At 52.3% G+C, this 57,671-nt stretch carries 50 protein-coding genes and 2 pseudogenes; 32 read left to right on the forward strand and 20 right to left on the reverse strand.

Going from position 1 to position 57,671, the window contains the following annotated elements:
* Window positions 1–188 precede the first annotated feature (188 nt).
* Both ACFR99_RS12755 and ACFR99_RS12760 read right to left on the reverse strand, forming a co-directional pair.
* Entirely contained in the window at window positions 189–818 is a 630-nt protein-coding gene (locus ACFR99_RS12755; protein WP_390287941.1) for a hypothetical protein, read from the reverse strand.
* A complete protein-coding gene (locus ACFR99_RS12760) occupies window positions 815–1,120 on the reverse strand; it encodes a hypothetical protein (protein WP_390287943.1) in 306 nt (101 codons plus the stop codon). The genes ACFR99_RS12755 and ACFR99_RS12760 overlap by 4 nt, the downstream gene beginning before the upstream one ends.
* 217 nt (window positions 1,121–1,337) lie before the next feature.
* Here ACFR99_RS12760 and ACFR99_RS12765 point away from each other — a divergent pair, with 217 nt between their 5' ends.
* The gene (locus ACFR99_RS12765) at window positions 1,338–1,550 is read left to right on the forward strand and encodes a hypothetical protein (protein WP_390287945.1); all 213 of its coding nucleotides are present in this window, start codon (window positions 1,338–1,340) and stop codon (window positions 1,548–1,550) included.
* A 368-nt stretch (window positions 1,551–1,918) separates the two neighbouring features.
* Here ACFR99_RS12765 and ACFR99_RS12770 read toward each other — a convergent pair whose 3' ends face one another.
* Entirely contained in the window at window positions 1,919–2,746 is an 828-nt protein-coding gene (locus ACFR99_RS12770; RefSeq protein WP_390287947.1) for a hypothetical protein, read from the reverse strand.
* A gap of 113 nt (window positions 2,747–2,859) precedes the next feature.
* Here ACFR99_RS12770 and ACFR99_RS12775 point away from each other — a divergent pair, with 113 nt between their 5' ends.
* Both ACFR99_RS12775 and ACFR99_RS12780 read left to right on the forward strand, forming a co-directional pair.
* Entirely contained in the window at window positions 2,860–3,951 is a 1,092-nt protein-coding gene (locus tag ACFR99_RS12775; protein WP_390287949.1) for a DUF4238 domain-containing protein, read from the forward strand.
* 516 nt (window positions 3,952–4,467) lie between these two features.
* Window positions 4,468–4,686, forward strand: a pseudogene (locus ACFR99_RS12780) (hypothetical protein); the annotation flags it as partial.
* A 40-nt stretch (window positions 4,687–4,726) separates the two neighbouring features.
* Here ACFR99_RS12780 and ACFR99_RS12785 read toward each other — a convergent pair.
* Window positions 4,727–5,065 (reverse strand): hypothetical protein, encoded by a 339-nt coding sequence (locus tag ACFR99_RS12785; protein WP_390287951.1) that lies wholly within the window; start codon window positions 5,063–5,065, stop codon window positions 4,727–4,729.
* Between ACFR99_RS12785 and ACFR99_RS12790 the strand changes: the two genes are divergently transcribed.
* Window positions 5,065–5,886 (forward strand): IS5 family transposase, encoded by an 822-nt coding sequence (locus tag ACFR99_RS12790; protein ID WP_390287953.1) that lies wholly within the window; start codon window positions 5,065–5,067, stop codon window positions 5,884–5,886. The two genes, ACFR99_RS12785 and ACFR99_RS12790, sit on opposite strands and share 1 nt — an antisense overlap.
* Before the next feature lie 29 nt (window positions 5,887–5,915).
* Here the strand turns inward: ACFR99_RS12790 and ACFR99_RS12795 are convergent, their stop codons facing one another.
* Entirely contained in the window at window positions 5,916–6,308 is a 393-nt protein-coding gene (locus ACFR99_RS12795; protein WP_390287955.1) for a hypothetical protein, read from the reverse strand.
* Window positions 6,309–6,369: 61 nt separating this feature from the next.
* Window positions 6,370–6,516 carry a hypothetical protein gene (locus ACFR99_RS12800; protein WP_390287956.1) on the reverse strand — a complete coding sequence of 49 codons (147 nt, stop codon included), beginning with the start codon at window positions 6,514–6,516 and terminating at the stop codon, window positions 6,370–6,372.
* Between the two features lie 406 nt (window positions 6,517–6,922).
* Between ACFR99_RS12800 and ACFR99_RS12805 the strand changes: the two genes are divergently transcribed.
* Genes ACFR99_RS12805 through ACFR99_RS12815 form a run of 3 tightly spaced genes read left to right on the forward strand, consistent with a single transcriptional unit; the run spans window position 6,923 to window position 13,676 of the window.
* Window positions 6,923–10,168, forward strand: coding sequence for an ATP-binding protein (locus tag ACFR99_RS12805; protein ID WP_417398437.1), 3,246 nt, complete (start codon window positions 6,923–6,925; stop codon window positions 10,166–10,168).
* Entirely contained in the window at window positions 10,165–10,791 is a 627-nt protein-coding gene (locus ACFR99_RS12810; protein ID WP_390287957.1) for a DUF7680 family protein, read from the forward strand. The genes ACFR99_RS12805 and ACFR99_RS12810 overlap by 4 nt, the downstream gene beginning before the upstream one ends.
* A 2-nt stretch (window positions 10,792–10,793) precedes the next feature.
* Window positions 10,794–13,676, forward strand: coding sequence for a DUF1156 domain-containing protein (locus ACFR99_RS12815; protein WP_390287958.1), 2,883 nt, complete (start codon window positions 10,794–10,796; stop codon window positions 13,674–13,676).
* A 54-nt stretch (window positions 13,677–13,730) separates the two neighbouring features.
* On the opposite strand, the gene ACFR99_RS12820 is transcribed toward ACFR99_RS12815, so the two are convergent.
* Window positions 13,731–16,538 carry a TrlF family AAA-like ATPase gene (locus ACFR99_RS12820; RefSeq protein WP_390287959.1) on the reverse strand — a complete coding sequence of 936 codons (2,808 nt, stop codon included), beginning with the start codon at window positions 16,536–16,538 and terminating at the stop codon, window positions 13,731–13,733.
* Window positions 16,539–16,896: 358 nt separating this feature from the next.
* Between ACFR99_RS12820 and ACFR99_RS12825 the strand changes: the two genes are divergently transcribed.
* The 10 genes and pseudogenes from ACFR99_RS12825 to ACFR99_RS12870 all read left to right on the forward strand — a co-directional run.
* Window positions 16,897–20,619 (forward strand): DEAD/DEAH box helicase, encoded by a 3,723-nt coding sequence (locus ACFR99_RS12825; RefSeq protein WP_390288035.1) that lies wholly within the window; start codon window positions 16,897–16,899, stop codon window positions 20,617–20,619.
* A 291-nt stretch (window positions 20,620–20,910) separates the two neighbouring features.
* Complete coding sequence (gene xseA, locus ACFR99_RS12830; RefSeq protein ID WP_390288037.1) at window positions 20,911–21,846, forward strand: exodeoxyribonuclease VII large subunit; 936 nt, start codon at window positions 20,911–20,913, stop codon at window positions 21,844–21,846.
* The gene (locus tag ACFR99_RS12835) at window positions 21,827–22,282 is read left to right on the forward strand and encodes a hypothetical protein (RefSeq protein WP_390287960.1); all 456 of its coding nucleotides are present in this window, start codon (window positions 21,827–21,829) and stop codon (window positions 22,280–22,282) included. The genes xseA and ACFR99_RS12835 overlap by 20 nt, the downstream gene beginning before the upstream one ends.
* On the forward strand, window positions 22,279–22,479 hold the full coding sequence (xseB, locus tag ACFR99_RS12840) for an exodeoxyribonuclease VII small subunit (RefSeq protein ID WP_390287961.1): 201 nt from the start codon (window positions 22,279–22,281) through the stop codon (window positions 22,477–22,479). Before ACFR99_RS12835 ends, xseB begins: the two co-directional genes overlap by 4 nt.
* A gap of 788 nt (window positions 22,480–23,267) precedes the next feature.
* Window positions 23,268–23,702: a TRAM domain-containing protein gene (locus ACFR99_RS12845; RefSeq protein WP_390287962.1), complete on the forward strand. Its 435-nt coding sequence runs from the start codon at window positions 23,268–23,270 to the stop codon at window positions 23,700–23,702.
* A 110-nt stretch (window positions 23,703–23,812) separates the two neighbouring features.
* A complete protein-coding gene (locus ACFR99_RS12850) occupies window positions 23,813–24,373 on the forward strand; it encodes a hypothetical protein (protein ID WP_390287964.1) in 561 nt (186 codons plus the stop codon).
* Between the two features lie 160 nt (window positions 24,374–24,533).
* Complete coding sequence (locus tag ACFR99_RS12855) at window positions 24,534–24,698, forward strand: hypothetical protein (protein ID WP_173834931.1); 165 nt, start codon at window positions 24,534–24,536, stop codon at window positions 24,696–24,698.
* Entirely contained in the window at window positions 24,698–24,895 is a 198-nt protein-coding gene (locus tag ACFR99_RS12860; RefSeq protein WP_246972148.1) for a hypothetical protein, read from the forward strand. The genes ACFR99_RS12855 and ACFR99_RS12860 overlap by 1 nt, the downstream gene beginning before the upstream one ends.
* Window positions 24,896–25,592: 697 nt before the next feature.
* Window positions 25,593–26,918: a Cdc6/Cdc18 family protein gene (locus ACFR99_RS12865; RefSeq protein ID WP_246972150.1), complete on the forward strand. Its 1,326-nt coding sequence runs from the start codon at window positions 25,593–25,595 to the stop codon at window positions 26,916–26,918.
* A 380-nt stretch (window positions 26,919–27,298) separates the two neighbouring features.
* Window positions 27,299–27,496 (forward strand): annotated as a pseudogene (locus ACFR99_RS12870) (hypothetical protein); the annotation flags it as partial.
* A 353-nt stretch (window positions 27,497–27,849) separates the two neighbouring features.
* Here the strand turns inward: ACFR99_RS12870 and ACFR99_RS12875 are convergent.
* The 4 genes from ACFR99_RS12875 to ACFR99_RS12890 form a co-directional block, all read right to left on the reverse strand.
* A complete protein-coding gene (locus ACFR99_RS12875; protein ID WP_390287967.1) occupies window positions 27,850–29,181 on the reverse strand; it encodes a DUF790 family protein in 1,332 nt (443 codons plus the stop codon).
* Window positions 29,168–30,586, reverse strand: a complete 1,419-nt coding sequence (locus tag ACFR99_RS12880) for a DEAD/DEAH box helicase family protein (protein ID WP_390287969.1) — start codon at window positions 30,584–30,586, stop codon at window positions 29,168–29,170. The genes ACFR99_RS12875 and ACFR99_RS12880 overlap by 14 nt, the downstream gene beginning before the upstream one ends.
* 325 nt (window positions 30,587–30,911) lie before the next feature.
* Complete coding sequence (locus ACFR99_RS12885) at window positions 30,912–31,484, reverse strand: Cdc6/Cdc18 family protein (RefSeq protein WP_390288039.1); 573 nt, start codon at window positions 31,482–31,484, stop codon at window positions 30,912–30,914.
* Window positions 31,485–31,557: 73 nt separating this feature from the next.
* On the reverse strand, window positions 31,558–32,829 hold the full coding sequence (locus ACFR99_RS12890) for an RNA-guided endonuclease InsQ/TnpB family protein (protein WP_390287971.1): 1,272 nt from the start codon (window positions 32,827–32,829) through the stop codon (window positions 31,558–31,560).
* Between the two features lie 429 nt (window positions 32,830–33,258).
* Here ACFR99_RS12890 and ACFR99_RS12895 point away from each other — a divergent pair, with 429 nt between their 5' ends.
* On the forward strand, window positions 33,259–34,137 hold the full coding sequence (locus ACFR99_RS12895) for a ParA family protein (protein WP_390287973.1): 879 nt from the start codon (window positions 33,259–33,261) through the stop codon (window positions 34,135–34,137).
* The gene (locus tag ACFR99_RS12900; RefSeq protein ID WP_390287975.1) at window positions 34,137–34,580 is read left to right on the forward strand and encodes a DUF7970 domain-containing protein; all 444 of its coding nucleotides are present in this window, start codon (window positions 34,137–34,139) and stop codon (window positions 34,578–34,580) included. The genes ACFR99_RS12895 and ACFR99_RS12900 overlap by 1 nt, the downstream gene beginning before the upstream one ends.
* Before the next feature lie 259 nt (window positions 34,581–34,839).
* Here ACFR99_RS12900 and ACFR99_RS12905 read toward each other — a convergent pair whose 3' ends face one another.
* The 4 genes from ACFR99_RS12905 to ACFR99_RS12920 form a co-directional block, all read right to left on the reverse strand.
* Window positions 34,840–36,162: an outer membrane protein assembly factor BamB family protein gene (locus tag ACFR99_RS12905; RefSeq protein WP_390287977.1), complete on the reverse strand. Its 1,323-nt coding sequence runs from the start codon at window positions 36,160–36,162 to the stop codon at window positions 34,840–34,842.
* A gap of 188 nt (window positions 36,163–36,350) precedes the next feature.
* A complete protein-coding gene (locus tag ACFR99_RS12910; RefSeq protein ID WP_390287979.1) occupies window positions 36,351–36,542 on the reverse strand; it encodes a hypothetical protein in 192 nt (63 codons plus the stop codon).
* Window positions 36,543–36,689: 147 nt separating this feature from the next.
* Window positions 36,690–37,868 (reverse strand): PQQ-binding-like beta-propeller repeat protein, encoded by a 1,179-nt coding sequence (locus ACFR99_RS12915; RefSeq protein ID WP_390287981.1) that lies wholly within the window; start codon window positions 37,866–37,868, stop codon window positions 36,690–36,692.
* 102 nt (window positions 37,869–37,970) lie between these two features.
* Window positions 37,971–38,219, reverse strand: coding sequence for a hypothetical protein (locus tag ACFR99_RS12920; RefSeq protein WP_390287983.1), 249 nt, complete (start codon window positions 38,217–38,219; stop codon window positions 37,971–37,973).
* 521 nt (window positions 38,220–38,740) lie between these two features.
* Between ACFR99_RS12920 and ACFR99_RS12925 the strand changes: the two genes are divergently transcribed.
* Window positions 38,741–39,181, forward strand: coding sequence for a hypothetical protein (locus tag ACFR99_RS12925; RefSeq protein WP_390287985.1), 441 nt, complete (start codon window positions 38,741–38,743; stop codon window positions 39,179–39,181).
* Window positions 39,182–39,509: 328 nt separating this feature from the next.
* The gene (locus tag ACFR99_RS12930) at window positions 39,510–39,899 is read left to right on the forward strand and encodes a hypothetical protein (protein WP_390287987.1); all 390 of its coding nucleotides are present in this window, start codon (window positions 39,510–39,512) and stop codon (window positions 39,897–39,899) included.
* A 36-nt stretch (window positions 39,900–39,935) separates the two neighbouring features.
* Here the strand turns inward: ACFR99_RS12930 and ACFR99_RS12935 are convergent, their stop codons facing one another.
* Entirely contained in the window at window positions 39,936–40,538 is a 603-nt protein-coding gene (locus tag ACFR99_RS12935; RefSeq protein WP_390287989.1) for an LURP-one-related/scramblase family protein, read from the reverse strand.
* A gap of 346 nt (window positions 40,539–40,884) precedes the next feature.
* Window positions 40,885–41,571, reverse strand: coding sequence for a hypothetical protein (locus ACFR99_RS12940; protein WP_390287991.1), 687 nt, complete (start codon window positions 41,569–41,571; stop codon window positions 40,885–40,887).
* A gap of 340 nt (window positions 41,572–41,911) precedes the next feature.
* On the opposite strand from ACFR99_RS12940, the gene ACFR99_RS12945 reads away from it, so the two are divergent.
* Complete coding sequence (locus tag ACFR99_RS12945; protein WP_390287993.1) at window positions 41,912–42,286, forward strand: UPF0175 family protein; 375 nt, start codon at window positions 41,912–41,914, stop codon at window positions 42,284–42,286.
* On the forward strand, window positions 42,276–42,788 hold the full coding sequence (locus tag ACFR99_RS12950) for a PIN domain-containing protein (RefSeq protein WP_390287995.1): 513 nt from the start codon (window positions 42,276–42,278) through the stop codon (window positions 42,786–42,788). The genes ACFR99_RS12945 and ACFR99_RS12950 overlap by 11 nt, the downstream gene beginning before the upstream one ends.
* Before the next feature lie 94 nt (window positions 42,789–42,882).
* Here ACFR99_RS12950 and ACFR99_RS12955 read toward each other — a convergent pair whose 3' ends face one another.
* A complete protein-coding gene (locus tag ACFR99_RS12955) occupies window positions 42,883–43,242 on the reverse strand; it encodes a hypothetical protein (RefSeq protein WP_390287997.1) in 360 nt (119 codons plus the stop codon).
* A 211-nt stretch (window positions 43,243–43,453) separates the two neighbouring features.
* On the opposite strand from ACFR99_RS12955, the gene ACFR99_RS12960 reads away from it, so the two are divergent.
* The 8 genes from ACFR99_RS12960 (at window position 43,454) to ACFR99_RS12995 (ending at window position 53,181) form a co-directional block, all read left to right on the forward strand.
* On the forward strand, window positions 43,454–44,338 hold the full coding sequence (locus tag ACFR99_RS12960; protein ID WP_390287999.1) for a DUF7964 domain-containing protein: 885 nt from the start codon (window positions 43,454–43,456) through the stop codon (window positions 44,336–44,338).
* A 287-nt stretch (window positions 44,339–44,625) separates the two neighbouring features.
* Window positions 44,626–45,768 (forward strand): tyrosine-type recombinase/integrase, encoded by a 1,143-nt coding sequence (locus ACFR99_RS12965; RefSeq protein WP_390288001.1) that lies wholly within the window; start codon window positions 44,626–44,628, stop codon window positions 45,766–45,768.
* 539 nt (window positions 45,769–46,307) lie between these two features.
* The gene (locus ACFR99_RS12970) at window positions 46,308–47,135 is read left to right on the forward strand and encodes a phytanoyl-CoA dioxygenase family protein (protein ID WP_390288003.1); all 828 of its coding nucleotides are present in this window, start codon (window positions 46,308–46,310) and stop codon (window positions 47,133–47,135) included.
* Entirely contained in the window at window positions 47,132–47,743 is a 612-nt protein-coding gene (locus ACFR99_RS12975; RefSeq protein ID WP_390288005.1) for a GNAT family N-acetyltransferase, read from the forward strand. The genes ACFR99_RS12970 and ACFR99_RS12975 overlap by 4 nt, the downstream gene beginning before the upstream one ends.
* Complete coding sequence (locus ACFR99_RS12980) at window positions 47,736–49,091, forward strand: lysine N(6)-hydroxylase/L-ornithine N(5)-oxygenase family protein (RefSeq protein ID WP_390288007.1); 1,356 nt, start codon at window positions 47,736–47,738, stop codon at window positions 49,089–49,091. Before ACFR99_RS12975 ends, ACFR99_RS12980 begins: the two co-directional genes overlap by 8 nt.
* Entirely contained in the window at window positions 49,092–50,027 is a 936-nt protein-coding gene (locus ACFR99_RS12985; RefSeq protein ID WP_390288009.1) for a DMT family transporter, read from the forward strand. It abuts the gene before it with no gap.
* Window positions 50,028–50,129: 102 nt separating this feature from the next.
* Window positions 50,130–51,779, forward strand: a complete 1,650-nt coding sequence (locus ACFR99_RS12990) for a protoglobin domain-containing protein (protein WP_390288011.1) — start codon at window positions 50,130–50,132, stop codon at window positions 51,777–51,779.
* Window positions 51,780–52,203: 424 nt separating this feature from the next.
* Window positions 52,204–53,181: a transcription initiation factor IIB gene (locus ACFR99_RS12995; RefSeq protein WP_390288013.1), complete on the forward strand. Its 978-nt coding sequence runs from the start codon at window positions 52,204–52,206 to the stop codon at window positions 53,179–53,181.
* Window positions 53,182–53,241: 60 nt separating this feature from the next.
* Here the strand turns inward: ACFR99_RS12995 and ACFR99_RS13000 are convergent, their stop codons facing one another.
* Window positions 53,242–53,796, reverse strand: coding sequence for a DUF2238 domain-containing protein (locus ACFR99_RS13000; RefSeq protein ID WP_390288015.1), 555 nt, complete (start codon window positions 53,794–53,796; stop codon window positions 53,242–53,244).
* Window positions 53,797–54,306: 510 nt separating this feature from the next.
* Between ACFR99_RS13000 and ACFR99_RS13005 the strand changes: the two genes are divergently transcribed.
* Window positions 54,307–55,206: a methyl-accepting chemotaxis protein gene (locus ACFR99_RS13005; RefSeq protein ID WP_390288018.1), complete on the forward strand. Its 900-nt coding sequence runs from the start codon at window positions 54,307–54,309 to the stop codon at window positions 55,204–55,206.
* A gap of 558 nt (window positions 55,207–55,764) precedes the next feature.
* Here the strand turns inward: ACFR99_RS13005 and ACFR99_RS13010 are convergent.
* Window positions 55,765–56,034, reverse strand: a complete 270-nt coding sequence (locus tag ACFR99_RS13010; RefSeq protein WP_390288019.1) for a HalOD1 output domain-containing protein — start codon at window positions 56,032–56,034, stop codon at window positions 55,765–55,767.
* Window positions 56,035–57,671: the final 1,637 nt, after the last annotated feature.

Raw genomic sequence — 57,671 nt, forward strand, 5'->3', positions numbered from 1 at the left:
AGAGCAGTAGACTACCGACTCGAGAGCCGTCGAGGGAGTGCAGTGGCCGTCTCCCCGAAAGACGTCTTCGTGTTCGAAAGACCGGTGTCGGTCTACCGTGGATTGGTGGCTCCGGCTCGAGTGGCGAAGTGCAGAAGTCTACTGCGCTGGATAAGTCAACGCGATCCCGAGATGGTGTGCTGGATCAGCTAGCCACCCTCGGGTTGGAGTCGGCAGTCATGGCTTGCCAACTCGGCAAGCGAGTCGAACGGACACTCGCAGATATCGCAGTAATGTCTCTGCTCGGTGAGGAACGTCTCACGGTTCATGTGGCCGCCATCGGGCACGGCAGACTGTCTTTGATCGCTTTCACTGGGGGCGTGCTCGCTATGCTGTTCCTGTACGTGAAGATCGACTTCGGTAATCGGTTCGCGACCAGTTTCTCTCCACGTGCTATTTCGGCGTTCGTGTTCGATCCGCCAGGCTTCGCCACCGGTATCGGGGACAATCATCACCCGGCGGCGACTGCCGTTGATCGTCGTGTACTCGAACACGAATTCGACGGTCGGTTCAGTGGACTGGTCACGGCCGCCGTCGGTTGCGATACGTGGGTTGTCGTCGGCATCGACGAGTAGAATTCCGTCCTCGGTCTCGAGAGTGTGGGTTCGGGTATCGTCGGCGGCGATAATGATCTCTGAGCCGTCGGTCGCTTCAATGTCACCCGGTTCGTAGCCGGCGACGGCGCGGGCCTCCGCTCGCAGGCGCATCTCGCGAGCGCCTTTGCGCTCGAGTTGTTCGGCACGCTTTAGGATAGCTTCGTGATCGTTGACGATCGTCATTGGTCGCCCACCTCGACAGCGCCGACGATTGCGTCAGCCATCGTCTTGAATAGGTACTGCACTTTGAAGCCGCCGCGACGGTCGGCGATGTAGTCGATCCAGTCGTCGATCGTCTTCTCGACATCCTCGAGGTCGTAGCGGACGGTGCGCTCGCCGTTCTCGATAACGTGAACGGACTCGTCGGTCGTCCGATAGACGTGGTATGCGCCCTCGTTGTCGATGCCGACGGAGATGTAGTTGGCACGTGGGTCGGTGGTCTGTGCTTCCGAAACCGTTTCGTGGGTTCGCGGTTGAACACTCATTGCTTCTCTCCAGAAGCACAGGTCCGGTGCTCCAACACCGGGCCGAGAGTTTCTCCCGGCCACCCCGTGCTTCACAGTAGTTAGTACATTTGCTAACCAAATAAAGGTTAGCATTTGAACTAACATTAGAGCATTCGATAACTATTAGGATATGAGCTAAGTAATGTATGGCCAGAGGTGAGCAAATATTACAACCAGTACAGCCGAACGGGATCGTATGTCGAAGACCCGGGCGCTCCTCACGGAGACTGAACGAGAGCAGATTGCCGGCGAGCACGGAGACCAGCGACGCTATCAGGCGACGTCTCGTGTCCGCCGGCGCATCGATGAGGAATTGTCGAAGGATATCGAAGTCCTCGAGGAACATCACTCGGAGCTGCTTGAGGAGCTTCGCGATGTCACCTGCGAGGAGCGAGATCACAATGAGTAACCAGCAGTCATTGTCGGATCACAAGGTTCGCGAACAGCCGCTTGCCTAGGTTCGCGACGCACTCGCCGCACTCTTCTAGTCGCCGATCGGACATTGATATATTCAGTACCAAGATTGGTCACCCTCAGCAGCAGCTCTGAGACGATTCGTACACACGAACCCAGCTTTTTCAAGTGAGATCAACGTCGATACGTAGGCAGATAGCCTAAAGAGGCACAGACAGGTCGTTTACTTTGGAGTCCCTAAATTGACGACATGCACACGGCGAGTCACGGTTCGTGTGCATATTCGGGAATCGGATTCTGACGACGTGCAACCCCAGGGGGGAGAGAAGAGAAGCGAAGGTCGGGAGATGGAAATCGATACTGTCATTTGTTATTGGTTGAGTCTTGATCTACGTTATCCTGTTCTTGTGAAGTCTCATTCTCACCGTCGTTTTGATATTCAGTATTACCAAGAAAAGATTCAGGATCTACCTCGTAGATTGGTGAATATCCCGGGTATCTTTCGGTGTCCATGTAAGCGTCTGGTGCGTTCCGGAGTTGTGAGACCATAGGTAGGAGGAATAAAAGGAGTACAAAAACCGATTGAAGAGGTCCAATTGGTGAACCAATGATGAGGGCGGCAGCAATAGTAGTGATACCGAATATTGATAATAGAAGTGTGAATTTCCCGAATGCCAAAAAGAATTCTTTGACACCTATAATACTGTCATTATGTTTGATCCGGTTTCGATAAGTCTCGAGACGGTCTTGGAGGTATTCTTTTTCCGAATGGTCTGTTGAAAGGACCCAGCTGATATCCTTAGGGTTAGATAGGTTGTGAACGCCACGTGCTTCGTAGCCTGCTCCAAATAGGTTCACACCTGCACTTATGATTAAGAACGTACCTGTGACATAGGAAGCAGTTCGAAAAGAGATACAGGGACCTAGGACAGGGGTTACACAATCATTAGACATAATCGCACTATTTACATGATAGAGGGTTTGCGGGTCCAATGCACCTAATAATGCTATTGGAGCAGCCACAAATAATAGAATGAGGCGGAACATCTGCATGCCCTCTTTTGAGAACTCTTTCAAGCATTCTTGTTGTTGATTTAGTCGCTCCTGTGCATTCTCGTATTCTGTTTCTAAAATTCGCAAATTAGATCCACTATCATCCTCCTTCGAACTTAGATTAGATGTCTTGCCCATATACACGCTGAACAATCAGAGCATATGAAATTGTACGTTATATAGTAGAGATGAGAGATAGCACGAATTAGAGAAAGAAAGTAATATTGGAAAACAGAAATGTGTCTTCCTACATGAGTGAATATGTCAAACAGCACTATGTGCCACAATTCTACTTTAGGAATTTTGCTAACGATGAGAGGGTTTGCACCTACAATCTCGGAAACGAAGAATCATATCAACCAACCCCAATCAAAAATATCTGCTATGAGAATAATTTCTATGGGTCAAAAAAATTAGAGAAAGATCTCTCAAAGTTAGAAAGCGAATTAGCATCTATAATCCACGATATTGTGGACTCTAAGTCACTGAAACCAATTGAAGGAGATCAAGAGGCGCGATATTTACTCGACTTTTTCATATCCCATACACATGGACGGACAAAAGCTGCTAAAATTGAATCAGAAGACTTCTCTCAAGAATTCTTAGAGATGGCGGCCGAGTTTGGAGTTAGGTCTGGAAAATTAGAGGACAAGCATCTTGAAATGGTGAAAGATGGAGAAATAAAGCTTGAAGGACCACATCATGCGAACAGACAATTCGTATCCTCATATGGCCCATTACATTTTCTAAATATGAATCGCATTCTAATTTACAATGCTACCAATAAAGATTTCATAACATCTGATCACCCGATTGTATTGGATAATCCCAGATTCAAGAATGAAATAAGCGTTGGGACTACAGGATATGCATCCAGAGGATTACAAATATTTTGCCCTCTTTCCCCCAATGCCTGCTTATTCTTATTTGATCCTATTGTCTACGGAATCGAATCAAATTCAAAATATACGACAATAGTAAAGGATACCAACACAGTAGAAGACATAAACAAACTGCAATTAATTAATTGTCTTGAAAATACCTATTTTAGAGAAGAGGCTGACGGGGAATGGATAGATAAGCTATATCAAGATGTGAAAAACGAACGGTCTGATGAGACAGTAAACAGGAAACAGCAAAAAATGTACGATGAAGAACGTGGAGAGGAGAGAGAGTTTGTAATAACTCACCAAACAGAATTTAAATTCACTCCAAATCTTCCTTTCGTTACGCAGAAGCCTTTGGTACCGTTCTCTCCAGTTAGAGACGAACAATTGGTTAAGAATATAAGGAAAATTAAACAGGAAGATCTAGAAGAAGCAAAACAGGAAGAAAGAGACTAAACTGCTAATTATTCGAGTTGGCGAATCGCCTCAGAAACTTGGAGTCCGTGTTGGTCTGCGATCGCGGTTGCGAGGTTCAATGCCCATTCTTCCTTCTCTGATCCCCTATGCTCTCGAGCAAGTAACGAGAGTGCATAGACAATCAGTAGGTCATCTTGAGGGTGACGCATGGCACTGATTTTGGTCCTGTATTCATTGATAAACTCTCGGAAGGACGATACCCCTGTTTCGTGTGCTTCAACTGGAGATTTTCGCGCGGAGGTGGGTATGGGGCGCTGTAATTTTTTGGCGCTGTCGCCTTGGCGACACTCCCAGGCTGGACGGTAGTCTATCCCATCGAAGGGATTACTGAGGTTCTCTCGCATGGCGTCACGGCGGCGGTCTTCGCTGGGTAGTTTTTCTCGACGGCAGCCGCGCTCGCGCTTCCCTGATACCCAATCACTTCGTCGATTCGTTCTGTAAGCTGTTTGGTCGCTCCAGGTACGCGTTGTGCCAGAACCGTCGTCCCGCTAGATTCTCGAGCGCGACGACCTCTTCAAGTTCATCCGGGACGCTTAGGACATCGACCTCGATTTCTCCGAACTCCCGTTTACTGTCACTGAGTTCTACAGTCACCTGGACCTCCCAGACTATTTAGCCGAGCGCGCCGCGAACGATTCGGAAGCCAATGCTGCCTCTACCGTAGGGATCGACATTTGGACGCTGCACTCTGGCGCGACGTACGCCCTGACCCACTCAGCTGCCGCTTTCGATCCGAACTCGATCTGCTCCGTCATCAGTAGGATAGAGTAATGTAGCGGGCGAGCCGGCAATTCTTGAGTGTCCGCAAGTGGCCGTCGTAGCCGCCGGTCGGCTCATGCTTGTCGAGTGGTGAACGCTTGAGGACATCCTCGAGGTCGGGCGTGGCGTGCCACGATTTCTGGCCGGCTGGCGTGTCGACCCAGACGACCGGCCAGCCATCGTGACGGTGCCAGCCCACGGTATCCGGTCCCCAGGCGAGTCGCATCGCCCTCGCGAAGGCGATCGCGAGGAGATTTCGATCGTGGTAGACATCGTCGAGCGGCTCTGTTGAAATCCTTAGGGAGTTACAGGTACGTCCGGTAGTGTGAGCCAATGCAGACTCTCCCGAAGTCACGATTACTCCAGTTCGTTGAGCAGGCATTTCACTTAGCGCGACGAGCTGTCGCTCGCTACTCATCGAGGTTCTCGAAACGCCGATACACACTTCACCAGCACATCGTCTTGCTCTGTCTCAAGGTACGGAAGAATACGACGTACCGCGAGCTGCTTGACGAGCTTATCGAGATGCCCCGGATTCGGAATGCCATCGATCTTGAGGAACTACCATCACCTTCGACGTTATGTAAGGCGTTCAATCGGCTCGATATGGCGGTTTGGCGTGTCCTGCTCAACCTCTCGATCACGCTTCTCCCGACCAACGGTGTCGTCGGGATCGACGCCTCCGGGTTCGACCGCAGTCACGCCTCAAAACACTACACAAAGCGAACGAAATTGACGATTCAGCAGTTGAAAGTCACACTGCTCGTGGACACGAGAGCAAATGCTATCCTCGATCTCCACGTGACGACGACCAGAAAACATGACTCGCAGATCGCGCCGTCACTCATCAAGCGAAACGCCGGTGAGGTAGCGATTCTCCTCGGTGACAAGGGATATGACGACCAGAAGATTCGGTCGTTAGCCCGTGATGAGGATCTTCGTCCGCTTATCAAACATCGGGAGTTCTCGTCACTTCACAAGGCGTGGAATGCTCGGCTGGATGCTGATCTCTACGGTCAGCGCAGTCAGAACGAGGCAGTGAACTCTCGTCTAAAACGGAAATATGGCGCATTCGTCCGCTCACGACATTGGTGGAAGCAGTTCCGTGAACTCGTGGTCGGCTGTCTCACTCACAACCTCGACAAAGCACTCTGAACGTTGGATTTCAACAAAGCCGTATGAATCTATTCTGCAGTGAACGTGTCACACCCGTCGTCGCTCCCACTTTGCCAAATGATCAAATTGTCACCGGTGTACTCGCCGATCACATCATAACAATTGTCATCGTCAAAGGTCGCAGACTCCGTAATTTCAGTCCCTTCAACTGTAATTTCGATAGTTATATTACCTCGTTCGTCCGGAATCTCGTCAGTCAGCTCAATAGACGAATCGTTCTCTTCGGCGGTAATCAGATGAGTTTCGTCATACACTATCTCGCCATTGACCCGAATAGTTAGCGAAAACTCGTGAGCACTTGAATCATCGTTCTCAAGCCGGATACGAGCAATCTGTGCGCTTGCGGTGTTGAGCGCCGAACAGCCCGAGAGAGCCACGATTGCTCCAGTCGTGAGGAACATTCGTCGAGAGGGCACAATCAGGATGTATCGCTGTTTTCTGATAGTCCTTCTGATGCGAGTGTTATTTGAATGTGGCTCTGCTGAACTCCTCAGAGATCACTGTATCGTCTATTTCACCGAGAATAGTGTATGAGTAATAGGATTTCAACAGAGCCAGAATATCATAATCGTGCTCGCCAGGATGTGCTACGAGAGGATCTCCTACCATCGATTCCACCATGAGGCTCTCATGAACAAGCGTTTCTGGAAACAAGTCTATCGTTATGACACTTCAAACCATAGGCTTCTCTGGTGGAACTCGCGCCACCACAATAGCTGCCAAAGTGGTAAGATTGTAAGTCATCTTACCATCGGGTTAGACTAAGTAAAGGTTATAACATTCCGATTAAGTGAAGTGAATATCTGATGTCTCGAAAACGAATCGGGCAGAATACGGGGAACTCTGGTCGGATAAATCTCTCCGGCCTCGAGTTGGAACAATTCGATGCTAATGTCGGGGATACGGTCAAAGTCGACATTGCCGAGTCCAAGAGCATTGCTCATGCAATGGTCGACAATAGCAACTATGAGGAATTCGTGATCGTATCAAAACCTGAATCCGAGGGAGGAAATCGATGAGTAGTCCCGAGTACACAGCACTATTTGATGCCTGTACGCCCCGAGAAGACGTTCTCGAGGGGACTCTTCAGGAAGATCAGTTCGCAGCAAGTCTCGCAACCGTTGCACATTCGCCGGAGGACGCACCGCCGGTCTACAAGGACCCGTCTCTGTTCTTCGAGATGACGTATCCTACGGACGGGCTGCGCACTCTACTCAGTAATCTCACTGGACGGTTTCTTGAGGGTGGAGGATACGAGGGCCGGTATAATAGCAGCATCCTTTGTCTCGATACTCGTTTCGGCGGTGGGAAAACACACGACCTGATCGCGTCACACCATCTCGCGACGGACCCCACATCTATCGGAGATCTCGGACGACATCTTCTCGCAGACGACGAGGATCTCGTAGACGACTATCACGACGCCGTTGATGACGGGCTGACTGTTGATTCCGCTGTCTTTGTCGGCGGTCACGTCGACGCTCGAAATGCTAGGAGTGATCGATCGGATCCAAACGCTCCGAATACGCGGACGATGTGGGGCGAAATCGCATACCAGCTGTACGGCCTCGAAGGATACGAGCACCTCAAGGAGTACGATCAGGAACAGCAGGCACCCGGTGGAAACACACTCAAGGATCTCTTCGAACACGGTGATGGGCCGGCGCTGATTCTAATCGACGAGATCGCTGCGTATCTCGAGGCCGCGTCGGGAGTCGAAGTCGGTGACGCGACCCTCGCGAGCCAGACGCTCAGTTTCGTTCTCTCGCTTCTCGAGACGGCGTCCGAGGTCGACAACGTGACGGTCGTCTACAGTATCGCCGATACCGCCTTCGAAGAGGAGGCAGAGGAGGTCCGTACTCTTGTCGACGAACTCAACCAGATCGGTCGTCGTCAGCACAAGACGATCACGCCGACCGACGAGAGCGAGGTCGGGCAGGTTCTTCAGCATCGACTCTTCGAGGAGATAGACGAGGAGGCAGCGGAATTGATCGCTCAGGACTACTTCCAGTTCTATACGGAGAGTGATCGGCAGTTCCCGCAAGAAGCGACTGAAGCGAGCTATGTCGATCGGCTCACCAGAGAGTATCCGTTCCATCCAACAGTTTTGGACACACTGACCGAGAAGATCGACACGATTCCGCGGTTCCAGCGAACCCGCGGCGCGCTGAAGTTGTTGGCGCGAGCGGTCTACTACCTCTGGAACAATCAGCCGGAGCGCTACGATCGCCATTTCGTTCGGTTGTACGATCTCACGCCGTCCGACGACGATCCAGGCGGGAGTATCGATTCAACCCTCCACGAAACCCTCTTCGAGTTCGTCGACCTCAGTGCAGCCGTCTCTGCCGACATTTACAGCGAAGACGGTACTGCGCACGCACAACTCGAGGACCGAAAATGGACCGAGAAGGGAATCCCACCGCTCGGGAGCCACCTGACGACGTCGGTGCTATGGCACAGCCTCGCGTACGGTGAGCAAGCGACTGGGTTGACACGAGCGGAGCTCAACGCGACACTGGGACACCTGGATATTCGGTTCGACAACTACGACTCCGCACTCGAGGCGCTGGCCGGCGGCGACATGACCGTTGCGTGCTACTACCTCTACGATGAGGAACGAGTGCGGTTCAAGTCCGATCCGAACCTTATCCGGATTATTGACCAGCGTGTGGACAACACGCCGGACCCGCAGGCGCGATCGCGATTCGAGTCTCGGCTCGAGACCGAAGTCGGAACCGGTGGCTTCGAGACAGTTGTCTTCCCAGAGTCTCCAGCTGATCTCCCGGACAAAGTATCGAAGCCACAGCTCGCCGTCATGCATATAGACACTGCACCGGTGTCCGACGGCGGTGAGGAGACGCCGGAGAAGATCCAGACACTGTACGAGAAATCTGCATCCAAGCACGGTGGACAGGTCCAGAGCCGAGTCTACAAGAACTACGTCCTCTTCCTTGCACCAGACGAGGAGCGGATCAAGAGCGGGATCCAGGAAGCCCGCCAGCTTGAGGCGATCGAGGCTCTTCTCGACGACTCTCAACAGACCGCAGACCTATCGAACGAGCAGATCGAGGAACTTCGAGAGCGTCGTGATCAGACCCACGGACTACTCGGCGAACTCGTTCGGGGTGTCTATCGGCACCTCTACTATGTCGATCGAGATGGACTGACCCACATCACGATCAACGCGACCGAGGCCAACGGCGGGACGACACTCGTCAATGCGGTCGAGGAGACGCTCGAGGATCGCCTGATTCGAGCGGACGCAAGCGCGAAGGGGACGGCGTTCTTCAAACAGAAGCTCTGGCAGCGGACCCAGGACAGCATGACGACCCAACAGCTGGTCACTCAGTTCGCGAAGAAGCCGGGCCTCCCCTATCTCTTAAATACGAAACCGCTGCGAAAGACGGTCGAACGAATGGTCGATGACTCTGGGTACGTCTACTGGGACGGCGAAAGCGAGACCGTCTATTGGGACGGCGACGAAGACGCACAGCCGAACAACTGGGACGAGGATGTACCGCTCGTCGAGTCTCCCGATGTTCGGACGTCTATTCAGGACTCGGACGTAAAGATCGGCGACGAGTATGTCGTCTATACGGATATCGAAGCGTTCCTCGAGGTGCATGGCGACTCGATCGAGATTCCCGAACCGGTAGAGCCGAAGGACGACGATGACGAGTCGGATGATGGACCCGAGTCGACGACTGGTGGCTCGACGGGACCGGATTCGGAGCAGGTCGTGCTCGGTACCGACGACGAGCGAGTGAAGCCTTCCGAGTGGGACCACGCGACGAGTCTGATGGCCGCCTCTCGAGCGTTCAAGGAAGTCCGCGGCGAGGCAATTTCGGCGGCCACGTCGGACGGCGACGCCGGCGTATCGCAGGTCACGGTCGAGGTTGGCGGCGAAGACCAACTCTCGAAGGGCTCGTTCATTGCCCAACAGAGTGCGCTCAAGAACCGGGCCGATCACGTCTCGGTTCGGATGCAGTACGAGACGGTGTCGGACTCCAACGCGACGTACGAGGCGACGTTCCGTGGCGGTCTCGAGGAGTTCTCTCGCGTGACGAACCAGCCGGATCCGTTCGGCGACACGGTCAGGATCGATCTGAAGGTCCGGGTTGACCTGCCGGAACCGGAACCGATCACGGACGATGAGGACGATCTGCTGGCGGAACTCGAGGACGCCCTCGGACAGACGAACATCGACGTGAAGGTACAGGCTCGAGGACCGACTGAGATTGCGCTAGAGGCCAAACAATGACGTCGCAGTCGCGGCCGGAGTCCGCGCTGTCGGCTCGAGAGCAGCCCGGAGTCAGCGGTCTCGGTAGTAGTGTCTACGGCGGCCGTCCGAACTTCGCACTCGTTCGAGATGGCGGCCCCGATGGTGGTACGCTGACGCTATACGAGTTGCTGCCTGCGGACCAGGCAACGGCCCGGCGGGAGCGACTCGAACGCTCGAATCCGAATCGACAACTCGTGGCTGACTTGTTCGAGGACGTATTCGGCGAGTCGGATAGCCTCGAGGTCGATCACTGGGACTGGGACGAGTGGACGGCGGTGAAGACCAGACGTCTGTCCGGCAGTAGACTACGGTCGATCCTACCGCTGGTTCGCGAGACGCTCGACGGTGCTGGAATCGACGACTCGAGTGTGACGGGTTCCGGGCAGGGAGAAGTCTTCCTCCCTGAGACGGCCGGGGTTCGGCTCGCGTTGGGTTTTGTCGGCGTCAAGCCGATCCAGCGCGTTGACCGGATGCGAGCGTTCTGTCGGGGTATCGTGCGGATGAGTGACGAGGAGTGTTACTACTGGCACGCGAAGTGTCGATCTCCCTCGAGTCCAAACGGAAAGAAAGCACTGCGGATGCTGCTAACTGATCACATCTAATTATGAGTGAACAACCAATTCAGGATCCAGTTGAGGAATCATTGAAACCACTCGCCATCGAAGGAAAATTGCCACTGAAAGCGGTCGGAATTGAGAACCTTCGAGAGGCGAACCCACAGTATCTCCCACCTCATCGGTATCTGCATCCATGGTTCGCTAGGCGTCCAACGCCAGCATCTCGCTTGGCAATCCTAGCCTCAGTGCTTCCGAAGGACACTGACTCGGATGATTTACTGCGGTGGATGCAAATCGGTCCAAACCGTGAGATCGAGGGCAGTCTGAGCGAATATGTCGAACGGAAGAAGGCAACCGAGGACGAACGAAGTGGGAATCTAGAGAGTCACTATGGCTATCCTCGTCCATTTACGGAGTCCCCGAGTGATTCGGAACGATCGGAGATTCATGAACTTCTTAAGGATCATTGGGATGGCGAACTACCATCCACTCTAGATCCGACAGCTGGTGGTGGGGTAATCCCCTATGAGTCCCTTCGATACGGGCTTCCGACGAATGCAAACGAGTTGAATCCAGTTCCGTCGCTTATTCTGAAGGTGATGTTGGAGTATGCGGCTGATGTCGGGGACATTGAATCTACAGTCAAGAACTGGGCTGAGCAAATTAATGATCGCGCAGCACCACGTATTCAAGAGTATTTCCCCCGCAGTCGTGACGATCGAACACCCGATAACTACGTTTGTACGTATCACATTTCGTGCCACTCCTGTGGGACGGAGATTCCGTTGGTTCCGAAATGGTGGATCCGGACCCGCAGTGACGGGATCCGCGTTGTGTCACGACCAAAAGTAGCAGATGATGGATCCATTGATTACGAAGTTATTGTCAACCCGGACGAAGGGGATCTGAATGGGTTTGATCCCGATAACGGACCGGTTTCACGTGGAGGGGATGCAGAGTGTCTAAATTGCGGGGTCGTAACAGAAGATGATGAGGTCCGCGAACGATTCGAAGAAGGCGAGTTCGATTACGGAATTTACTGCGTTCGCTATCTAGATCGAGATGGGAGTCATGGATTCCGCTCTCCGACTGAAGACGATTGGCAAGCATTGGACGCTGCCCGTGAACGTATTAACTCGGATTTCGAACTCTCTACGTTCTTATCTACTCCTATCCCGGAGGGTAACAAAACCACGGAACCACGGAATTTCGGCATTAACGAGTGGCGGGAACTCTTTTCACCGCGCCAACTTGTCTGTAACTACGAGTATGTAGACGCGATCAACCACTTCAAGCCACAAATCTACGAAGAGCACGACCAAAAGACGGCTGAAGCAATTCTTACCTTACTGACCCTCTCGTTCAGCAAATTGATTGATAGGAACATTAGGCTAGCTGATTGGGATACAACAAAAGGGTATCCAAATCCGATGTTCAAAGGGAAAAATTTCGCCTTCAAGAGAGTGTTTGTTGAGAACAACATTTCAGTTGGCGGCCTCGATTTCCTTTCTAACTTGGATAAAATATATGGCTCCTATAATGAGCTCGTCGGATACCTTCCCGAGGATTCAAACTCAGCTACAGTCACAGTCGGTGACGCTGCAGAATTACCACAGGAAGAGAATAGCATCAATGCGGCCGTTATTGATCCTCCTTACTACAGCAGTATCATGTACGCAGAACTATCCGACGTGTTCTACGTCTGGATGAGGGAAATTCTCGACGATGTGTTCCCCGATATCTTCGATCAACAACTGACGGATAAGGAGAATGAAGCGGTAGCGAATCCCGATCGGTTCGAATCTATTGCAAGCGATGGATCATCAAAACGAGAGCTTGCCAATAATTCGTATGAGCAGAAAATGAGTGATATTTTCTCTGAACTCTATCGCATTCTCGAGCCAGGTGGGGTGATGACAGTGATGTTTACCCATAAGGAAACCGATGCCTGGGACACCCTGACTATGTCGCTTATCAATTCTGGGTTCATCATCACCTCTACCCATCCCATTACCAGCGAAATGCCACAACGAGCCGGTATGCGAAATACTGCTTCGGCCGACAGTACGCTACTTCTGACTGGCCGCAAACCCCACGAAGATCGAGACCCAAAAAACGCTATTCCATCCCTCTGGAGCGACGTTAAATCCGATACTCGAGCAGCGGCCAAAGAAGCCGCTCGAGATCTGATCGACTCTGGACTGAGCCTCACCAAGACTGACGTTATCATCAGCGCGTTTGGTCCTACCCTTCGCGTTTTCGCCGACTCCTACCCTGTCGTTGACGACGAAGACAACGAAGTCCCCCCACGACGCGCCCTCGAGGAAGCTCGCGAGGCCGTCACCCAAGTCCTCGTCGACGAATACCTCGAGGCCGAGGGAATCGACGAACTCGACGATGTCACCGAATGGTACATCCTCTGCTGGCTCGTCCACGAGTCCGAGACGTTCTCCTACGACGAGGGCCACCAGCTCGGGCTCGGTATCGGCGTCGACATCGACGACATCAAACGTAGCACCAAGACCTGGCGCAAGAGCCGCGGCGACATCAAACTCCGCAGCCATGACGGTCGCGTCCAGAACATCAACGAGAAGCCCGAGGATCGATCGAGTCGTATCCCCGTGAACCCGGACGACCTCTCCTTCAGCCTCGCGTTGGACAAGGTCCACGCGGCGATGCACGTCTACGACGTCCAGGGCGAGAGCGCCTGCTGTGACTGGCTCCGGGAACGGAACTTCGACACCGACTCGACGTTTAAGGCCACCCTCAAGGCGCTACTTCAGGTGCTGCCCCACGACCACGATGACTGGGAACTCGCGCGGGATCTCGCTGCCGGCCGGACTCGAGACGTGCTCGATCTTGAGTTCAGTCCGAACGTTTTCGCCGACGACGGCGACGAGACTACGCAGACCGAACTCGGCGGATTTTAAAACGTTAGCCTTGTTTCCGTCTCTCTATACTAATTTAGAGAAATCGTTTTCACATCATTTAGACATCCCGTATTTTTGCTCACGATAACGGAACGCTTTCTTTCCACCTTCCAACAATGTCGTTACTTCATCGCGAATTTTGGGATCCTCAAGAGGCCCAGAGGTAAACTGAATCTCGTTCTCGTTATAATCGGCCACAATAACTTGTTCTGCATCCGTATTGACTACCAGATTCGCGTTATGGGTTGCGATAATCACCTGACGCTGCTTCTTGGCCTCTCGAAAGGTATCTTTGAGTGTTTTGTAGATGAAGCGATTGTCGAGGTTTTCTTCTGGTTGGTCTATAATAAGCGGCATAGATCCTTCCGCAAGCAGGATTTTTAGTAAGACCGTTCCCTTTTGCCCTAATGATAACCCGTCCATTTTCGTATCTTGGAAATAAATCTCCTCAGTGAGTGATAGATGAGTATTATATATAGTTTCGTCAAATTGCCTCTCATCGATATCTGAGACGAGATGTTCTCTGAGAGCTTCAATTTCATCTAAAAACGCATCTACGGAATTTTCGCGTTCAGGCGAATCCTGGTTGATCGCCTCCTCAAGATGTGAAATAGCTTTTCTGATTCGGGGGATATTGACCTTACGACCATCGAGACAATCATGTATGTGTTCATCCAATTTTGAATCTGGAGTTACTAGAGGCGAGAAGTCAACTTCATGGAGAATTGAATCCCGGTCTTCATTGAATTCATGAATTACTGAACCGTATATGCGCTTGAGTTCAACGTACTCGGCAACGTATTCCTTGAATGCCTTTCGACGTTCTTTCTTGATGCGTTGGATTTCTTCTCTATTATTTTCAAGATTACTTAATACACCACGTTTTTCTTCAAGATCGGATTTGATATCTCGTTTCTCAGTCAACATCTCAGATAACTCTTCTTCAGCATCTTCCAATTCTTCAAGCTCTGATTTGACCGACCTTTTCTTTCCTTCTAGATTTCCGATCTCTTCTTTGACTAAGCCCTTTATTTCACGTAAACTGTGTAGACTATCTTCATATTGGATAATATCTACAGACACATCGAAGTCGTAGCTATCTGCTCTCTTAGAAATCCTCTCGATGCGTTCATTAACTTCTACTAGCTCTTCTAGCTTGGTCACTACTTCAGAAATATCTGATTTAAACTGCTCACGATCTTCTATACTTTCCTCTAGTGTATCTATCTCTTTCTGGAAATCAGTAGCTGTATCGCTTTTAAGATCTTCTTTGTGAGCTTCTCGGTATTGGTTTATTTCATTTCGTTTGTCCTCTAGCTTTGTTTCTGTCGTTTTGACTTCTGATCTGGCTTCTTGGATTCGTTCAGTAATTGTCTCGGGATCATATTCATAGAGAGATCGGGTTTTTGCGTGAAGTTTCTCTTCAAGCTTATCTATCTCATCTAATTGAGAGTTGAACCGTTCCATCAGCCTTCGGTCCGATTTGCGAACACTACTTTTGATAACCTCAATTATCTGATTATGGAGCTTCTGCTTTTTCCTACAATATTCAGATATTTTTCCTTGCGGTAGATACTCTACTTGGGCAGATTCTATGATTTCTTCATCCATCAGCCGTTTATTGAATCCTTCCACATCGTCACCATCAAATCTTAGTCGTGTGAGTATTTCTGGCTCCTCACTTTCAATTCGTTGGATGAAGGAATTCTCATCTGGGCGCTTATCATTGTCTCGGAGGCAACGGTCATCAAAACAATGAGCAACTAGATCTAAGAGTGTTGTTTTTCCGGCCCCTTTTCCGCCAATAACAGTTACAAGGTTAGGGTTAAGAGGTAGATCAGTATCGGTAACTGTTAGTGAATCGTTGACCGTTCCATCACGGATTTCTACTTTTTCTGGTGTGTATCCAGGAATGTGCCCCTGAGGATCCTCTGACTGGACCTTGACTCGTTCTTTAGGTTCGTATTTGATCTGCTTTAGTCCCTCAAACGTTGGCTCTGCCTTGATCCAACAGTATCGGTCTTTATCTGGGTTACAAAGTGAAGAGAAATCATGGGCATCGGAACCGTGGATACATGGCTTGAGACTCCCAAAGGCACTTATAACTTCTTCTGGCGTGTTCGAATTATGTTCTCCTATCAGAAATTGTCGAGTTTTGTCGTTGGAACTAAAAAAGGCATCTACCTTACTGGCCAGAGTGGCTCGTAACGTTCCAGACCTAGTTTTCCATGGAATGTCATCCCAGACTGAATCATCGAGGACGACAAGATATTTACCCTCGAATATTTCCTTATTTAAGGCTTTGAAGACACTTTCTCTGTCTACATTTATTCTCTCACAACCGATCTGAAAGTCATCACCAGAACGTTCATCAAATTGCTCAAAACCATCTTTTCTCCCTAGACGCTTGATATTTTCTTTAGATAAACTAATCTTCTCTCCATCTGGTGTATGAGCGTCAACTCGATGTAGGAAATTGTTACGGATTGTTCTCGGATCCAACTCTTCACTAAAGAGAATATGTAAGTCAATACTCCTCGAACTTCCACTTTGACCCTCTTTATCTCCACGTTCTACAACGACATCATCAATCCGCAATTCGATATTTGGAAATACTAAGTCAAGATTGTTGAGTCGCCCATCATCCTTTGCTTGCCGGACTTTCTCGTATCCGTCAATACAAAAATAGTCAGTAATTCCAAGGCAGCTAACTTTTTCAATCTGAGAGAGTTCGTCGATATATTTCTCCCAAATGCTGTCATAGCTTTCCTCTGTATCCACTGAGTAATCGTTCTCGAACGATGCTGGAGAATGAATGTGAGGATCCCATCGACTCCAAGTTGCACCCTTGCTGTTGCTCATATCTCTCGGCATGCAAGTCTATTTGCATAATTGTTGCCTTTCAAAAATATCAATTTGTATTTTACTAGTTTTGAACCCCATATATTTTGTTCATTCTCTTAGATATATTCTTATAATATTATAAGTGATGCTACTCGAATGACATCCATTCGTGTCTCCGACGAGTCTTTCCGGTCAAGACTGGCAAAATATCTACGAAAGCCAGCCCAGTAACGGGGGAACGTATCTCGTTAACGACTTCTACGTCCCGGCTCTGGAGCAAAGCGTCCGCTACGACCGCATCGCCGGCTACTTCTCGAGTAGCGCGCTCGCGGTCGCCTCCCGTGGGATCGAGGCCCTCCTCGAGAACGACGGGGAGATGCGCCTCGTCGTCGGTGCCGAACTGTACGAAACCGATCGGCCGGTTCTTGAGGCACTTACCGACGAACTCGAGGAATCGCTCGACGATCTCGACGACGAACGATTGAACGCACAACTCGCGCTGCTCGCCCGACTGCTTCGCGAAGATCGACTCCACATCAAGGTCGCCGTGCCTCGCGAGGGCAACTGGCGGATCTTCCATCCGAAGATGGGCATCTTCCACGACGCGGACGACAACGCGCTGTCGTTCGAGGGGAGCGTCAACGAAACCATCGGCGGCTGGAAACGCAACTACGAGCGGTTCAAGGTCCACTGTTCGTGGATCGAGGAGCAGCGGTCATACGTCGACGGCGACATCGACACGTTCGATCGACTCTGGTCGAACGAACACCCCTACGTCGAAGTGTACGATCTGCCCGAAGCGATCGAGAAGGAACTCATCGACTGGAAGGATCCTGACTCGGAAACCGAACTCGAGGAAGCGATCCAGATCGCTCGCGGCGAAGCACCACCGACCGAGCGCGATAAAGCGAATATCGTCGGTGACGGTCACCTTTCGCCAGGTGGTCTGGCACTCGCTGAGGAAGCGAGTACGATCGAGCCGTGGCCACACCAGCGAGTCGTCTCCGATACGCTCGTCAGCACCTATCCGAACAGCTTTCTCCTCTGTGACGAGGTTGGACTCGGGAAAACCATCGAAGCGGGCCTCACTCTCTCCCGGCTTGGTATCACCGACGAACTCGAGACGGGACTATTGCTCGTTCCAGCGAGCCTCACCATCCAGTGGCAGGAGGAACTCTGGGAGAAGTTCAATCTGAACGCGTACCGTTACGATCGGGGCAGTAACTACGAGTACGCATTCATTGATGCATTCGGTCGTGAACACTCACCACCACCTGTCTCTGATATCGATCCCGACTCGCACGAACAGGCATGGGCCGACAGTCCTATCTGGCGGTTCCTCCACGAGCGCCAGACTGACGATACCATCGATGGGCCGACCATCGTCGTGATGTCCTGGCATACGGCTCGAATGTCCGACCGCTGGGAACAGATCGCACCAGAGAGCAGTGACCGGGTCCGGACACGCGACGACGTTCCGGCGAGTTGCCGTGGCCGATCGTTGGCGGATCGAGAGGGGGTCTGGGACGCCGTTATCGTCGACGAAGCCCACAACGCTCGGAAAGGGAGTAACTTCTACTCGCTACTCGAACAACTCCGTGAGCACACCCAGACGTACTACCTGTTGACTGCGACGCCGATGCAGCTCCACGCTGGCGAGCTCTACGATCTCATGTCGTTGCTCGACCTGCCTGGTGAGTGGGACAACAAAGACGAGTTCACCAAATTCTTCGAAACCCGACAGGCACTCTCACAGGCGCTCAAGTCGGAATTAAGGGCCGATAGTACGCCAACCGATGACTCGTGGTCGGCGCAGGCAACACTCACAGAAGGACGCTACCAGGACCGACTGCCGGGCGAACGGAGTCTTTCCGACCGAGTTTTCGACGCCGTCGCCAATGAACTGGACGTGGGCGACGAGCAGCATGCTCGTTCCATCGCGAAGCAACGGGTTCTCCGAGCCTGTGACCTTGCTGGCGATTACGGTGAGCACTACGACGGATACATCGAGACATTCGAGGCCGCTATCGACGAATACGATATCGATCCGTTCGACGCAAAGGAGGACGAGAAGTTGAAGTACCTCCTGTATCCGGAGTGGAAGGCCGACGAGGAATGGCTGATGTTTTCGCGGAACGACCGGCTCAACGCGTTAGACGAACTCACTGAAGCGGGCTGGCAGGTCGTCCAGGACGTTCTGTCCGCTTCGACGCCGGTGGACGCGCTCATTCATCGTAACACCCGACCGACGCTCCGCAAATACGAACAGGTCGATCTACTCGATGAGACCGTCCCAGACCGCGACCCTGAGCAGCGCAAGATCGAACTGACCGAGGAGACGCGCCACGTCTACGACCGGATTGACGATTTCACTCGGAAGTTCTACAAACTCGCCCAGCAATCGAGTGAGGCCGAATCACGCGCTATCGGGTTCGTGATGACCACGTACCGTCAGCGGCTGACGAGCAGTGTCTACGCGATTTCGCAGAGCCTTCAAGCCCGACTCCAGAAGCTCCGAAGCCAACGGGTCGTACTCAAAGGAAAACAGCGAGCAGCGGACCGCAAATCTCGTAGCTCCGAACAGGTCGTTCTCGAAACGCTCTCCGAATACGATCTCGAGGACATCGACGCGCTGGATGAACTTGAGGACGACCTCGAAGATCAAAATCTTGCTGAAGTCGTTCCGAACGTCACAGACGAAGGGATCCACCTCTTAGAAGAAGAAATCGAGGAACTGGAGTCGTTCGTCGGTGAACTTGAACGAATTGATCAAGACCCGAAAATCAGCCAACTAAGGGACGATCTCGACGAATTAGATAAAGACGGCCACAATCGAACTATCGTCTTTACGCAGTACACGGACACGATGGACTTCATTCGAGAAAGCCTCGTGTCTATCTACGGTGAGACGATCGCGACGTACTCCGGACGCGGCGGTGAGCTGTACGATCCCGAGGCTGACGAGTGGACGACGGTTGGCAAGGAACGAGTAAAGCGAGAATTCTCGACGGATTCGGGCAGCGTCGGTATTCTCATCTGTACCGACTCAGCTAGCGAGGGTCTGAACCTCCAGGAATGTGGCGCACTGATCAATTACGATCTGCCATGGAATCCGATGCGAGTCGAACAGCGAATCGGTCGTATCGATCGTATCGGCCAGCAACACGACGAGATCACGATCTTGAACTACAGCTACGAGGATACGGTCGAGACGGACATCTACGAACGACTCGACGATCGCATCAACCTCTTCGAGAACGTCGTCGGAGAGATGCAACCCGTCCTTTCCGGCGTCAGTCAACAGATTCGAGCAGCGACCCTCGAGGCCGAAGGAGACAACAGCTCTGAAGTCGTCGAAAAGGCTGATCGAGAGTTTTCGGAACAAATCGAGGATCAAGAGAACGCCGATCGCGTAGACGTCGGGGAATCACTGGAATCCGTGGAGACACCTATTCGGCAAGAAATCATCGATGAGGCGAAACTCGACGCCTGGCAGTCTTACATCCATCCAGATCTGATCGATGTTGGTGAGACAGACTACAGCTACACAGAGCCGTTCGAAACGTCGGGTCTCGAAGTCATGTTGGTCGGAAACGAAACCCTCGCAGAGGAAGGGGTCACGTTTACCCCAATTAGTGAACTCGATATCGACCTAGTGGAGAGCGAATATGCCGATGCTGTCGACTTTGAGGATACGATCTACCGCCTCACTTACAGTGGGCTCAACGTCCCAGAGTCTGAGGATGAACACACACTCGCTGAAATCATTTCCTCCGGCGAGGATGCTATTTCAGTGACGTTTTCGGCAGAGTGTGCCGATGAGTTCTCATCGGTCCACTATCTCGCACCAGGGAATCCGTTGCTTAGACAACTCATCGAAGTGATTCGAGAACAGAGTGAGAATCCAGCCTGGCTTTCGAAGCGAGCGGAGGATCGTGACGAGTCTCGCACCCGGCCGGTTGTTTGTGGGTGGGGGCGAGATGGTAACCTCGCATCGCTTTGTGAAAATGGTGCTATCGAAGAAGACGGATCGATGAGGTCCCTGACTGCTTGGAAAGAGTCTTTTCTGACAAACAGGGAGCGGACCGATCTATCCTAAATCGGGTACCGAGTCGTCTCTATTTCCACTCCAACGAGACGGAGGCGTAGCGATTGGTTTGCTATTTTGGACTTGGCCATACGTCCTAAGGGGGAGCCGGACGCACTGCGTCTGGTTTCCCACGTGAGCCTTACTGAGCCGATCGACTCGCCGAGACTACAACGGAAGAAAAGACTGACAGATAAGGACGGTTTATTTTAAAAATTTATACACCAAACTACTAAACATGAGTTGCTAAAGAAAGTGTTTTAGTACCCACACGAACAGATTTGTCGATCTCTCAATGACGAAATTAGCACGGTCCTCGAGAATACGTCCGATCTCCAGTACGACTACGTTCTCGGCGACGTCTCCGACTATGGCGTCTCCGGAAACGGACATGCACACTTCGATCTCGTCCACGAGGACTCCACGATCCACTGTGTAATCTTCAGTCATCGGCTCCGTTCGTTCGACATCACGATCGATGACGGGACGCACATCGCAGTCAAAGGAGAGCTGTCGTACTACGCAGCAAATGGCAGTGTCTCGCTCATCGTGGAGGACTTTGTCGAAGTCGGTGAGGGAAACTACCAGCAAACGTACCAAGAGAACAAGCGAATCCTCGAGGAGGACGGCCTCTTAAGCGAGAAAACAAAGCAATCACTCCCAGAGTTCCCTCGCCGGATCGGACTCGTCACGAGCGCAGACAGTGATGCCCGTGAAGATGCCGTCACCAGCATTCACGGCCGCCACCCTGACGTGGATATCGTCATCCACCATACGACTGTCCAGGGTGACGATGCGATGTTGTCGATGATGCAAGCGATCAGTGAACTCGATGATAACGCCCACATCGATGTGATCGTCCTAACCCGTGGTGGCGGATCAGAAAAGGACCTCCGCGTATTCAACGAGACGCCACTTTGTCGGGTGATTCACAACACCACAACACCATTCGTTGTCGGTGTCGGCCACGAAAACGATCGAACACTGGCTGACGAAGTCGCAGACAAGCGCGTTATGACGCCGACACACGCAGGCGAGATCGTACCCAAAAAGGAGGAGCTCGAAACCGAACTCGAGGGCGTCACTGATCGATTGGACCGTGCATACGAACGAAGCGTCCAGACCCAACTCGAGGCGACTGTGAATGACCTGGATACTGCCTACGAACAGCAGGTCGACAGAAACCTCGCTACGTTTTCAACAGACCTCGATCGCGCGTTTGAAGCGCTCCACGTCTGAACGGCTCACGACGCTTGAGACAGAACTCGAGCACGCGCTGGAATCTTTCGAACAGCAAAAAGCCCACGAGAAACAGAAAGTTCGGGAGCTTACAGGACGATTGAACAGTGCGTTCCAGCGGACAGTCAAGACACACCTCGAGGGCACAGAGGAGAGGCTCGATAATGCCTACAAACAGCAGGTCGACAGCAACCTCGCTACATTTTCAGCAGACCTCGACCACGCGTTTGAAGCGGTCACATCTGAACGGCTCACGACGCTTGAGACAGACCTCGATCACGCACTAGAGTCCTTCGAACAGCAGAAAGCCCACGAGGAAGAGAAAGAAGCAGTTGCGCAAGAGTACAGCGAGTCACAACGCCGGCAGCAGATCACGATCGCCGTACTCGTGATTCTCGTGTTGCTGTTGCTCGGCATCCTTCTGTTAAACCTATGAGCGACACACCAGACATCCCAGACGATGCATCGATTTCAGAGAAGACAGAGCGCCTCGAAGAGATTATCGCACAGCTCGAGGATGGAGAGGTCTCCCTCGAGCGAGCAAATGAGCTTCACACAGAAGGAAATCATCTTTTAGAAGACCTGAGAGAAGATCTGGATACTGGCGACGGAGCAATCACTGAAAATCGATAGCCTCGGTGTTACCATCGAACCTGAACGGATCCGTACCAGGTCAATCTGGTTCGTCTACCTGCTTGATCAGAAAGAAGAGAATGCCGTATAATACTTCCTCCGGTGTTGATTGCACCCGAATATCTGGTGAACAGACTGGTGAGTAGCTGTGTGAACTTAGCGTTGATTCTTCTACCATCTACCAGAGATGTTGACAGGGTCGTGCTGAATACACAGCGCGAATGCGGCACGAGATCGTGACCGATCTACGAAAGTGGTGATCGCTCAGTATAGGAACTGGTGTGATCAATCGAGAACTGTTTTAGCTCCCTGTCAGATTTAAGTAGGCCGACGGAGTCAGGATTCTTAACGTATGGGAGAAGATCGAAATCTTCTCGCTATCTGTGACCGATGCGGAAACGCATATGCAGCCATAACCACTGACGATGGCGAAATACTCCCTATTGGGGCTCGAAATGGTTGCAGATGCGGCGGGACATCGTTCTCCCAAGTAAGCAAAGAAGATTTTGGCGAAGCTACTGACGATGAGTGATCAGTATGCACCTGTAGTGAGCGGCTGGTTCACTGCTTTCGACGTGAAACAAACGAAATCGTCGTGCTGCACTAATGCTCTGTATTCAGCAGACTGTTTCTGACAGATATTGTATGGTAGATGGCTGCTCCGGTAATGCCTTCCCCTGTACTGAGTGAGTCTACTATCGAGCAAGCATACGACGCAATCCACGAGGACCAGCTTTGTGAAGTACTGAAACTTACTTGTCCCGTGGGTACTGAACACTAGAAACTCAATGGTCGAGATTCCAGATTCCCTTCGCTCTCTGTTCAGCGCTCCAATCGAAGAGCGAAATGGAACATACGTTGTTGAAGTTCCTTCGAGTGAAGTTGATCACGAGGCGTTGTCAGCCGACGAAACGTATCGCGTAGCGGTTCTTGAGTCTCCTGCCTCAACAGAGTCATCGATGCAACAGGGGACACAGCAATCTTCCTCTCAGGAGACCGTGAGCCACACCCCATCGGGACCTCCTGTCGAGGAAGGCGAGGTCCGCGACGTGACAATCGAGACTGTTGGCGATCAGGGCGACGGCATTGCAAAAGTCGAGCGTGGCTATGTCGTGATCGTCTCTGGAGCCCAACCTGGTGACGAACCTACCATCGAAATCGAGCAGGTTCAGAAGAACGTCGCATTTGCGAGTATTGTCGATAGCGACCCTCGAACACTGTGAAAGTCCAGCCAGATAGCCGAGAGCTTGATCTGTTTCCCTAATCTGCTTATACCGGTGATTTTCTGCGCCTGAGTGGGTGAGGCGCATACTCGTGTGCCTCGAAGCCACGAATGAGTACAAATCGACCACTCCAGAGCGACTCGCATCAAGATCGACCGACAGACGAGTACACGAGCGACCGCGATCGCAGCTATCCAGGAGACATTGCCCGACTGAACGGACACGAACTCGTCGCGATCGACGAGTGGCTTCCAGGCGCGGAGCCAACACCATACGAAATCGACCTCAGCGATGGCTACGAATATCGGACACGCTACTGGCGCTGCAGAAAGTGTAGCCAAGAACGCAACCATCGCGACGAGTTCACCACTCGCTGTGACAACCCCCAGCCGGCGACTGCACTCGAGGCAGGTGGCTACTCGATCGACGATCCACGAACACGCCGTGCACTGAACGAACGGCTCGACGTCCGCTTTGGGACAGTGGGCCCGATCTACGAAATCGGTAGTGAGAGCGGGAACACCTACGAGGTCGATATTGAGGCAACGACGTGTACGTGCCCCGATTTCGAGCAGCGCCAGCCAGACAACGGCTGTAAGCATCTTCGCCGTGTCGACCTCGAGATCCGCACTGGACTTGTCCCTGCGCCAGATGGCACGTTCAGCCGCTGACTGTCGAGTGATCTCGTCATGCGAGACGGTTTCTACCCCCCGAAAGGGGTGCGGGGGCTCGAAGGGAGCTCACCGCAGTAACCCATGAGACAAAGAGAGAGACAGCAATCACGTCGACAGCCACTGAAACGACTCGGTCCCTACATCGAGGGATCGCTAGATGACTGATCGCGACGAATGCCGGATGCCGACGTGTTCAGAACCTGCTCGTGATCGTGCAGGGTATTCTGGTCGGTTCTGTTCGGACAGCTGCGAGGTCCGCTACGAGCACCTCCAAGCGGACGCTCGAGATGCTGCAGTGGACGAAGCCGAGGATCGGTACTGATGCTCGAGCAGATCGATCACCGTGGCAAGCGCTTCACGATCGGTGACAAGGACGTTGTCGACGACGCTCGTGAACGTTGTCGGCGAGCCGAACTGCACGAACGGCAGGCTCAGCGAGAGATCCGTGAGCTCGAGCGTGCGAAGGCAGTCGCTGGATCAGACGGTGCTAATCCGAATGTCGAAGTACTCGAACGATGATACCAAACATTCCCCTCGTGGTGTGACCTCGAGTGATTCATTCTGCACACGGTGTGTATGGGTGTCGAAAAGCGATACGTCCGGTGGATCAAGGACAAAGATCAGCGCCGGACATGACTGAGGGGTGAGAATGATCGGACAATGTCGCGCGTAGCGGATCACGCGACAGATGATGTACCGATGTCCTCGTTATCCGCATCGAACACACCCACACACCACTCTGCAAGTGTTCATGGTCTTCCGAAAGAGTCCATGTAACAGATCAGAAGGTTTCTATTTATAAAGGAGGGTTCTAACACGGTTTTGAGGAGTGTTCTTGTTGGACTATTTCACAGAGTTTCTCTATTCTAAGCGTTTTAGAAGCCATTTCTATGAGTTGGCAAGTATAGTAACAACAACAACATTCATATTAGTACTAGCTAGTAGTATGGCATTCAGTTGAAATACTGGATATGACCCTCTCTACAGAATCATTGTGAGTAGTAAGATGCCGAATTTCTAGTGTTTCATGTGGTCTAATCTATTGTTTCCCCTCCTTATTCATTCTTCACCAGTATTTCATATGGAAATAGGGGGGAGGCTTTCGTGAGCGGCAGAACACTTGCAAGGTGGTGTGTGTGTGTCCTGGTGAAGAACACTTGTAACACTTGCAGGGTGGTCAGCAAAGTTTATGTTGGATTCGCTTGACTTTCTAGGTATGACTGATCTCGACGAAAATCCGTTCAATACAACGGATCCTATATTTAAACAAAAGCAAATCCTCAAGAAGGATGAAATGCCTGACAAAATCTTTCATCGAGACGATGAAATCCAGCAGTACACAATCGCTCTCGAAGATATCATTGTTGGGCATGATCCCAACAACGTCTTCATCTACGGCCCGACTGGTGTTGGGAAAACCGCTGTCACACTCTGGATGCGGAACAAGCTCAAGGAGAAAGCTGCGGAAACCGGCGTCCCGTTGAATGTAGTCGGGCCAATCAACTGTCGGAACTACAAATCAGCATACGCGCTCGCCACAGCACTCGTCAATGATTTTCGTCCGCCTGACGACCAATTACCGAACAGCGGATACTCCACTGACAAAGTATTCGACTTTCTATATCAGGAAATCGAGAACGCTGGGGGGAACGTGCTTATCATTTTAGACGAGATCGATAACATTCCACCGGATGCTCGAAATGATTTCCTCTACGAGTTACCTCGCGCTGAAGCGAACGAGAATACGCCGATCACAGACGCGAAAATCGGGTTAATCGGTATTTCAAACGATCTAAAATTCGTTGACGTGCTCGAGCCAAAAGTCAAGTCTACGCTCGGAGAACGGGAAATTAAGTTCGGGCCGTACAACGCGAATGAGCTTAACGATATTCTGGAGTATTATGCTGATATGGCGTTCAAAGATGGTGTCCTCGAAAAAGATGTGATCCCACTTGCAGCTGCATTCTCTGCACAAGAGCGCGGTGACGTTCGGCAAGGAAAACGGATCCTACAGAAAGCGGGTGAACTTGCCCGTATGGACGGTAAAGAAGTCGTGACTTCTGAACACACGCATGAAGCGACAGAAACTGTTGAAACAGACGAGATCTTGGATTATTTTGAGCAGGATCTCACATCGCATCAAGCGATGACGTACTTAGCGGCCGCACTCGCAGTCATCGAACCGAAGCAGGAAGCAACGACGAAACGGATTTATAAATTATATTCGTCTGTAGCGGAATCAGTCGTGTCCCGTGTAAAGAGTGAACGGAAAATCTACGAATTCTTGGATCAGTTATCCATGCAGGGCTTAGTACGATCGGCTGAGCAGAACCTTGGACGTGAAGGTGGTCGGCGGTACGTGTACGATATTACAGACGACCCACGTGATATTATCGAGGCTGCCCGCAAGTCATCGTACAACAATGCTGTTCCGAGTAATGTAGATGAAATGTTAGCCTATTATTTGGAAGAAGAAGCATCTGAATACGAAGCACCAGATATATCTGATCAACACCAAGAAAATCTATGGAAATTCACGTAGACTATACAGACTTTATTTCGATACAATAGTGAACACTTGCAAGATGGTGTCCCAATGTACAGCAAGAACACTTGCAGGGTGGTGTCCTAGTGAACCCAGACTCTGTATTCTACAGATCAGGAAGGCTGAATATCCTCAAAAACTGCGTGATTTAAAATAGCCCCAAATGGGGCACTTTAGCGCGTCTTAGCAGAGAAAACACTTGCAGGGTGGTGTCTATGTTATACCGTTACTATTGTTCGATTATTGCTAAATGATCTAGGGATCCAGAGTAGAGAACACTTGCAACATGGTGTCCCCACCAAACACGCTTTTCATTACGAGCATCTCCAAGCGGACGCTCGGGATGCTGCAGTAGATGAGTCAGAGGATCGGTACTGATGCTCGAGCAGGTCGATCACCGTGGCAAGCACTTCACGATCAGTGACGAGGACGGTGTCGACGATGTCGCTCGTGAACGGTGTCGGCGAGCCGAGCTGCTCGAGCGACAGGCTCAAAGAGAGATCCGTGAACTCGAGCGTGCGAAGGCAGTTGCTGGACCTGACAGTACAGATTCTGATATTGAAGTGCTCGACCAGCGACATGGAACGTTGGGGGACGGAAGACACACCGTATTTCCTGAGAAAACAGGGATGAAAATCCCCCTTCACAGATAGTTGAGGCCCCACTCACACAGAGTTTACTCTGCACACGGTGTGTCTCGAGTATCGAAAAGCGATACGTCCGGTGGATCGAGGACGAAGATCAGCACCGGACGGGACTGAGGGTGGGCGATGATTGAATCCGGGCAGTGTCGCGCGCAGTTGATCACGCGACAGATGATCTATCCGATGTCCTCATTATCAATCTCTTCCCGATTCCCAGTTACGCGGACGCGACCGCGCATGACACGAATCATCTGCCAGTCGAAAACACACTGAGAGTTCCGTTCTCAAATCGAGTACTCTTCTGCCAGTTCAACTAGGTCGTAGACGTGAATCCCAGTTTTGAACCAGAGCACCCGCTCGCTCGTTTTACCGAAGTCATCATTCGAGCAGTCTAACTGTTCGGAGACTGCGACAAGGAGATTCTCAGCATCTGCCTGGCGTATTTTCTTCAGCTTCGACTCGAGATACTCGGGTGTCCAGAATCCGATGATCTCGAGAATCGCTCGCCGGCCATCCGGATGCTCGATCGCGAAATCGGGGATCATCACCTCATCACCGAGGTCAAACACATCGTTTTCGCGTAGTAACTCCCAGTCCGTGGTCGCTCGCTCCCATTTCTGGGCGAGTGTCTGCTCGAGATCGCTATCGAACTGCCTGCCGGTACTGTAGTGTGAATCGAGTCCGTCAGTGTCGTCTAGTCTGAGTTGCCGTGTCTCACCCGCTGTCTCATCGACAAGTACTGTGGCAGTCATCTCCCAGCGGTCACAAAGAGGCAGTGCTGGCAGAAAATTCGCCAGCCGGATGCCGTACTTTTGTGATTGAGAGAACAACGACGCTGGCCCGTCAAGTATGGCCTCGTAGCCATCAGCACAGTCGGTTCGTTCGACACGCTTGCCATCAGAATTGATCGGATAGATCCGATGCATCAGTCCGAAGAGTTTGACATAGCTGAATACTGTCCCGAAATGATCCCAGACACGGATCCGCATCTCAGTTGCGTCGTAGAGGACTGCCTGGGCGAGCGCAAGATTGTAGCGAGTTACCAGCCAGTCGACCGTCAGGTCAGTGTGTTCGTACTCGCCGTCACTACTGCCAGTCAGTGTCGTGGTCGTAGTCGATTGCTCGCCAGTCTCGGCGTACTGGTCAGCGGTCCGCGTGCCGATCTGGACAAGTCGTTTGTTCTCCTCGAGGTCAGCATACATCCCGCGGTAGCATGCTTCGAGTGTGATACCCAACTCATCAGCAACTGCACTATACACCTCGATCTTCTGTGTGTCGTCACCGAGCGTAGGCTGGCGAACAACCGGATACCGCTCGTTGGCTTTCTCGAACAGGGTCTGGCGGATCTCACGAGGCTCAACCGGAGACGTGACTTCGAATTCACACTCGTCCAGAAGCAGTTTCGCAAGTCCCTGGACGATCTTGTAGTCGGTATCCGCCACAGTGAGTTCGTCGATTGCGTCTTCGAGATCGCCTTTTGGCTCACCAAGATGGGCATCGAACAGCGCAATGAGTTCGCGTGCCGTCTCTCGATAGTTCTCGTCCGTTGGATCGATAAACAGCGGCTTGATTTCATCACCAGTGGTACGAGAGCGAGCCAGATCAGCCGTCAGCATTCGTCGTCACCCCCTGTCGGCGCTGTTGGGACACGTATGTTTCCATCGTGTCTGCCGTGATAATCTCATAGAGTCGGGCCGGCTGGCGGTCATCCGTCGGCCGGAGGATGCGTCCAAGCCGCTGGGCATACTGCCGTTTCGATGCGCTTCCTGACAGGATAATCCCCACGTTCGCAGCGGGAACGTCAATACCCTCGTCGAGCACCTGAGACGTTGCCAGCATCGAGTACTCGCCAGTCCGAAACCGCTCGAGAATCTCGGTGCGCTCGTCCGTCTTCGTTTGATGGGTAATGCAAGGGACGATAAACTCCTGAGAGATTTCGTAGGCGAAGTCATTGTTCGCAGTGAAGATTATCGCGCGATCGTCGTGGTGACGTTTGAGCAGATTGTCGAGCGTCTCGAGTTTTTTCTCTGCCGTTCGGGCGATGCGTTCGGCGCGCTGCTTGGCGATGAGTGCCCGCCGTCCCTTCGGATCGTAGGACGTCCGTTTGAGGAACTCCTGATAACCCTCCTCTTTCCAGAGATCAAACTCGTGGCTATCGACGTAGTCGCGATAGATCTGGTACTCCTCGTCGTATGTCTCCCGTTCCTCTGGCGTGAGCTCGACAGACATGTGGATGGTTTCGTACTCGCTGAGGTACTCGCCAGCAAGTTCGTCGACAGCCTCTTCATAAACAACCGGACCGATGAGATCCTCGAGGAGCTCATGCTTTCCGTCAGGCCGTTCGTAGGTAGCAGTCAGTCCCAACCGATACGGTGCAATCGTCATTTCGGGGATCTGCCGGTAGGTCGGCGCTGGCAGGTGATGTTCCTCGTCGACGACGAGTAAGCCGAACTGGTCGCCGTATTCGTTGATGTAGCGGTAGGCACTATCGTAGGTAGTGACGGTGATTGCGGTGACCTCGTGGCTGCCGCCGCCGAGAACGCCGATCGGTTCTGTGAGCTGATCGCCAAAGGCGTTGGTGAGTGTGGCGTGCCACTGATTCATCAGATCAATCGTTGGTGTCACGACAAGCGCACTCACGCCGGCGTCAGCAATTGCTTGCAGCCCAAGAAACGTCTTCCCGCTGCCAGTCGGGAGAACAACACTCCCCTGGCGGCCATGGTCGATCCAGGCGTCGAGAGCGGCCTGCTGGTAGTCACGTGGCTCGATGTGGAGTGTTGGCGTAAGATCGAGTTCCGGGTAGCTTCGAGCAGCATCGTGGAGAGACATAGAACGTGGTAACGCATCTTGAAGTGTTGTTTGTCCGTTGCTGTCGGACCAGCCATCAGCCCATTCGAGAAGTTCCCGATACCGATAGGCCTGCACGCGGTACTCATCAATGCGGTCATCCCACTTCGCAAAGGGGATGTCAGCAGGCGCATCATGGAGCACGAGTGTCCCGTCGTCGAATTCGATCCGCATTCGGTGTGTAGTTCGAAGGGGCCAGTCAGATTGAGTCTGTGGTTTCCAACAAGCCCTTTTCAAATCCACTATGCCATGACAATAGTTCTACCTCTACATTCAGAGATGTATAAACATCCTATAGATGAGTGCATGTTATTACATCTAGGAAATGCAATACAGGATAATAGCCAGAAGTGGCGCCGAGAGCTGTACCGACATGCGAATGTTGTCGGATATTTTGGAAATGAAGAATACAGTACATCACATGAGCTCGAGAATAAGATAGGATTCTAACTAAAGAACCCATTACGTCCGGTTGACCCCTGAATGTCCAGAAAAGCTGTTATGGCCTATCTATCAAGCTAAGGACATCATTAAACCGATTTTCCTCAGTCAAGACATTGACCGTAGTATCCAAATCCGTGTTCAACTCCCAGTAGTACTTTGGACCGCCACGCGATCCGCCACTGCGTTTCGCCCCTGAGACGACACCAATCATATCTAGATCATGGAGATGACTGCGAACCCGACGCATTGCGATCGAGTTCGTGTCCACATGAGACGTGATATCTGTGTACCGCGAGTACACCTCTGGTGTTGGCGCTGGTGTTTCATTCCCTGTTGCCAACGAAGTGAGTGCTAGCAATGCCAACTGATCCTGTATTGTCAAATCACGGATGCCCTGCGCGATGTTCATCTGCTCAACATGGTCCTCGGCCTTACGGACATGCTCCTCACCGACCTGCGGTTCGTCGTTAAGAGCTGCGAACTCACCGGCCTTGTACAGATACCGAATTGCCTGCCGTGCCGATCCTAGATCTTGGGCAGCAAGCGCCGCTGCTAGTGCGATAGCTTCCTGCGTGACAGCACTATCGACAAACGCTTTCTCTGACCGACGGTTGAGAATGCTCCGCAGTTGATCAGCATCATACGGTGGAAAGTCAACCGCCTCGGGGTCAAGCCCCGAGGCTTGTCAGTGAACTCCCGTTCTACCCGAGTAACTCGGTAGGCGTGTAGTCGCCGTTCACGTTCAACGTCCCTGACTTGAGGGCTAGCTGACTGTTAGCCCATCCACTGCGAGACTTCTGCCCGCGATGGATATACCCGCAATACCGATTCGCGATGTTCTTCGCTGCGTTGTAATCCGCGTTCACCTCGTACCCACACGATTGACACGCGAACTGCTTGTCGTCACGATTATCCTCGTGGGTAAACCCACAGTGCGAACACCGCTGGCTCGTGTACGCGGGATTCACCGTGTCCACGAACAACTCCGTGGACTCGACCTTGTACTCCACGAGTTCCATGAACTTCGCATACGTCCACTGCTGGAACTTCGAGCCATTGGCGATATTCTCGCGGATATGGTTGAGGTTCTCGAAGATGATGCCGTCCACGTCCGCGTCTTGGGCTTCTTCGATAAGGTCGTTCGCACGGTTGTGGAGCCAGTCAAGCGACCAGTTCGAGAACCGACTGCCGAGAGACTGAATCGTGAGGTGAGCCGACCGAGTGCCCACCTGTTGGAGGCGTCCACGCCGTTGTTCGTACTGGTCGCGCTTGTGGTTGAGGTGGTCTGCGCTCCCGAGGAATGCGCCGGTACTGGTGACGGCGAACGCGCCAGTCACGTTCAAGTCCACGCCGAGAACCACTCCGTTCTCGGGGGTTTCATCATCGTGACTGGCTTCTTGACGTTCCGTTCCGTCAACCACGTAGTCCGGATTTTTCAGCGTGACGTGCAGGTAGAACGTGTCGCCTTGCTCGTCGTACTGAAGCGTGGCGCTGGAGGCATCCCAGTCGTCTCTCTCGTAGTATCGACCGAACGGCGTACCCTCACGTTCGTCCTCGGGTGGAAGGACGTATTCACAGGTGACTCTGCCATTCGGCGTGGAGAGCGTGGCGTGGTCGTCGTTGAACGTCGCACTCCGCTTGTCGTACACCACGCTCCACGAGTCGAACTCGGGCTGACTCGTCTTCTCGCCCTGTTTCAGTTTCTCGACGCCACCTGTGACGGCTTCGATGGCGCGTCGGATGCCCTTCTGGACGAGGTTGGCGGTGAGGTCGGTTTCCTCACGCAGCTCACCGTATAGGGCGTTTTCAGCCTTTGACTTACTGGTGATGCAGTAGTCGTCGTACCGCCATGCCCACTCGCTAGTGCGGTTGGCACAGTGCAGAAATTGGGTTTTGGTTTGATGGAGGTCGCCACGACGCTCTTCGGGTACATCGAGTTTGATGGGTACGGTGCGTCGTGGCGCGTCGTCCATCCGTGGTTCACATTCACGGCTGTTACCTAATAATGGTTTACGTATAGGTGGGGAGTCGGCCTTGCCATCGAGCGTGGTGAGTTTCATCGAGTGTCGGCTTCCTCCCCGACCTCAAGGGTCGGGGCATCCGCCTTGTACCGCCTGTGACCTACCACGCTCTACTCGCTCACGGCTGATCCCGTCCGCTCCTTGAGGACGGGAACTTAGCACCCTCTCTTTCAGCTAATCCGTCGACCGTCTATGCTAGTCCTTCTATTTCTACATTCAAGAATGTGGTTACATGGGTTACATTTCCTCCTGTAGATCATTCCTATATTGTGCAGAATTCACTCACGGGTCTGAATTCCGATAACGTGGTGAAGTTCACTCATGTCTCTACATGATCTCTTTCCATCACACTTTATACTGTGGCTACGTGAACTATCTTCTATGGCTAGCGATTCCGAGATCACGAAAAAACCTCGAGCTGTCGCAGTGAACGTCCTCAAAGGTGGTTTTGGGAAATCAACTACTGCGATCAATCTCGCACGAGAACTTGCAGAGCGAAACGGCCGTGTTCTCCTTGTTGATCTCGACGATAACGGCCACACCACATTCAATCTTGGCTACCGTGACCAGTACGAATCCGACAACCACGTTCAAGAGGTCCTACTTGACGGCGCTGATCCGTTAGATCATGTTGTTCCAGTTACCGATGACCTTGATCTTCTGCCGTCCCATGAAGCTCTCGAGGAGGTGGAGACAAATCTGAAATCGGCAATGGCCTCGAGTCAACGACTTAACCGTAACGTCGTTGATCCTCTACTTGGAGATACATACTCCTACATCGTTGTCGATACGCCGGCCAATCGAGGAAAGCTCAACGACAATGCCTTGTTTGCAACAAAGAATCTCATTGTCCCGCTCCGTCCAGAGAGTGGATGGGAATCTGGGATCACACAGACGAACAAACGCCTGATCCAAGAAGCGCGCCAGTACTTCGACCTCAAATTGCTTGCACTTGTTCCAACTGATCTTAGCGAACGCCTCGATCAGGACACTCGAGACCGAAACCTGCTGTACGCGATTAACAGCCGTGATGAGCTTGCATCGTGCGTCCCAAACTTCGCACATCTCTCTGCGGCTGATTGGGAAGCAATCGACGCTGGCAACTACAATGGTGATCTCCCAGGTATCCGTCACCGTGCTAGTATCGATAAAGCACATCGTGCTCGCAAACCGCTACGCGATTATGATCCAGAGTGTGACCAGCTCAAGTGTTATGAGGAACTTGCCCAAATCGTCGAAAACGGCGGGGTGATGCGGTAATGCCGTTCGACGACCTTGCTGACGAGTCGGAGGAATCTGATCCCGGTGACGAGGCGCTGGATGAACTTGCTGGCACCCTTGCAGATGACTCCACAGCAGGGGAAGAACCGTCAGGAAATGACACTACGTCTGAGGATCGTGATACCGTCTCAGCATACGATTCTCAAACAGAGCCAGCATTCCCGACTGCGAAGACACAGACACAGCATTCGATCTACTGCCTTCCTGAGACGTGGGACACGGTTGATGGTGCATCTGGCCTTCTCTTCGAAGCCGAGATTATGCTCCGTCGCGATGGCTATGAAGCTGTGCAGAAACGTGAACTGCACAATGCATTGCTGAAATCTGCAGCGCAACAGTTGACTCCCGAGGATATTGCTGAGGTCTTTGTTGCGACTCGAGAAGACCGAGAATCTGGACCACTCCTCTCAGACGAATCATAAGCAAGGCGAGCGCCTCGAGGCGTGACTCCGAGGCAGTTTACACTTACTGCTGTTTTGAGGATGTCGTCCGACTTGACTGTAATTCTCGGACGAAGCAATTGCGGTAACTAGAGGTATGTGCTGACCGTTGGGGTTTCTACTCGTTACGGAGGATGTCTGTAGCCTCAGGCAAGATACAGGGTAAGTCGGTGTCTTGTTGATTGGGGATGCTACTGACCTCTGCTGCGCCACACATCTGGTAGCTGCCCGTCCGTGTGCGTCAGTCAACCAGACAGCGACCGGCGATCTCGAACGAGCACTCGCCGAATGCGTAGAGATTCCCGTTGTTCGACCCGACGAAGACGAGGTCAGAGGTAACTGCTGGGGTCCCTGTCCTGGCTTGCTCGTTGTGGCCTATCTCCGCATGACCGAGTTCCTCGCCCGTTGCAGCGTCGACGACAAACAGGTGGACGTACGTCGTATCACGCTGGATCCACCCCAGCGCGTAGACTGCATCACCAGAAACGACCGGCGTAGAGTCGAGACCCATATACGGTTTGTCCGGCGAGAACCTGCGCTGGTCTTCGTCATCAACGTCGCCACCGAAGCGCCACACTCGCTCACCAGTCTCGAGCCGGCGGGCCTCGAGGCCGTAGTTTGCGACGTGATAGATCAACCCATCAGCGACGGTAAATTCCGCCTCGGCCCAGTGGACCCCGATCGACTGCCGCCAGCGAAGCGAGCGATCACGACGGTCTATTGCGACGAGTGTGTGCTCGTTGCCCCGTCGAAGTGGCACAAGTAGCAGGTCGTCGACGACGGTTGGGGTGCCGTTGAGAGGCCCTTTCCAGCGCCAGCGTTCTACACCTGTCGCCATATCGAGTGCAACAAGTCCGCCACTGTCGAACGCAACGTAGACCACGTTGTCGGTCCCAGCCAGTTGCCACATCCCGTCCCACTCGGAGAATGGCACGTTCCAGCGTTCGTTCCCGGTCGCGGGATCAATGCCGAAGACGATTTCGTCCTGACGGTCTTCGACGAGTGTATCGTACGTTCCCGTCACGACTATGTCGTCAGTCACGACGGGCGTGACGACATCAGGCTTTTGCTGGCCGCGATAGAGATTGTCGAAAGTCCACCGAATCTCACCATCGGTGGTGAGCATCGTCAGCCCAGGCTTGGTCTGGAGGAACAACCGGTCCTCATCGACGACCGTCGAGTCCGAGTGGTATAAATAGTGGCGCTCGTTGGTCCGGAAGAGTTCGGTCGTCCACCGAGAGTCGCCGGTCGCTGCGTCGAACGCCTCGATCCACGCCCCACCGCGTTCGTCACCTCGCGATGCCTGTGAGTGGGCAAAGTAGAGCACGCTGTCGTCAACAATCGGAGAGGGATCGACTACGCTACTGCGCAATCGCTCCTGTCGCCAGACGGTGTGGAGGTCCGTCGTCGGACCCTCTGTGGTCGAGTATCCGGTGTGGGCATTATTCAGCGTACGTCTGGGCCAGTTGCCGTCGGCGGTCGGTTTCTCGGTCGAGATGCACCCTGCGAGTGCACCGATCCCGGTGGTACACGTTGCGAGAATCGACCGGCGGGTAGAGGGCATTGGTACATGAGTGACAAAATTGTAAAATATATGTTTTGGTCGCCCGTCACGAGCGTTATCGGAGACGAGGAGTCATCCGCCAGTAAGGTCTTCTCGAAGCCGGATACCACGGTTCCAGAATCTCGAGATATTCGCGGACGCAGCGCTCGCGGTAACTACAGATGCGAACTGACCGTAGCGTACAAACATTACCCCTCTTCTTTCTCTTCTGTTTGGAGTTCGTTGATCTGCTTCTCTAACTCGTGGCGCTGGTAGAATTGTTCACCCATTGCTAATCCAATTATTAGCCCGAATGCGGCTCCTAACACATGAAAAAGAAGAAATCCGATAATCATACACATGATACCGGGGATGAGAAGAGAACTAGTCTTCGAGGTCATATTTTATATTCCACCACTTATGTGTATATCCGTTTCCATTTAGCGGGAGAGCGGCAACTGAATTGATTGCTGCCCCACAACCGCCTGTCCAACTGTTCTCCACTTCTCGGGAACACAGAACCAACGCTCAGTCCAGATGCGTATCAGTCAGCGAAGCAGCGAGAGTCCCGAGGAGGATCCCTCCCAAATCATGAACCCGTCCTTAACCGGAACAAGGCCGTCGATCGTGCCGAGGTGGTACTCGGCGCGTGACCAACTGATTCGCTCCTCGCCTGTCGTTCGGTCATAGACACTAACCCCGTCGTTTGTCCGTCCGAACGCGACCCAGTTATCGCCGACCACTGGACGGCCGGTGACGATGCCGGTATCGACAGCCCAGCGGATCTCGCCCGTGGCGGCATCAAGTGCCACGCTCGTGGTCCCGGTACCGGCGGGAACGAATACCTCGTCTCCAGCCACCGCAAGTCCGGCGTCGATTTTGTTGACACCGGGAAGCGAGTGAGACCAGTATACCTCTCCGGTTCTGGCGTCGATAGCGTAGGCTGTCCCTTGGTAGTCGGCGACCCAGACCGTTCCATCGAGAACTGAGGCGGACCCAACAAACTCACCTGAAACGCGCCAGCGCTCTTCGCCGTTCAGGTCGTACGCGAAGATACCGCTGACCTGCGAGTCGCTTCGGGTTGTGTAGATACCGTCGTCGTCGAGGGCCAGCGTTTCGCCGGCACCCTCGAGCCATTGAACCGTTCCAGTACGGATGTCGACGGCGGCGGGACTGAATCCAGCGACGTAGATGCTGTTGTCGAGAACTGCGGCAGAGGTATCGCTGAAACCGACGGCGTCAGCTCGCCAATACCGTTCTCCCGAGGTACTGTTGAGAGCAGTCAGGTGATCCGTTCCTGGGATAAAGATAGCCCCACAGGCGAGTACCGGTGCAGCAGTGATGCCGACATCGAGATCTCGACTCCAGCTCGGCCCGTCCGTCGGCGTGTTGAGGTCAACCGCGACAAGTCCACCGGTTACGGGTATATACGCTATCCCGTCCGCGACCACAGGGGGATTCGAGGCGTGTTGCTGTCCACGATCATTGCCTCGGACGCCGGCGAGCAGGTCCACAGCGGTGGCGTCAGGTGCTGGCGGAGCGGTGTCAGTCTGACCGGTGCGTCCGGAGTCACCACCGGCGGTCGGCCATGATCCAGTTGGAGCGTTACAGGGGTCTTCGATCGGGGTATCGCCCCTAAGTTTGCGTCGAATTCGACCGACACAGCCGGCCGTTCCGACGGAGGCGGTAGTACCGATGGCCGACAGGAGGGCTCTTCGGAAGGGCATCGAATTACAGTGTAATAGACAGCAAAAAGAACATTATGAACGAGCGTAACGTCGGTTAGATATGGGCGAGGAACTCATCGACCGGTACAGCAGAGAGCTGTCTCAGTTATCTTGTTTGCCTTCTTGATAGCCCGTTCGTCCTGCCTTGACAGATGTTCGGAGTAGCGTATAGATGCCTACAAGGAGTCTGACCGCAAGAACAGTCACTCCGAATATACCAAGCACCTCACCAACCGGCGGACTGGTGATCTGGGTGAACGAGGAAACAAATGCGCCTGCGACCAGCAAGCCTATACCTATCCAGAAGGATTCATTGCGCTGGGAAAGAGCAGTAAGCGTACCAGCGATCATGCGTAGTTATCTCCAGGTCTGAATATAGTATTTTGGAGTGTGAATTTGAGATAATTGCAGTCACAGCAACCTCAGGAACCTCCTGGAAAGAAGTTTTAGAGAGCTTTCCTTCATTGCTCAGTATAAGAGTTATAGTTATCACTATTAGTCTATTTCACATTTATATGGAGTCGTACGTCAAATTCTTGTTCGTTGCTACGACGAGTCTGATCGTTGGTATTCCTCTTTATTTGGCTATCTTTGAGCCAAGTGTACTCTCGCTTGATCTGTTCACTAGTTTTGGGTTTTGGATTCCTCTACTCAGTATACTCCTCGTAATGCTCTTCGGATTTTGGGTGGGACAACAAACAGATCTCCCATAGCCAACCGCGCTCAAATCGATTGCTCAGTATAGGTGAAAGCGTTACCAGAGCAGCTACCTAACTTTTGGATAGACGTCGGAAACGAGCTGCTGAATATAGGGAAAACACGTACTGGACGAAAGCACAAAAATATTATCAATCAATCACATCTAATCTATCATGTTCCCTCCCCTGTCTCGCCGTGGTGCGCTTCAATTCGGAGGTATGATTTGTAGCTTAGGTTTAGCTGGATGTATCGATCTGTCTCGGTCTGAAGAACAGACATTAAGGATTAATAAAATAGAATTTCATAATTACACTCCCAACGAACAGTCCGTGCTGGTAATCGTCGAAGACGACGGTGAACAGGTGTATGATGGGTTTACCGCGGTTCCGCCAGCAGTTGATGGCTCACCCACAGTCGAAAAAGTTGAGGACCTGCCTGTGGAGTCCGGTGTCTATGATATCTACTTCAATCTTGCTCGACGGCCGGAAGATATAGAAGGTGAATTCTGGGCCCGTGCCGACGATACAGATGCTGAATGTCGAGAATATCGCCTCAATATTGAACTAGACGACAATGGTGAGCCGCTGTTTGGAGTATACCAGTCAAGTTGCTAAATTCTAAGGCGTATACTTTATAATTACTTTTGTTAATACATATTTCGCAGTAGTAAATGCCTGCTGAATTGTTAAGTAAGCAGACATACTTATCGGCTAATTCACCGCAGAGGTGGCTGTAACCAACACCGAATAAGACTTTTATGACCCCTTTTTGCTTGCATGTACCCGTACCAGAGATACGCCTGGATACGCCTGAACGGCCACCTGTGCACGGCAGCTCGGTATTCTGTTCTATTTGTCTTCACAGAATACCTAAATAGTTTCAATATCTGTCTACAGAACAGAAAAGAAATATAGCGAGCGTAAATGAATATTGATCTGGACTATGGTCTTCGAGTCCCTCCTCGTGCTTGTGTTGCTCGCGTTCACCTTCTCGGGATTGTGTCTGTGCTATGCGATCGCCGCCGACGCGAGTGCTCGAGGAGCAAGCGGTCTCTTCTGGGGGGTGTTCGTCTTTGGTCTCTTCCCGTTAGCCGTCCCTGCGTACCTGTTGTATCGGACGAGATTACCGACCCGAACTGAGCCTGCAGGACAGCTCGAACAGGTGCTTGGCGCATATGGTATTGGCGGGACCGTGGCAGTAATCGTCTCGTCAGTCCTGACGCCGCCCGACCCATTTAGCCTGCTCGTGTACGGGCTGCCACTGCTCATCGTGCTTGTTCCTGCGGCGTTCGTCCTCTGTTACGACCCTAGCTGGAGAACGCTGGCGTCGTGAGTCCCATTACAGATCCATCCCACCAGCCGACGTTGATCATTTGTTTTCAAGGGCGTCAAGAATACATGCGGAGGCGATGACGGCCTCTTTTGGGACGTCGCTGGCGTCATCGATGCTGACCGTGTAGGCGTCCCGCAGTGAGAGCTTTCCCTCAATGTCGCCGACGTGGTTTCCGCTGGCGTCGAATATCTCGTACTTGTTCGGGATGAGGTTCGCAACGGAGACGAGGTGTCGGAGTGCCGAGAGAGGTTTGCTCTTCGATTGGATAGTCGCCAACGCCTCCCCGGTGTCGGGGTCACGGATTGTCCAGTTCTCGACGAACAGCGAGAAGTCCTCGTCGAGGACGACGACCTCTTCGCCGGTTCCCGCGTCCGTGATCGCGTAATTCCCCGCCACGTCCATAATACCGCCCGCCTTCACCGTGAACGCGTCCTCGCCGTTACCGGTGACGAACGGGAACTCCTCTTTCATCTTGAACATCTTCTGCTTCCCGCGCAAGACGACGTTACCAGCGCTGTCACGGACGGCATACTTGTTCCGGATCGCTGACTGCTTGACCTCGTAGCGGTCGTCATTAAGGTCGACAGTGGAGAGATCGTAGCTTCCTGGCGGAGAACCAGGTGAGGAGGGCTCAGCCATGGGTGACGAGTGATCAGATTTCAAGAAAAAACTTTTGATGGCCTCAGTGAATCACTATGCAACGTCAAGTTTGATTGTCACTTGGCGAAGCAACACAGTCTGGTTGGACGGTCGTGGGGGGTGGGGGCTAGGCAGGGGAAATGGGAAGCGCTCGCTGGCATCCGTAGAGACCGTCAGATGACGAACTGTTCGATAAGGACCCAAAGCGTTACTGCCAGCACGAAGACCGTCACACCAAGAAACGGAAGGTCATTGTCTCGTCGTACGAACGCACCGCCTTCGTGGCGAAACCAGTCGCGGACGATGAACCTAATATATAAATTTGTATCATGTTCAAGCTTGTTAGCTAATATTCGTGTCTGCTAACAGTTGATTCGTGTTTCTTGACTGAGAGTGATTGTTCCTTATTAAGCGTTAGTGTAAATCCGAGTTTCAACCCGAACGTAGGAGTCTCCTTCGAGGGGCGTCCTCGGTGAAGCGTAGTGTTTTCATCGAATCTGTAAGTACCGGGTGGAAGACACGTTTCGTTTTGATACCCGTACACAGCGTACTGCTGGCTACTGGTTTCTCCCGGTTCGAGTTCCTTGGACATTCCGAGTAGGTCGATTACCACATCTTGTGTCACGTTCCAGCACTGGTTTTCAGCGGTCGTCGGAATTGGATCGGTCTCACCTATCCAATTCACTGGATTCTTGTCTTCCGAGACATTAGGGATAAGGATGAGCCGGTTCTTGTCCGACGCTCCACCGCTCAAATACGATGTGAATGGCGGCGTTGCACCTGTAAAGAGAGTCATCGGCATCTCTGTAGTGTTTGTCAGAGCGGCGTGAATCCGAGCAGGATGATTATCTGTGAACTGTTCCTCTACTCTTATATCAAATTTAACACCATCCGTCGTTATCGGTGTTGAGGTCTGATTGGGGGACTCGTTTGATTTTTCAGGGTCGTAGTTAGCGGCACAACCAGCAAGTGCAAGCGCGACGGATGTTCCTACTATTTGCAGGGCAGTACGCCGATTATAGGGAGAGGGCATCTGTGAGTAGACGTATGTATTCGGATGTTATAATTTTTCTTTGAGTCAGAAAGAGGATATAATAACATCTATGTTGGTGAACAGACATAAATCGATTCAGCAGATAGTCGACTGACGTAGAGTAAAGTACCACAAGGCGGGTGACCCGTGGAACTCTCGCTGTACTCTCTAGACTTTCTTTTAGTCATCGATCTAACCGAAACAGCGCATCACAGACCCGCTATAACCGCTTTAGTCTCAACTTCCAATCACGACCGGAAGTTGGGATCGCTCCTCTCAATGCATACAGCATTCTGGCGCAGTTCATAAATAGTATGAAGACGTAGTCTGAAATAGAACGATGGCACGAATCACCGGGTCGTATCCAGACGACCTCGACCTCCTCATTGAGGGTGCTGTCGAGGCTGGTGTATTTGGTGGCAAGAGCGATGCGCTGCGAGAGTTCGTGCGTGAATATTTCGAGGACCATGAAAACGAGCGTATTGCAGCTGCGGTCGCCCTCTACGAACGTGAGCGGATCACGCTCGGTGATGCTGCGAGACTTGCTGATGTCGACCGCTGGACGATGCGTGATATCCTCCGCGAGCACGGCGTCGAACTCCGGCTTGGGCTATCTGATGAGGAAGATGCGGCCTATGAAGTAGAGGCAGCGAGCGAACTCGAATTCGGTGGTAAGGACTCGGACGACGAGGAGTCACGTGCGAATGACAGGTGACGATATCAATATTCCAGCGAATCCGAGCGTCCTGAACACGACTGTCCTCTCGAATTTTGCGTATATCGACCAGCTGTGGGTGGTTGCAGGACTGTCTGGTATCTGCGCGGTTCCAGTCGTTCGCGAGGAACTCGAAAACGGCGTTGATGACCATCCGTATCTCCAGTCAGCACTCGATACACTCGAAGACGAGATTCCAGTCGCAGCGATTTCGGACACGGTCGCAAACAGAGAGGCAGTCGTCAGTAGTCATCTCGACCCTGGTGAAGCACAGGCGTTCGCCCTCGCTGACGCACACGACGGCCGACTGCTAACCGACGACGGGGATGCCCGATCGTTTGCGAAAGAACAGGGCGTAACCGTTGTCGGGTCGGTTGGGGTTCTGTTGGCTGCAATCGATGCTGGGAAGATCGATGAAACGACTGCTGACGAGTGGCTGTCGACATGGATCGATGAAATTGGGTACTATGTCCCGTATCGTACGATCTCGAAATATCGATGACGGGAGTGCTCGGAGTTCGAAACGCCTGATGCCCGCTGGGAAGGCTAACTATCCCTACATCTACCATTTCGATCCATAAGTAATAGTGATCGATCTATGACTGGAATTGCGTGACAGTCGAGGCGATTTCGCTTTTGGTCGGTTCGCCGGTAAACTCCACAACTCTATCGCCTACACCAAAGGCGTATTTCTGGTAGGAGACGTCGACGTGAATCCAGCATTCGATGTCAGCGTCTGTCGAGTCATACTCGCCCTCACTTGCGTTCTCTCCTTGCTTCAGCACATCAAGCAGGTATTCTTCGATACGCGACGCGTTCGAGATTCGCAAGAGATGATCGGCAGCGATGTTGTCAAGCACCTCTGCTGGGGTACCATATCCCTCGCCTACGAGATAGAACTCGCCATAGTACTCGTGTGACCCGATCTGAACACAGAGTGTATATGTTTCAGCCATATCTGTAGTTGACAGAGACCATGCATCAGAATGCCTATTCATAAATAGTATCTGTACCGATGGTTCCGTGAGCAAGGTTTAGTCCGGATACTGTACAACTACGTCATATGTCTTCCACTGCCAGTTGGCACACGATCCGTGACGAAATCGCAGACTTAGAACAGCGTATCGATGATCTCACCAGTTTCCACACAGGAACAGAGTTCCAAGGATGACTGCCTACCGCTTTCGCATCAAATTCGATCCGGATCCTACATCGCTGTGGCGGGATATCGTCGTCGGCGCAGACAGAACGATCACCGAGTTGCAGTCGGCGATCAACCCCGCAGTTGGACTTGATCAGGGCCATCTCTGGTTCGTTGGAGAGGATGAGGACTACTGGGACAGTGCTGTCAAATACCAGTGTCCGCAGGAATACGAGGAGTCACTCAGTGGCGACCCACTGTTGCGTACCGAGCGGATCGAGAACGCTGGAGACGTGATGATTGGCGAGATGATCCGCCAACTCGGGCTCGAACAGTACGATCGCATATGCTATCTGTATGACTACGGCGATGAATGGCGGTTCTACGCCATTTTGAAAGAGGTCCTCAGCGACGAGCCGAGTGACAAAGAGCCGGCCATTGTGAAAGAGAAAGGCGATCCGATCAATGACCAGTACGATCCGCCGGAAACCGGTGAGAGCGATCCTCCCCTTCCTGAACCACTCTATTCAGTGCTCCCCGAAACCGCTGTCCCTGTTGCGGATCTTCGTGGGCTGGAAGAGCGCGATCGTGTCGTCCACGTCATTCCACTACTTAGTCTCGAAACTGGGTTTGGGGCAGTCTGCGAGCGGTTCGCAATTCAGTTTGAGGACACGGGGTACGTCATCGAAAACTTTCAGCCGGGATGGCAGATCGTTGAGGAAGTTGATGGAGTAGACAAGACTGAGGAAGAACTTCTAGCAGCCCTTGCGGATGCAGTGCGTGAGTGGCACGCTGAAATCGCGGAGATCTCTGGTGCAGTGACGGGACAGCATTTCGACGAGGAGACTGTCGAAGCGATGCATGTCGAACTGGAAGCAGAACTCGAACGCAAAGGGTACGGCCATCTTTAAGGATCATTTCGATGTGAGAATTAGGTGCGGAATCTGATTCTGCTCAGAATCTCGTATCCGCGCGCGTGCGCGAGAAACACGAACCACTCAGAATTTGAGATCCGAAACTGTGGATCGCCGCCGAGAAAAATCTATACAGCTGTATTTGGTTTATAGAATGTGGTTTTGCACGCTCGAGTACCGGAGACTCCCGAAATCGCCCGCGAGAGGCGTTTCAGATTGCACTTGGTTAAAGAAGCGTTTAACCAAGGGACTTTACGAGGGTCGACACTGTACCCCACATACGAATGTCTGGATCGACGGAACGCCGGGCTTCCTCCGGGGGGACGACCGTCCACGAAGCCATCGAGAGCTACCTTCGGTACAAGATCAACGCCGACGGTTCGAAGACGACCATGCGCTCACCACTGCGTGAGTTTGCCGACCACTGTCGAGACGAGCGTGACCTCGAGTTCGTCGACGACCTCACACCCCACGATGTCCGCAGTTACAGCGAGCACCTCTACGACCGCGTCGTAATCGACGAGAACCTGGCGGCTTCAACCGCTCACAACTACTTCGCCTACGTCCGAGCTTTTCTCTCCTGGTCGGTGCGAGAACAACACCTCGAGTCGAACCCGGCAAATACGAACACCGCGATGGACCCGCTGCCAGAGGACGATGGGAAACGCAAGCGCCAGTACTGGAGCGCCGAGGACCGCGAGACGTTGCTCGAGTACGCCACCAAACGCGTGGACATGGCTCTCAAGGGAACCATCCGGACCGATGTAGAGGCGGCCTTCCGTGACCGGGCGACCGTCGTCATGCTCGACGGGACAGGGGCGCGTGGTGCTGAGTTGTTCGCTGATCCGAAAGACGACAAGCGTAACGGCCTCCGGTGGAAGGACGTCGATTTCGACGAGCGGCTGATCGAAGTCTACGGCAAGTCCCGTGAGTACGAACAGGCCCCGTTCCCCGCAAGCGTCCACGATGTCCTCAAGCGATGGTACCGGGTGCAAGAGCCGACGACTGAAGCGTGGCCCGTCTTTCCGACCGGTCATTACGGCTCGAAAAAGCGCACACTCGAGGATGCACTTGGCGAAAAGGCAGTCTCTCGGGCGCTCGAGGATAGGGGTGACGGCGGGAAAACCGAGGTCCTCGATCGTCTGCACCGCGAGCACGAGGTACCGCCGCCGTCGATCTCGAAAGAGGGCGTTCGCCGGTTGTTGAAACGGCTCACCGACGAAGCCGGAATCGATCCGGACGGCGAGTACGACTATCTGACGCTGCATGGCGCTCGGCGGGCACTCGGGCGCGACCTCTATACCAGCGGGATGTCGGAAAAGGCTCAGGAAGCGTTACGACACAACTCTATCGAGACTACTCACGAGGCCTACGCCGACGTCAAGATGAAGGACGTCTCCGATTCGATTGACGACGTTCGTGGCTGAGAACGAACTCGAGATACCCCTTATTCTTCGGTTCTGGAATGGCTCTGTGGTGCTCGTCGACGAACTACTCAAACAGTCAGCCAAAACAGCCATCACACTGCTGATGTTCGTTGGCCTACCAGATGCGAGCATAGACAACTTTAGAACGGGATCAAACTTTAGACGACTTTGCAACACGACCAAGAAGTTCGTCAATATGATTTGGCGGGCTGAATGAGCGACTCTCGCTGTGCGTCGGGCCATCTCCGCGAACCGACCGTCTGGCGACCTATTTCACCGGCAACCATCGATCGAGTAAGCCTGCAGAGAATGGCAGCGCTGTCACATCGGCGGCGTTCAGCCGCCGACAGACATACCTCCGTTTTGCTCACCGTAGCTCAACTGCTATCGACGACCTGTCAAGGCAGAATAGTGGATTCAGGTTGGGGCAGCTGGCGAGGCTTTGTTAGGTGGTAATAATAGACTGACAATTCAGTAGTAATATCTACATAGATCTAGTAGTGGTATTTATATATGGAATAAAATCAACAAACTCATTAATGTTCAATGAAAATAACCTGGTGCTGCAAGCGAAAATGACCAATAGCTATAGCCGAACAGAATATAATGGGGTATTGTCATATGAAAAAGTAAAACAGTTCCACAAAGATGGATATCTCGGCCCGTTGAAAGCCTGTTCACCTGATGAGGCTGCCGAATTTGCCGAGTCGGTAGAAGTGGAGATTCTTAACGGTGATGGGTATCCACTGGACCACACAGACAAATCGATTAGACATGACCGACACCGTGACTCTCAACTCGTCTACGACTTCCTTTCACAACCCTCTATCGTCAATCGAATTCAGTCCCTGTATGGGCCTGATCTCCTGTTATGGACATCCCATTTCTGGGAGAAAGAACCGGGTGAAAGCGGCGTTCCGTGGCATCAGGAACAGCACTTCAGTGCGGTTGAACCGCCGGTGACTGCAACGATTGATCTTGCCCTTGATCCAGTCGACGAAACCTCTGGTTGTATGGAAGTGATCCCTGGATCACACGAACAGTTTGTTCCACATGGCGAGGCTGCAGGTGCGGAGTCACAAGGATTAGCCGATTCTGAGTACGTTGATCAGAGCTGTGCGCGTTCAATCCCGCTCAAAGCAGGGGAGTTTGTGCTATATAACTCTCGGCTGCTTCATCGGACACTTGCGAATGGTACTGATCGCGAGCGGCGTTCGGTTTCTTGTCGTATGACACCTCCGATAATAAACATCCAACATGAGTCTCCCCTCATGTACGATGACCATGCCTCAATCGTTGTTAGTGGTGAGGATCGCTATGGAATCAATCGGACCGTCGAGCCACCGTCTTCGGAGGTGAAAGAATGACTTGTGCACGTGGAGTCATTGAGAAAGAATACACCTTCCAAGTATACGACGAGCGGATCGATAAGACGATTTCTTTCCGAAAAGCAACACTCGAACGAGATCTCGGACGCCTTCACCGATGGCTGAACGAGCCACATGTCAAGCCCTACTGGGAGCGTGATTACCCATTACCAAAATTTAGGAAATATCTCGAAGACACCCTTGTTGATGACCATCACACCCCGTATATTGGCTACCTTGATCACGTTCCAATGAGTTACTGGGAAGCTTACTGGTCAGTTGACGATAAACTCTCTGCGGAGTACGATGCTAGAGCTGCAGATCGGGGAATCCATCTTCTTATTGGACCTCCAGAGTTTCTCGGTCACGGATATGCTACGCCGCTGTTAGAGGCGATGACAAGGCTACAATTCCAACATTCGGAAACGAATCGAATCGTTAGCGAACCGGATATCCGTAACAAGAGAGTTCACCGTGTGTTCGAAAACTGTGGGTTCAAGCCAGATCGAGAGATCGAACTTGAGTCAAAGGATGCCCTACTAATGATCTGCAATCGGGAACGCTTCGAAACTGAAATCCTGTCGCATCGGAGGACAAACAATGAGTGACGAAACACTCGACGTTGTTGGGATTGGACTCGGCCCGTTCAACCTATCACTCGCTGCGCTATTAGAGGGAGCGCCCGCTGATGTTGATGCCGTCTTCCTCGAACAAGAGTCAGAGTTCAGTTGGCACGAAGGTATACTGATCGAGGGAACAACGCTTGAAGTTCCGTTTCTCGCAGATCTCGTGACGATCACTGACCCAACTAATGAGTATAGTTTCTTGAATTATCTGCGAACGAAAAACCGGATTTACGAGTTCTATACGTACCGAAAATTCGAAATCCCTAGACAAGAATACAACGAGTACTGTCGCTGGGTTGCAGAATCAATTAATGGGTGTCTGTTCTCCCGGCGTGTCACAGCAGTCGAATCAATCGATGAAGGATACAGGGTTGTTGCAGAGAACCCTACTACAGATGAGAACTACACCTACCGGACAGAGAACATCGTCATCGGCGTCGGAACTGAGCCAAACGTTCCAAACCAGTTCGCCAACTTGCCATCGGAGGATGTCTTCCATACAGCATCGTATCTCGATCGCCGCGAGCGCTGTCTCGGTGCTGAGAGCGTAACTGTCATTGGGTCCGGACAAAGTGCTGCTGAAGTTATGAAAGATCTGGTTGAGTACCAATCCGAGAATGACTTCCAACTTGATTGGGTCACTCGCTCGGATGGATTCTTCCAGCTCGAGGAGTCAAAACTCGCACATCACCATTTCACACCGGACTATATTGACTACTTCTATCAGTTAGATGTCGAAAAAAAGGAACGGGTCCTCTCCAGTCAAGACCACCTATACAAAGGGATAGACAAGTCAACTGGTGACGAACTATTCGACATACTATACAGACGCTCAATTAGGGAGAGTCCAGACGTCAGATTGCTTGCAGAGACGAATGTCAAAGATATTGAATATATAGGAACCGAAACAGCGCCACTATATGAATTGTCTTGTGAACAGTGGAGGCAGAATAAAACGTTCAGTCACAAATCAGAAGTAGTGATTCTAGGGACGGGATACAAGCGGTCGACGCCTGACTTCCTCCGTCCAATTACTCATCAGCTCGAATTAACAAAAGACGGTAAATACAAACTTGACCGAGACTACCGGATTCCTAGCAACGGATACGGCACACTCTTCGCTCAGAACGCAGGATTACACACTCACGGAATGAATACGGCACATCTTGGACTCGGTTGTTACAGAAACGCTGTCATCGTCAATAGAATTCTTGAACGACAGTTATATCCTGAGGATACAGATACAGGTTTTCAGTGTTTCGATGTGAATGACTTTATTGAATGTACAGTCAAACATAAAATTGACGGCGACCAAATAATCTCTGAGTAAATGAATTCAAAAAAGCACATTATTCTCTTCGTTGTTCTTGGGGCAATCTGGGGCGGTGCATACCCAGCAATAAGTATTGGTGTAGAGACTGTTCCGCCTATATTCTATGCTGCTGTGAGATACGATATCGCAAGTATCCTTATGCTCACCTATGTTTCCTTGAATATTAACTACTGGTACCCGCAGAATGTGGGTGATTGGATGAATGTCGCATTTGGTGGGTTATTCATTATTGGTGCATACAATGCCTTTCTCTTCGCCGGACAAACAATTGTTCCAAGTGCTGTTGCAGCCGTTCTCGTCGGATTAATGCCGGTATTCACGTCATTCATCTCTCAAATTTTAGTCCCTGATAAAGATATATCTGTTTTAGGTATTATTGGAATCATGCTAGGCTTTGTTGGAATCATCTTTATTTCTCGCCCCGATCCATCTCATCTTCTCGGTGGAGATACAGTCGGGCAATTGCTGGTGATCATTGCAGCAGCCAGTATGGCACTTGGAAGCGTTCTCACCGAGCGAGTCGATTCTGATCAACCAGCGATCACGATGGAGGCGTGGTCAATGTTTCTCGGGGCAATCGTGTTACATATAGCTGCGACCCAGACTACCTCTTCACCGTGGACAATCCAGTGGACCTCATCAGCGATCCTAATGCTAGTGTATTTGTCCGTTCTTTCGAGCGCAGTTGCCTATCTCATCTATTTTTATTTGCTGAGAGAGTTAGGTGCATTTGAAATGAACTTCGTTGCCTACGTAGCGGCAGCGTTCGGTGTTATCATCGGTTGGGCAGCACTACAGGATCAGATCACCGCTTACACGCTAGTCGGGTTCGTTTGCATCTTCTGTGGTTTTCTCCTGTTAAAAAAAGACCAAATCAAACATGTAGCGTCGATCAAGCGCATAGAATCGATGGCCCGTGGCAAATTTCCATAGGGTATGCGGCTCACTACCGGGGTCGAATCAAGATTGTGATCTTTCACTTAATCGTATAGCAACACTAATCTGTATTTTGGATATTACGGTCTACGCGACAAGATGGATGCAGATCCGCTGGACACCTTTGGAAAAGGAGAATTGAACGGACAAGTCGACCCTGATTCGCTCATCGCAGAGATCGGACTGGATGAACAAGAGATCGAGTTGCGAAAGGAGTTCGTCCACTTTGACGCGGACGACGAGGGCCGACTGTCGGACCTCGAGGGGATGCTCCGAGAGAATCTGGAGGAGATCGCCGAGCGGTTCTACGCGAACCTCACTCCCCACGAGGAGACCATGGGGGTGATCCGTCGCTCTCCAAAGGGGGTCGAACAGCTGAAACAGACCCAGCGAGCGTACCTCCTGACGCTCGCGACAGGGTCGTATGATCGCGACTATTTCCGGAACCGCGCCCGCATCGGCAAACTCCACCACCTTCTCGGGATGCCCCTGAAACACTACATCGGTCAGTACGGGGTGTACTACGAACTGTTATTTGACGAACTCGACGATCGTGTCCAAGAGAACGTCGTTGCAGCAATCAAAGAGTGGGCTGCTGAACAGACCGAGGACAACGAAAGCAGTGGCGGCTTGGCAGGGGCACTGGGAGCTTTTCGGTCCTCAAGCGACGATACGGAGGTCGAACTCACCGAGTCGCTTGAGGAGACTGTGCGCGAGGAGATTCACCGGGGGCTGTGGGACATTCTCTCCGTGCTCCGCATTCTCAACCTTGACATGCAGGTCGCGACCGACACGTACGTTCACTCGTACAACCAGCAGCTGGAGCAGGCCAACCAGCGCCGTAAGCAATTGGCCGCAGAGGTCAAAACCGACGTCCAGATGCCTCTAGAGGAACTAGACTCGGTTTCCGATGAGGTCGCCGACAGCACCCAAGAGATCAGCGACCACGCAATCGGCGCCACGGAGGACCTCCAAGAGGTCGCTGCAGAAGTGTCCGACGTCAGCGCTGCCATCGAAGAAATTGCCTCCACTGCCGAAGAAGTCGAGCGCCGGAGTCACCGCGCCGAACGCCAGGCCCGCAATGGCCGCCAGTCGGCCAAAGAGGCGATGGGGTCAATTCGCATGGTTCAAAATCAGGCCAAGACTGTGTCCGAGGACATCGAAGCACTAGCAGAGGAGGCCCAATCGATCGACGACGTGCTAAAAGACCTTGACGACATGGCTCAACGGATGGACATGATCGCCAACACTGCGACGAACAAGGCCCGGCAGAACGACGCGGACGGCGGCGTCGCCAACGCCCTCGCAGAGCAGATCGGGTTGTTCGTAAACTCGTCCCGCGACCAGATCGACGAAATCGAATCCCAGATGAGCGACCTCAAGACGACCATTGCCGCCTCAACCGCTCGGATCGAAACCACATTCGAGCGACTCGACGAGGGGATCGGTCGGGTTGAGACCGTGATGGACGACATGGACGATATTCACGAGGCGATCGAAGAGACTTCTCACGGCATGGAGGAGATCGCAGCTGCGACCGATCAGACCGCCGAGAGTGCCGATACGATGCAGACGATGGTCACCGACGCATCCCGGTCGGCACAGAACGTCTCCCGAAAGATCCAGGACGTTGCCGCTGCCAACGAGGAATTGACTGCCAAAACTAGTGAAATCGCGACTACGGTTGGGAGACTCACTGACGAAGGTCAGCCTGTGCAGGGAGATCGGGAATCTTCACTGAGAGACTGACCGCCATCGACAGGGTGAACGGGGGCTTAGACAGTGCGTCGAACTCAAAGTCGCCTCCCTAACATAGCCTGAGGCATATGCAACCACGATCATTTGGTCGCGTCGCAAAGCCGTCTCGAGTTTGCCGTTGAGAGTCGCGTCGGCATCTTACTACAGACAGCGATATTGCGTTAGAATGGCGTGCACCGAGTACACGTAGTTTAGAGAGCGTTAGAGATAGGCACTACTGGACCGTCTACTCACCCACAGCTCGAACTCTAGACCGCTTTGAGACAGCACCCACTTCTTGATGCCAAGACGAGTTGATTGACGCCTATAGAGACGTGCTCCAGACGAGTTTGAGATGGATGACCGGTTGAATAATTCTGGAAGATGGGGCAAAATTATTATTGGACTTCAATACGGGTAGTCAGAATGTCTATTCATGGTGCGGCCAACGCAGCAGCGCGAACATGATCGGATGTCGGTAACGAAAACCGACGAACATGAACATGAAAATGAGAGTGAAAAGCAGACGTGTCCTGAATGCGATTCAGGCGCTCTCGTTGCTAGCAACGATAGTAATGAAATCATTTGTGAGGAGTGCGGCCTCGTTATCGAAGAGCAAAATATCGACCACGGGCCAGAATGGCGCGCGTTCAATCATGCCGAACGGCAGAACAAAAGCCGGGTTGGTGCACCCACAACCCAAACGATGCACGACAAAGGGTTGACCACCCAGATTGATTGGAAAAACAAGGACGCACACGGAAGATCGATCTCCTCAAAGAAGCGGAATCAGTTGCATCGACTGCGCAAATGGCAAGAACGGATTCGAACCAAGGATGCAGGTGAACGAAACCTCCAGTTTGCGCTTTCGGAAATCGATCGCATGGCGTCGGCACTCGGTGTCCCCCGTTCTGTTCGAGAGGTCGCATCGGTGATCTACCGACAAGCGCTCAGCAATGACTTGATTCGTGGACGGTCTATCGAGGGCGTCGCCACGAGCTGTCTCTACGCTGGCTGTCGCCAAGAGGGGATTCCGCGGAGTCTTGAAGAGGTGACTGAGGTCTCTCGCGTGGGGAAGAAAGAAATCGGGCGCACATATCGCTATATCGCTAAGGAACTTTCCCTCGAGATGAAACCAGCCGATCCTAAAGAGTACGTCCCACGATTTTGTTCTGACCTCGAGGTAAGTGAAGAAGTGAAGATGAAGGCGATCAAAATTATCGATGAGTCTGCTGAACAGGGTCTGCTTTCAGGGAAGTCGCCAACGGGATTTGCGGCAGCAGCCATTTATGCGGCATCACTTCTCTGTAACGAGAAAAAGACCCAAAGGGAAGTTGCTGAGGTTGCGCAGGTGACTGAGGTTACCATTCGGAATCGGTATCAAGAACAGATCGAAGCGATGGGTCTCAACTGACACTGAGGCTGAGGAAGAAATACACCACTGCTACGAAACGACTGACTGCTGCCAGATCGGCTACTCGTTGGCCGCGAGCTCGCCGAGAACACGGTCACCGAACGCAAGCACGAGTAATGCGCCGACCAGATCGAAGACAATGTCCAAGAACGTGTCTTTCCGGCCGTAGGTGACGAGTATCGGCTCGAGATCCAGGCGTTTCGCCGTTGCGTGAATAGCATACTCGATGGTTTCCCAGACAAGCCCGAGACTGATGACGGCGGCAACGACCCGAGGGCCAGGATCGCGCCCCTTCCTGCGACTGACCACATAGACGATCCCGGCCAGAATCGACGAGGAATGTGCGTGTGTAAGGTGATCCCACCACCAGACGTCGTCATAGGGACCGAGCATGCCGACAGCATGAGTAACCATCGCGGTGTTCACGTAGGCTCGCTGCCACGGCTGAAGTTTAACACCATACGCACGCGTGACGACCGTGGGAAGGTATGTGCCGATCGCCGCAACGACGGCATTGATGACCGCGCCTGGATCCCGGCGTCGGAGTCCGACGAGGAACACTGTGAGAAGCGTATATCTGGCCTCACGGCCCGCTCCATGCTCAGCTGTTGACATACTCGTTCTAGAATAAACTGACTACTCGGGCCACATAGCAATATCGTCCCGAATACGGACCCAGACATCTCGGACAGTCCCCGCTGGTACTCGTTTGTCGTCCTCGGATACAGTCCATGGCTCCCGCTGCATGCTGACAACGATCTAGCACTGATTTAATCACGGTTGATGCCGTGAGCCTGCTTGCGATTACCGTAGTTCGATACTGAGGAAGAGCCGCTAGTGAGGACTCCTAGTTTTAAGTGACATCCATGACTATCAGTGAGGCAAGAAGATAGGAGAATATACCCACCACTCATCGGTTTGGGTCGCAGGAACGGGGGCGTCAATTCGCCCCCAAGAGTTGGCTACTCAATCCTGCGACCCGGATCGACATAAAAGTTCGCCTCTCGAGGAGCCGTGGCTCTGTCCAGTATGGTGTCTCGTCTCCTTCGAGAGTCGTCTCTCTCCCCAGCAGCATCGCGACTTGACCGACAACCAGCAGCACACGACCACGACCAACTACCCTCCATGACAATTGGAAAAGATCCGGACGCAGTTGACGCAGAAACGCCCACTGATCACGACGTTGCCGCAGCTCTTGGCTTCGACAGCGTCGATACGCACACCAGCACTGATCCGACGGCCGACGACGGTGATGATGACCTCCCGAGTCGCGCAGAGATGTGGACCATCATCCAAGAGCAGTCACAGACGATCGACCGCCTCAAGGAGCGTGTCGACGAACTCCAGCAGGAACAAAACCGCGCCGATCGCAACCGCAAGGAGATCGCCAGTCAAATCCACGAGATCACCGAGTCGGTTGCCGATACCGACGAGACAGCTGACCACGCAAAGGAAATCGCAAAGACTGCGAACGCAAACGCTGAGCAGGCCAAGTCGATCGCTGAGACCGGTGAAACTGCGTTCGACCGCGAAGATCCAGAGGAACTGCCTGGTGGCATCGATCCCTCGAGCAGTCCGCTGGATTTCCTTGCGAACTGCCGCCAGCACCGCGTCAAAAAGCACCTGGTCGATCAGGGGACACCGCGGAAGAACCGATTCCGGGCACTCCTTGTGATGAAGCGCTGGGACGAGTTCGCAACCAAGCGTACGAACGGGAGCGGCATTTTCTGGACGCGAGACGATGTTCGGGATGCGCTCACTGCAATCCTCGGAACGCGTCCCCACGCACAGACACTCAAGCGCGTGTGGAACGAGATGATCGCGATCGGAAGTTCGGACGTCGATGTCACTGAACGACGTGTCTCTGCGAAACAGACACCAAAAGAGATCATTGCGATGGATCTCGAGACTGCGGAGGGACTGCTTGACGCCCGCTACCACCATCTCGAATTGCTCGACTCGGATGGACAGGTCACTGGTGGCGTCACACCCGTTGTGACCCGAACCAGCATGGCGGGGGTGTGAGAAAGCGGTTGACTTCATCCCGAGAGGGGAGCATCTCTCTAACGAGCACAACGAACGGATCTGGTCGTCGTCGTGGTCCGACGATTTCGCCACTACCAATAGCTGCAGGTGTAAGAGAAGACCCTCCCTTTCAGAGACAGTGTTTGTCCCTCTAACGCTGGTTCTGGAGGTTCGGCTTTGGACCCAGTCACAACGGGTGTGATTATGACTGGTCAGTTGTGGTCTGCACGATCGTCCCTCCTCGGGATGGATGTCAATGACATCGTGTGACTGGTATGATGATATTCCATTCAACAGACCACAATGAACTATTGTGTAGTATTGTGTTAAATCATAAAGACAGATATAACTGTGATACAGACAGTGACTTGGGCGTGAGGATAGGCGGTGGGGAGATAGCGCTCACGCTCAGTCAGAGGCACAACTCAGACACACGGACCGTGTCGAATACTCGTCTCTACACGAGTCATCTGGGACAAACAGTACAACCTGGAAAGGGTAGCGTTCGGTGGCTCCGTCGGTACCCTGTCTTGAGAAGTGATTTTTCGTTCGATTGTGTTACTCAACGAGCTCTGGCTCCTCTTTGACCGTAATTTCTGGTCCGTTGTCGAATTCGACAATAACCGTATAGCCATTGTATTGGAACTCGATTCGGCCAGATCGGTCTGTCTCGGACTGGCACCCCGACGCAAAGAGATCGTCGAGCGCATCTGGATCGACTGCATCATACAATGGGGGAAGTTCAAGTGGATCCGCGTGTTCCCTTTCAGCAATACAATTAACTATGTGCAAAGAAATATTACTTTTATTTCCAAGATCTCTTCCCATACTGAAGGGTAATCCTTCCAGATACTAATATATGACGCCAAACATATCACTTTCTGTGCCCTCATAGGGAACTTATTACTGACTATGAGAATATCATAAAAAGACTCGCGAATAGCTTGTTTCAACTCCTTCTGATTGGGTCAGTCGGTAAATAGAGATGCGAACTGTCCGCTATGGGTTTTGCCACATACGGATGAGAGGGGGTACAAATGCGTACAAGCAAACGAGTATCGTTATTGTGAAGAATGGGAAATCCAGTGAGTCACCTTCGATAATAAGTCCCACAGTAATAATTGCGAGTGCTAAGCCGACGATGGCAGTACGAATTGCACGAAGATGCGCTATAAATATCGAATATTGTTCATCGTTCATACATGATCTCGAAGTTCTCACTATATCGGTCTTTTTGTTTATTGAGGTATGATTACTGGGCTACATATGTATCTCCTGTCTTGAACGGCAACTACATGTGCTTACTGACCGCTGGGTGGTGATTGGGAAGCAAGGAGATGTTCAGTTGCTATCGGCAGTCTCAAGCGATGAATTGCAGTGCTTACATCGATCTCGGTCTAGTTCGTTCGGTGCACCGCAATTAGAACAATTCGTCCGAGCTGGTGGTTCGCCAGTATCGTCCCACGACAGAATCGCCATTACGATGAGGATGAGAAATACGAACAAAAACAATCCTAACGGACCGAATGAGAGGAAAAAGATAGCAACGAAGAAAACAGGGAAGCCAACGAGTACGTACACCAAAAGAGTCGAGAGACGATCCATGGTCCATCTCCTAAACTGTAGGAGCAAAAACCTTTCCGACCAACGGATTTCGGGTGTTCCGCTCACTTACTCCCCCTGTACTAACCGTTCACTATGAATTTCAATAGCCGTATGACAATTCTATCATATTTCCCATGCGCCTCTCAGATTCGCCGCTATGGAATTACGGAAGGCGGATATTGATCCCATTTTTGACTTGAAATGAATCAAGTCTTCTCCCACTTGGACCGGGAAATAGTGTCGGCGATGGGGATGGGGGGGTAGTGCCTCCGTCAACATGGGGGGAGTTGGAGGCAATTGATTGTTATTGGTGATCATTATTAATCATTCAAATTCTGATCACTTATCCAATAGATTCATGCGGGACATATCCTAAGAGCACACGTGGGGAGAGACAGTGTGGCTCTAATCGATCTCCAGACAGGGAATGCAGTCGATTCGAGACACACGGCTCCTCGCCGCAACTGGGATTGCTCCACCACTGTCTGGTGCCATCAGGATCTCAGATCACCTACCAGTGACACACCACCTGGGACATGAGTGTGACAACGTCGGCCTCTGGCCGGCGTTTTTGCAAGATGCGGAAGTTGATTTCTGAAGCCACGGCTAATGGCGATGATAGCACTGACCGACCGACTGACAAGGGGTTCCCTGGTCGCAGTCGTATTGACTGAGTTCTCAGTTCCTACGAACAGGCCAATCTCGAGCTGTCGAACACGCTTAGCAGCTGTCCGTCGATCGTTTCCTCACGCATGTTGCCGAGTCTGCCGAAATTGTCGATGTCCTTGAGCGTGGGTGGCGGACCAGAAGACAACAGGAGGAGCATCGTCCATTTCATATCGCCCCGCAGTCGAGTAGCC

Source organism: Haloarchaeobius amylolyticus (assembly GCF_042678045.1).
Lineage (GTDB): Archaea > Halobacteriota > Halobacteria > Halobacteriales > Natrialbaceae > Natrinema > Natrinema amylolyticus_A.

What these genes read in the sequence shown, in the direction of transcription:
- ACFR99_RS12895 (WP_390287973.1), top strand. Translation starts at nt 33,259, where the DNA reads ATGGCTAGCGATTCCGAGATCACGAAAAAACCTCGAGCTGTCGCAGTG.
- ACFR99_RS12820 (WP_390287959.1), bottom strand. Translation starts at nt 16,538, where the DNA reads ATGAGCAACAGCAAGGGTGCAACTTGGAGTCGATGGGATCCTCACATT.
- ACFR99_RS13005 (WP_390288018.1), top strand. Translation starts at nt 54,307, where the DNA reads ATGACAATTGGAAAAGATCCGGACGCAGTTGACGCAGAAACGCCCACT.
- ACFR99_RS12890 (WP_390287971.1), bottom strand. Translation starts at nt 32,829, where the DNA reads ATGGACGACGCGCCACGACGCACCGTACCCATCAAACTCGATGTACCC.
- ACFR99_RS12875 (WP_390287967.1), bottom strand. Translation starts at nt 29,181, where the DNA reads ATGCTGACGGCTGATCTGGCTCGCTCTCGTACCACTGGTGATGAAATC.
- ACFR99_RS12920 (WP_390287983.1), bottom strand. Translation starts at nt 38,219, where the DNA reads ATGATCGCTGGTACGCTTACTGCTCTTTCCCAGCGCAATGAATCCTTC.
- ACFR99_RS12800 (WP_390287956.1), bottom strand. Translation starts at nt 6,516, where the DNA reads ATGGTAGGAGATCCTCTCGTAGCACATCCTGGCGAGCACGATTATGAT.
- ACFR99_RS12990 (WP_390288011.1), top strand. Translation starts at nt 50,130, where the DNA reads ATGGATGCAGATCCGCTGGACACCTTTGGAAAAGGAGAATTGAACGGA.
- ACFR99_RS12760 (WP_390287943.1), bottom strand. Translation starts at nt 1,120, where the DNA reads ATGAGTGTTCAACCGCGAACCCACGAAACGGTTTCGGAAGCACAGACC.
- ACFR99_RS12905 (WP_390287977.1), bottom strand. Translation starts at nt 36,162, where the DNA reads ATGCCCTCTACCCGCCGGTCGATTCTCGCAACGTGTACCACCGGGATC.
- ACFR99_RS12910 (WP_390287979.1), bottom strand. Translation starts at nt 36,542, where the DNA reads ATGACCTCGAAGACTAGTTCTCTTCTCATCCCCGGTATCATGTGTATG.
- ACFR99_RS12960 (WP_390287999.1), top strand. Translation starts at nt 43,454, where the DNA reads ATGACTGCCTACCGCTTTCGCATCAAATTCGATCCGGATCCTACATCG.
- ACFR99_RS13000 (WP_390288015.1), bottom strand. Translation starts at nt 53,796, where the DNA reads ATGTCAACAGCTGAGCATGGAGCGGGCCGTGAGGCCAGATATACGCTT.
- ACFR99_RS12925 (WP_390287985.1), top strand. Translation starts at nt 38,741, where the DNA reads ATGTTCCCTCCCCTGTCTCGCCGTGGTGCGCTTCAATTCGGAGGTATG.
- ACFR99_RS12755 (WP_390287941.1), bottom strand. Translation starts at nt 818, where the DNA reads ATGACGATCGTCAACGATCACGAAGCTATCCTAAAGCGTGCCGAACAA.
- ACFR99_RS12865 (WP_246972150.1), top strand. Translation starts at nt 25,593, where the DNA reads ATGACTGATCTCGACGAAAATCCGTTCAATACAACGGATCCTATATTT.
- ACFR99_RS12945 (WP_390287993.1), top strand. Translation starts at nt 41,912, where the DNA reads ATGGCACGAATCACCGGGTCGTATCCAGACGACCTCGACCTCCTCATT.
- ACFR99_RS12980 (WP_390288007.1), top strand. Translation starts at nt 47,736, where the DNA reads ATGAGTGACGAAACACTCGACGTTGTTGGGATTGGACTCGGCCCGTTC.
- ACFR99_RS12930 (WP_390287987.1), top strand. Translation starts at nt 39,510, where the DNA reads ATGGTCTTCGAGTCCCTCCTCGTGCTTGTGTTGCTCGCGTTCACCTTC.
- ACFR99_RS12940 (WP_390287991.1), bottom strand. Translation starts at nt 41,571, where the DNA reads ATGCCCTCTCCCTATAATCGGCGTACTGCCCTGCAAATAGTAGGAACA.
- ACFR99_RS12950 (WP_390287995.1), top strand. Translation starts at nt 42,276, where the DNA reads ATGACAGGTGACGATATCAATATTCCAGCGAATCCGAGCGTCCTGAAC.
- ACFR99_RS12855 (WP_173834931.1), top strand. Translation starts at nt 24,534, where the DNA reads ATGACTGATCGCGACGAATGCCGGATGCCGACGTGTTCAGAACCTGCT.
- ACFR99_RS12915 (WP_390287981.1), bottom strand. Translation starts at nt 37,868, where the DNA reads ATGCCCTTCCGAAGAGCCCTCCTGTCGGCCATCGGTACTACCGCCTCC.
- ACFR99_RS12790 (WP_390287953.1), top strand. Translation starts at nt 5,065, where the DNA reads ATGCAGACTCTCCCGAAGTCACGATTACTCCAGTTCGTTGAGCAGGCA.
- ACFR99_RS12935 (WP_390287989.1), bottom strand. Translation starts at nt 40,538, where the DNA reads ATGGCTGAGCCCTCCTCACCTGGTTCTCCGCCAGGAAGCTACGATCTC.
- ACFR99_RS12900 (WP_390287975.1), top strand. Translation starts at nt 34,137, where the DNA reads ATGCCGTTCGACGACCTTGCTGACGAGTCGGAGGAATCTGATCCCGGT.
- ACFR99_RS12775 (WP_390287949.1), top strand. Translation starts at nt 2,860, where the DNA reads ATGAGTGAATATGTCAAACAGCACTATGTGCCACAATTCTACTTTAGG.
- ACFR99_RS12860 (WP_246972148.1), top strand. Translation starts at nt 24,698, where the DNA reads ATGCTCGAGCAGATCGATCACCGTGGCAAGCGCTTCACGATCGGTGAC.
- ACFR99_RS13010 (WP_390288019.1), bottom strand. Translation starts at nt 56,034, where the DNA reads ATGGGAAGAGATCTTGGAAATAAAAGTAATATTTCTTTGCACATAGTT.
- ACFR99_RS12815 (WP_390287958.1), top strand. Translation starts at nt 10,794, where the DNA reads ATGAGTGAACAACCAATTCAGGATCCAGTTGAGGAATCATTGAAACCA.
- ACFR99_RS12970 (WP_390288003.1), top strand. Translation starts at nt 46,308, where the DNA reads ATGTTCAATGAAAATAACCTGGTGCTGCAAGCGAAAATGACCAATAGC.
- ACFR99_RS12805 (WP_417398437.1), top strand. Translation starts at nt 6,923, where the DNA reads ATGAGTAGTCCCGAGTACACAGCACTATTTGATGCCTGTACGCCCCGA.
- ACFR99_RS12880 (WP_390287969.1), bottom strand. Translation starts at nt 30,586, where the DNA reads ATGCGGATCGAATTCGACGACGGGACACTCGTGCTCCATGATGCGCCT.
- ACFR99_RS12975 (WP_390288005.1), top strand. Translation starts at nt 47,132, where the DNA reads ATGACTTGTGCACGTGGAGTCATTGAGAAAGAATACACCTTCCAAGTA.
- ACFR99_RS12810 (WP_390287957.1), top strand. Translation starts at nt 10,165, where the DNA reads ATGACGTCGCAGTCGCGGCCGGAGTCCGCGCTGTCGGCTCGAGAGCAG.
- ACFR99_RS12850 (WP_390287964.1), top strand. Translation starts at nt 23,813, where the DNA reads ATGAGTACAAATCGACCACTCCAGAGCGACTCGCATCAAGATCGACCG.
- ACFR99_RS12770 (WP_390287947.1), bottom strand. Translation starts at nt 2,746, where the DNA reads ATGGGCAAGACATCTAATCTAAGTTCGAAGGAGGATGATAGTGGATCT.
- ACFR99_RS12965 (WP_390288001.1), top strand. Translation starts at nt 44,626, where the DNA reads ATGTCTGGATCGACGGAACGCCGGGCTTCCTCCGGGGGGACGACCGTC.
- ACFR99_RS12795 (WP_390287955.1), bottom strand. Translation starts at nt 6,308, where the DNA reads ATGTTCCTCACGACTGGAGCAATCGTGGCTCTCTCGGGCTGTTCGGCG.
- ACFR99_RS12955 (WP_390287997.1), bottom strand. Translation starts at nt 43,242, where the DNA reads ATGGCTGAAACATATACACTCTGTGTTCAGATCGGGTCACACGAGTAC.
- ACFR99_RS12825 (WP_390288035.1), top strand. Translation starts at nt 16,897, where the DNA reads ATGCGCCTCGTCGTCGGTGCCGAACTGTACGAAACCGATCGGCCGGTT.
- ACFR99_RS12995 (WP_390288013.1), top strand. Translation starts at nt 52,204, where the DNA reads ATGGTGCGGCCAACGCAGCAGCGCGAACATGATCGGATGTCGGTAACG.
- xseB (WP_390287961.1), top strand. Translation starts at nt 22,279, where the DNA reads ATGAGCGACACACCAGACATCCCAGACGATGCATCGATTTCAGAGAAG.
- ACFR99_RS12845 (WP_390287962.1), top strand. Translation starts at nt 23,268, where the DNA reads ATGGTCGAGATTCCAGATTCCCTTCGCTCTCTGTTCAGCGCTCCAATC.
- ACFR99_RS12765 (WP_390287945.1), top strand. Translation starts at nt 1,338, where the DNA reads ATGTCGAAGACCCGGGCGCTCCTCACGGAGACTGAACGAGAGCAGATT.
- ACFR99_RS12985 (WP_390288009.1), top strand. Translation starts at nt 49,092, where the DNA reads ATGAATTCAAAAAAGCACATTATTCTCTTCGTTGTTCTTGGGGCAATC.